The 57671-nt window shown below is 37.0% G+C and carries 55 protein-coding genes (2 of these 55 cut by a window edge); 36 read left to right on the top strand and 19 right to left on the bottom strand.

Annotated features, from left to right (window positions below; all coding sequences use genetic code 11):
* Together C9J38_RS11480 and C9J38_RS11475 are read left to right on the top strand one after the other, a co-directional pair.
* Positions 1 to 378: the 3' end of an electron transfer flavoprotein subunit alpha/FixB family protein gene (locus C9J38_RS11480; protein WP_107207218.1), read on the top strand. It extends 579 nt beyond the left edge of the window; 378 of the gene's 957 nt are visible here — the last part of the coding sequence; its start codon lies off the left edge, out of view; the stop codon is at positions 376 to 378.
* 407 nt (positions 379 to 785) lie between these two features.
* Positions 786 to 2180 (top strand): peptide MFS transporter, encoded by a 1395-nt coding sequence (locus C9J38_RS11475; RefSeq protein ID WP_107207217.1) that lies wholly within the window; start codon positions 786 to 788, stop codon positions 2178 to 2180.
* A 710-nt stretch (positions 2181 to 2890) separates the two neighbouring features.
* Here C9J38_RS11475 and C9J38_RS11470 read toward each other — a convergent pair.
* The 4 genes from C9J38_RS11470 to msrP all read right to left on the bottom strand — a co-directional run bounded on the left by C9J38_RS11470 (position 2891) and on the right by msrP (position 6844).
* Complete coding sequence (locus C9J38_RS11470; protein WP_107207216.1) at positions 2891 to 4219, bottom strand: MATE family efflux transporter; 1329 nt, start codon at positions 4217 to 4219, stop codon at positions 2891 to 2893.
* Positions 4220 to 4329: 110 nt separating this feature from the next.
* Positions 4330 to 4956, bottom strand: coding sequence for a hypothetical protein (locus tag C9J38_RS11465; RefSeq protein ID WP_233218500.1), 627 nt, complete (start codon positions 4954 to 4956; stop codon positions 4330 to 4332).
* A 206-nt stretch (positions 4957 to 5162) separates the two neighbouring features.
* Complete coding sequence (gene msrQ, locus C9J38_RS11460) at positions 5163 to 5828, bottom strand: protein-methionine-sulfoxide reductase heme-binding subunit MsrQ (RefSeq protein ID WP_107207215.1); 666 nt, start codon at positions 5826 to 5828, stop codon at positions 5163 to 5165.
* Between the two features lie 2 nt (positions 5829 to 5830).
* Positions 5831 to 6844: a protein-methionine-sulfoxide reductase catalytic subunit MsrP gene (gene msrP, locus C9J38_RS11455; protein WP_107207214.1), complete on the bottom strand. Its 1014-nt coding sequence runs from the start codon at positions 6842 to 6844 to the stop codon at positions 5831 to 5833.
* Positions 6845 to 6991: 147 nt separating this feature from the next.
* On the opposite strand from msrP, the gene C9J38_RS11450 reads away from it, so the two are divergent.
* The 3 genes from C9J38_RS11450 to C9J38_RS11440 all read left to right on the top strand — a co-directional run bounded on the left by C9J38_RS11450 (position 6992) and on the right by C9J38_RS11440 (position 9933).
* Positions 6992 to 7477 (top strand): hypothetical protein, encoded by a 486-nt coding sequence (locus C9J38_RS11450; protein WP_107207213.1) that lies wholly within the window; start codon positions 6992 to 6994, stop codon positions 7475 to 7477.
* Positions 7478 to 7570: 93 nt separating this feature from the next.
* Positions 7571 to 8704, top strand: a complete 1134-nt coding sequence (locus C9J38_RS11445; protein ID WP_107207212.1) for a fatty acid desaturase — start codon at positions 7571 to 7573, stop codon at positions 8702 to 8704.
* 326 nt (positions 8705 to 9030) lie between these two features.
* Positions 9031 to 9933, top strand: a complete 903-nt coding sequence (locus C9J38_RS11440) for a L,D-transpeptidase family protein (RefSeq protein WP_107207211.1) — start codon at positions 9031 to 9033, stop codon at positions 9931 to 9933.
* A 438-nt stretch (positions 9934 to 10371) separates the two neighbouring features.
* Here C9J38_RS11440 and C9J38_RS11435 read toward each other — a convergent pair whose 3' ends face one another.
* The 5 genes from C9J38_RS11435 to C9J38_RS11415 all read right to left on the bottom strand — a co-directional run bounded on the left by C9J38_RS11435 (position 10372) and on the right by C9J38_RS11415 (position 15028).
* Positions 10372 to 10632, bottom strand: a complete 261-nt coding sequence (locus C9J38_RS11435) for an Lpp/OprI family alanine-zipper lipoprotein (protein WP_107207210.1) — start codon at positions 10630 to 10632, stop codon at positions 10372 to 10374.
* A 435-nt stretch (positions 10633 to 11067) separates the two neighbouring features.
* Positions 11068 to 11667, bottom strand: coding sequence for an SCO family protein (locus C9J38_RS11430; RefSeq protein ID WP_107207209.1), 600 nt, complete (start codon positions 11665 to 11667; stop codon positions 11068 to 11070).
* A gap of 173 nt (positions 11668 to 11840) precedes the next feature.
* Positions 11841 to 12761 (bottom strand): DUF368 domain-containing protein, encoded by a 921-nt coding sequence (locus C9J38_RS11425; RefSeq protein ID WP_107207208.1) that lies wholly within the window; start codon positions 12759 to 12761, stop codon positions 11841 to 11843.
* 160 nt (positions 12762 to 12921) lie between these two features.
* Positions 12922 to 13587 carry a hypothetical protein gene (locus C9J38_RS11420; protein WP_107207207.1) on the bottom strand — a complete coding sequence of 222 codons (666 nt, stop codon included), beginning with the start codon at positions 13585 to 13587 and terminating at the stop codon, positions 12922 to 12924.
* A gap of 487 nt (positions 13588 to 14074) precedes the next feature.
* Positions 14075 to 15028, bottom strand: a complete 954-nt coding sequence (locus C9J38_RS11415; RefSeq protein WP_107207206.1) for a chemotaxis protein CheV — start codon at positions 15026 to 15028, stop codon at positions 14075 to 14077.
* A 632-nt stretch (positions 15029 to 15660) separates the two neighbouring features.
* Here C9J38_RS11415 and C9J38_RS11410 point away from each other — a divergent pair.
* Complete coding sequence (locus tag C9J38_RS11410) at positions 15661 to 16089, top strand: NADH:ubiquinone oxidoreductase (RefSeq protein ID WP_107207205.1); 429 nt, start codon at positions 15661 to 15663, stop codon at positions 16087 to 16089.
* Positions 16090 to 16295: 206 nt separating this feature from the next.
* Here C9J38_RS11410 and nagA read toward each other — a convergent pair whose 3' ends face one another.
* Positions 16296 to 17429: an N-acetylglucosamine-6-phosphate deacetylase gene (gene nagA / locus C9J38_RS11405; RefSeq protein ID WP_107207204.1), complete on the bottom strand. Its 1134-nt coding sequence runs from the start codon at positions 17427 to 17429 to the stop codon at positions 16296 to 16298.
* 855 nt (positions 17430 to 18284) lie between these two features.
* Here nagA and C9J38_RS11400 point away from each other — a divergent pair.
* Complete coding sequence (locus tag C9J38_RS11400) at positions 18285 to 19043, top strand: hypothetical protein (protein WP_107207203.1); 759 nt, start codon at positions 18285 to 18287, stop codon at positions 19041 to 19043.
* A gap of 123 nt (positions 19044 to 19166) precedes the next feature.
* Here the strand turns inward: C9J38_RS11400 and C9J38_RS11395 are convergent, their stop codons facing one another.
* Positions 19167 to 19712: an isochorismatase family protein gene (locus tag C9J38_RS11395; protein WP_107207202.1), complete on the bottom strand. Its 546-nt coding sequence runs from the start codon at positions 19710 to 19712 to the stop codon at positions 19167 to 19169.
* A gap of 133 nt (positions 19713 to 19845) precedes the next feature.
* On the opposite strand from C9J38_RS11395, the gene C9J38_RS11390 reads away from it, so the two are divergent.
* From C9J38_RS11390 to C9J38_RS11375, 4 genes are all read left to right on the top strand, one after another.
* Entirely contained in the window at positions 19846 to 20532 is a 687-nt protein-coding gene (locus tag C9J38_RS11390) for a VC0807 family protein (protein WP_107207201.1), read from the top strand.
* Between the two features lie 161 nt (positions 20533 to 20693).
* Positions 20694 to 21185, top strand: a complete 492-nt coding sequence (locus tag C9J38_RS11385) for a hypothetical protein (RefSeq protein ID WP_107207200.1) — start codon at positions 20694 to 20696, stop codon at positions 21183 to 21185.
* 293 nt (positions 21186 to 21478) lie between these two features.
* A complete protein-coding gene (locus C9J38_RS11380; RefSeq protein WP_107207199.1) occupies positions 21479 to 22393 on the top strand; it encodes a cation diffusion facilitator family transporter in 915 nt (304 codons plus the stop codon).
* Between the two features lie 771 nt (positions 22394 to 23164).
* A complete protein-coding gene (locus C9J38_RS11375) occupies positions 23165 to 24757 on the top strand; it encodes an EAL domain-containing protein (protein ID WP_107207198.1) in 1593 nt (530 codons plus the stop codon).
* Positions 24758 to 24836: 79 nt separating this feature from the next.
* Here the strand turns inward: C9J38_RS11375 and nagZ are convergent, their stop codons facing one another.
* On the bottom strand, positions 24837 to 25841 hold the full coding sequence (gene nagZ / locus C9J38_RS11370) for a beta-N-acetylhexosaminidase (RefSeq protein ID WP_107207197.1): 1005 nt from the start codon (positions 25839 to 25841) through the stop codon (positions 24837 to 24839).
* A 308-nt stretch (positions 25842 to 26149) separates the two neighbouring features.
* On the opposite strand from nagZ, the gene C9J38_RS11365 reads away from it, so the two are divergent.
* Positions 26150 to 26623: a DUF1097 domain-containing protein gene (locus tag C9J38_RS11365; RefSeq protein ID WP_107207196.1), complete on the top strand. Its 474-nt coding sequence runs from the start codon at positions 26150 to 26152 to the stop codon at positions 26621 to 26623.
* Positions 26624 to 26776: 153 nt separating this feature from the next.
* On the opposite strand, the gene C9J38_RS11360 is transcribed toward C9J38_RS11365, so the two are convergent.
* Positions 26777 to 27715 carry a siroheme synthase gene (locus tag C9J38_RS11360; RefSeq protein WP_107207195.1) on the bottom strand — a complete coding sequence of 313 codons (939 nt, stop codon included), beginning with the start codon at positions 27713 to 27715 and terminating at the stop codon, positions 26777 to 26779.
* A gap of 151 nt (positions 27716 to 27866) precedes the next feature.
* Positions 27867 to 29000 (bottom strand): trypsin-like serine protease, encoded by a 1134-nt coding sequence (locus tag C9J38_RS11355; protein WP_107207194.1) that lies wholly within the window; start codon positions 28998 to 29000, stop codon positions 27867 to 27869.
* Positions 29001 to 29194: 194 nt separating this feature from the next.
* On the opposite strand from C9J38_RS11355, the gene C9J38_RS11350 reads away from it, so the two are divergent.
* Positions 29195 to 30031, top strand: coding sequence for a DUF5718 family protein (locus C9J38_RS11350; RefSeq protein ID WP_107207193.1), 837 nt, complete (start codon positions 29195 to 29197; stop codon positions 30029 to 30031).
* A 44-nt stretch (positions 30032 to 30075) separates the two neighbouring features.
* On the top strand, positions 30076 to 30936 hold the full coding sequence (locus C9J38_RS11345) for a sulfurtransferase (protein ID WP_107207192.1): 861 nt from the start codon (positions 30076 to 30078) through the stop codon (positions 30934 to 30936).
* A 107-nt stretch (positions 30937 to 31043) separates the two neighbouring features.
* Here the strand turns inward: C9J38_RS11345 and C9J38_RS11340 are convergent, their stop codons facing one another.
* A complete protein-coding gene (locus tag C9J38_RS11340) occupies positions 31044 to 31871 on the bottom strand; it encodes a phosphate ABC transporter substrate-binding protein (RefSeq protein ID WP_107207191.1) in 828 nt (275 codons plus the stop codon).
* 303 nt (positions 31872 to 32174) lie between these two features.
* Here C9J38_RS11340 and C9J38_RS11335 point away from each other — a divergent pair, with 303 nt between their 5' ends.
* Positions 32175 to 33833: an ATPase RavA domain-containing protein gene (locus tag C9J38_RS11335; protein WP_107207190.1), complete on the top strand. Its 1659-nt coding sequence runs from the start codon at positions 32175 to 32177 to the stop codon at positions 33831 to 33833.
* Between the two features lie 73 nt (positions 33834 to 33906).
* Positions 33907 to 35364 carry an ATPase RavA stimulator ViaA gene (gene viaA, locus C9J38_RS11330; RefSeq protein WP_107207189.1) on the top strand — a complete coding sequence of 486 codons (1458 nt, stop codon included), beginning with the start codon at positions 33907 to 33909 and terminating at the stop codon, positions 35362 to 35364.
* A gap of 79 nt (positions 35365 to 35443) precedes the next feature.
* Here the strand turns inward: viaA and C9J38_RS11325 are convergent, their stop codons facing one another.
* The gene (locus C9J38_RS11325; protein ID WP_107207188.1) at positions 35444 to 36664 is read right to left on the bottom strand and encodes a transporter substrate-binding domain-containing protein; all 1221 of its coding nucleotides are present in this window, start codon (positions 36662 to 36664) and stop codon (positions 35444 to 35446) included.
* 286 nt (positions 36665 to 36950) lie between these two features.
* On the opposite strand from C9J38_RS11325, the gene rlmF reads away from it, so the two are divergent.
* Positions 36951 to 37973, top strand: a complete 1023-nt coding sequence (gene rlmF / locus C9J38_RS11320) for a 23S rRNA (adenine(1618)-N(6))-methyltransferase RlmF (protein ID WP_107207187.1) — start codon at positions 36951 to 36953, stop codon at positions 37971 to 37973.
* A 112-nt stretch (positions 37974 to 38085) separates the two neighbouring features.
* Here rlmF and C9J38_RS11315 read toward each other — a convergent pair whose 3' ends face one another.
* Positions 38086 to 38274, bottom strand: coding sequence for a hypothetical protein (locus C9J38_RS11315; protein ID WP_107207186.1), 189 nt, complete (start codon positions 38272 to 38274; stop codon positions 38086 to 38088).
* A gap of 222 nt (positions 38275 to 38496) precedes the next feature.
* Between C9J38_RS11315 and C9J38_RS11310 the strand changes: the two genes are divergently transcribed.
* The 15 genes from C9J38_RS11310 (at position 38497) to C9J38_RS11240 (ending at position 51573) form a co-directional block, all read left to right on the top strand.
* Positions 38497 to 39444, top strand: a complete 948-nt coding sequence (locus C9J38_RS11310) for a DUF523 and DUF1722 domain-containing protein (protein WP_105062262.1) — start codon at positions 38497 to 38499, stop codon at positions 39442 to 39444.
* A 23-nt stretch (positions 39445 to 39467) separates the two neighbouring features.
* Positions 39468 to 39683, top strand: a complete 216-nt coding sequence (locus tag C9J38_RS11305) for a TIGR02450 family Trp-rich protein (protein ID WP_005365110.1) — start codon at positions 39468 to 39470, stop codon at positions 39681 to 39683.
* 129 nt (positions 39684 to 39812) lie between these two features.
* Complete coding sequence (locus C9J38_RS11300) at positions 39813 to 40766, top strand: DUF523 and DUF1722 domain-containing protein (RefSeq protein ID WP_107207185.1); 954 nt, start codon at positions 39813 to 39815, stop codon at positions 40764 to 40766.
* A gap of 127 nt (positions 40767 to 40893) precedes the next feature.
* Positions 40894 to 42162 (top strand): O-acetylhomoserine aminocarboxypropyltransferase/cysteine synthase family protein, encoded by a 1269-nt coding sequence (locus tag C9J38_RS11295; RefSeq protein WP_107207184.1) that lies wholly within the window; start codon positions 40894 to 40896, stop codon positions 42160 to 42162.
* Between the two features lie 235 nt (positions 42163 to 42397).
* Positions 42398 to 43189, top strand: coding sequence for a MerR family transcriptional regulator (locus C9J38_RS11290; RefSeq protein ID WP_107207183.1), 792 nt, complete (start codon positions 42398 to 42400; stop codon positions 43187 to 43189).
* A gap of 52 nt (positions 43190 to 43241) precedes the next feature.
* The gene (phrB, locus tag C9J38_RS11285) at positions 43242 to 44711 is read left to right on the top strand and encodes a deoxyribodipyrimidine photo-lyase (protein WP_107207182.1); all 1470 of its coding nucleotides are present in this window, start codon (positions 43242 to 43244) and stop codon (positions 44709 to 44711) included.
* A 20-nt stretch (positions 44712 to 44731) separates the two neighbouring features.
* A complete protein-coding gene (locus tag C9J38_RS11280; protein WP_105062257.1) occupies positions 44732 to 45169 on the top strand; it encodes a nuclear transport factor 2 family protein in 438 nt (145 codons plus the stop codon).
* On the top strand, positions 45166 to 45894 hold the full coding sequence (locus tag C9J38_RS11275) for an SDR family NAD(P)-dependent oxidoreductase (protein ID WP_107207181.1): 729 nt from the start codon (positions 45166 to 45168) through the stop codon (positions 45892 to 45894). The genes C9J38_RS11280 and C9J38_RS11275 overlap by 4 nt, the downstream gene beginning before the upstream one ends.
* A complete protein-coding gene (locus C9J38_RS11270) occupies positions 45894 to 47237 on the top strand; it encodes an NAD(P)/FAD-dependent oxidoreductase (RefSeq protein ID WP_107207180.1) in 1344 nt (447 codons plus the stop codon). Before C9J38_RS11275 ends, C9J38_RS11270 begins: the two co-directional genes overlap by 1 nt.
* 1 nt (position 47238) lies before the next feature.
* Positions 47239 to 48093 (top strand): DUF1365 domain-containing protein, encoded by an 855-nt coding sequence (locus tag C9J38_RS11265; RefSeq protein ID WP_107207179.1) that lies wholly within the window; start codon positions 47239 to 47241, stop codon positions 48091 to 48093.
* On the top strand, positions 48086 to 49327 hold the full coding sequence (locus C9J38_RS11260; RefSeq protein ID WP_107207178.1) for a cyclopropane-fatty-acyl-phospholipid synthase family protein: 1242 nt from the start codon (positions 48086 to 48088) through the stop codon (positions 49325 to 49327). The genes C9J38_RS11265 and C9J38_RS11260 overlap by 8 nt, the downstream gene beginning before the upstream one ends.
* Positions 49315 to 49887 carry a DUF2878 family protein gene (locus C9J38_RS11255; protein ID WP_107207177.1) on the top strand — a complete coding sequence of 191 codons (573 nt, stop codon included), beginning with the start codon at positions 49315 to 49317 and terminating at the stop codon, positions 49885 to 49887. The genes C9J38_RS11260 and C9J38_RS11255 overlap by 13 nt, the downstream gene beginning before the upstream one ends.
* Positions 49888 to 50448: a chalcone isomerase family protein gene (locus C9J38_RS11250; protein WP_107207176.1), complete on the top strand. Its 561-nt coding sequence runs from the start codon at positions 49888 to 49890 to the stop codon at positions 50446 to 50448.
* A 66-nt stretch (positions 50449 to 50514) separates the two neighbouring features.
* Positions 50515 to 51039 carry a DUF3833 domain-containing protein gene (locus C9J38_RS11245; RefSeq protein WP_107207175.1) on the top strand — a complete coding sequence of 175 codons (525 nt, stop codon included), beginning with the start codon at positions 50515 to 50517 and terminating at the stop codon, positions 51037 to 51039.
* Between the two features lie 231 nt (positions 51040 to 51270).
* Complete coding sequence (locus C9J38_RS11240) at positions 51271 to 51573, top strand: hypothetical protein (RefSeq protein ID WP_107207174.1); 303 nt, start codon at positions 51271 to 51273, stop codon at positions 51571 to 51573.
* A gap of 96 nt (positions 51574 to 51669) precedes the next feature.
* Here C9J38_RS11240 and C9J38_RS11235 read toward each other — a convergent pair whose 3' ends face one another.
* Positions 51670 to 53328 carry a DUF2813 domain-containing protein gene (locus tag C9J38_RS11235; protein WP_107207173.1) on the bottom strand — a complete coding sequence of 553 codons (1659 nt, stop codon included), beginning with the start codon at positions 53326 to 53328 and terminating at the stop codon, positions 51670 to 51672.
* Positions 53329 to 53471: 143 nt separating this feature from the next.
* Here C9J38_RS11235 and C9J38_RS11230 point away from each other — a divergent pair, with 143 nt between their 5' ends.
* Positions 53472 to 53867 (top strand): VOC family protein, encoded by a 396-nt coding sequence (locus tag C9J38_RS11230; protein WP_107207172.1) that lies wholly within the window; start codon positions 53472 to 53474, stop codon positions 53865 to 53867.
* Positions 53868 to 54074: 207 nt separating this feature from the next.
* Complete coding sequence (locus tag C9J38_RS11225; RefSeq protein ID WP_107207171.1) at positions 54075 to 55835, top strand: bifunctional UDP-sugar hydrolase/5'-nucleotidase; 1761 nt, start codon at positions 54075 to 54077, stop codon at positions 55833 to 55835.
* 55 nt (positions 55836 to 55890) lie between these two features.
* Here the strand turns inward: C9J38_RS11225 and C9J38_RS11220 are convergent, their stop codons facing one another.
* Positions 55891 to 56838 carry a hypothetical protein gene (locus tag C9J38_RS11220; protein ID WP_107207170.1) on the bottom strand — a complete coding sequence of 316 codons (948 nt, stop codon included), beginning with the start codon at positions 56836 to 56838 and terminating at the stop codon, positions 55891 to 55893.
* 268 nt (positions 56839 to 57106) lie between these two features.
* Between C9J38_RS11220 and C9J38_RS11215 the strand changes: the two genes are divergently transcribed.
* Together C9J38_RS11215 and C9J38_RS11210 are read left to right on the top strand one after the other, a co-directional pair.
* Positions 57107 to 57298, top strand: coding sequence for a hypothetical protein (locus C9J38_RS11215; protein ID WP_107207169.1), 192 nt, complete (start codon positions 57107 to 57109; stop codon positions 57296 to 57298).
* 169 nt (positions 57299 to 57467) lie between these two features.
* A protein-coding gene (locus tag C9J38_RS11210) for an HlyU family transcriptional regulator (RefSeq protein ID WP_107207168.1) crosses the window boundary here: on the top strand, positions 57468 to 57671 show its 5' portion. The gene runs 78 nt beyond the window's last position; 204 of the gene's 282 nt are visible here — the first part of the coding sequence; it begins with the start codon at positions 57468 to 57470; its stop codon lies off the right edge, out of view.

Here is a 57671-nt window from a genome sequence, read left to right as displayed (position 1 = left end):
CATGAGCGACCAGATCTTACTACAGCACGTGTTGTGGTCGCAGGTGGGCGAGGTGTTGCAAGTAAAGATGGATTTTTATTGATTGAGCAATTAGCAGATACCTTAGACGGTGCGGTTGGTGCTTCTCGCGCAGCCGTGGATGCTGGATTCGTACCTAACGATTACCAAGTAGGGCAAACCGGGAAAATTATTGCTCCAGAACTTTATATTGCCGTTGGGATCTCGGGTGCAGTTCAACATATTGCTGGGATAAAAGATGCAAAAGTGATTGTGGCTATTAATAATGATCCTGATGCAAGTATATTTTCTTATGCCGATTACGGTTTAGTGGGAGATTTATTCGATTTAGTCCCTGAGCTTTCATCCAAATGTAAATAGGGTGCGTTGAGAATAATTTTTCACATTTTATCTTAAAATGGATGAGTATGTTTCTTAACCAATACAAGTTATAGAAACTGTTCCTTGTTTAAAAAGTACTCTAAATGATGGAATTTTTGTTATATTTGTAACTTAAATGAAATATTTATAGGTATTCACTAATTATTTATTCCTTTTTAGGTTAAAAGACTAGTGATTTATGGTTGAGTGGTTTATTAATCTACTGTTAAAGTTAAATATTATTTTTCATTATCGTTGTTGTATTTTTATTCTATTTTAAAATCATAGGCTTATTAAAAAACAAATCTTATAGCAATTTAGTGCTAATTTGATATGTGAATAGTTATTCCTTATAAGTAATGCCAGTATTCATTTACTGAATGAAAAACGAATTAAAAGGAATAATTATGAGAAGAGACTCTAGCACATTACTAGGACACCCTAAGGGGCTGTTCTTATTGTTTGGTACTGAACTATGGGAGCGATTTTGCTTTTATGGCATGCGCGCCATTCTTGTCCTTTATTTAACTTCAAAAACAATGGACGGTGGTTTTGGCTGGACAGCAAAAGATGCGCTAAGTCTTTACGCGACTTATACCGGACTTGTCTATCTTACTCCTCTCATCGGTGGCTGGATTGCCGATAACTTTTTAGGACAACGCCGTTGCGTCATGATAGGTGGTGTGGCAATGGCTGCTGCACAATTTGTTCTTGCATTACCTAACTCGGTTGTTGGGGATTCTGCATTGCATGTTTTTTATGCTGGCCTAACGTTGATGATCATCGGTAATGGTTTATTTAAAGCCAATATCTCAACTATGGTTGGTGATCTTTATGATGAAGGTGATAACCGTCGTGATGGTGCATTTACCATTTTCTATATGGGTATCAATTTAGGTTCGCTACTTGCTGGTATTATTGCAGGTACAGCTGTAACAATCTGGGGTTATAAAGCAGGCTTTGCAACTGCTGGTATCGGTATCTGTATTGGTTTAACGCTTCAAATGTTATTTGCACGTCGTTATTTGGGTGATATTGGTATTGAGGCTGCCGCTAAACGTGATGCAGCTAAAAACAAATCAGGTAAAAAAGAGCCATTAACAAAAGTTGAACGTGATCGCTTAAAAGTTATTATGGTCATGGGTCTGTTCGTTATTGTCTTTTGGGCTGGCTTTGAACAAGCCGGTGGATTGATGAACATTTACACCCAACAGTATACAGATCGTATTATTGGCAGCTTTACTGTACCAACAGAGTGGTTCCAATCACTTAACCCGTTCTTCATTATTACGTTAGCGCCTGTTATTGCTTCATTATGGGTAAAAATGGGCTCGAAGGAGCCAAGCTCACCAATTAAATTTGCGGCAGCATTGTTCTTCCTTGCAATTGGCTTTTTATTCATGGTGGGAGCAGCGTTAGAACAAGGTGGCGATTTAACGGTTAAAACATCAATGCTATGGCTTGTAGGTGCGTATTTCTTCCATACACTGGGTGAGCTATGCCTATCACCAATCGGTTTATCGATGGTAACGAAACTTGCACCATTACGCTTATGTTCACTGCTAATGGGGGTGTGGTTCTCGTTTAACGCATTAGCAAACTATGCGGCGGGTATTATTGGCTCACATATTGGCGATGCCGGTGCACTATCTATCTTTGGTGGTATCGCAATTGCTGCAACGCTATCAGGTCTTATTCTTATCATGTTCTCTGGTAAGTTAGTTGACTGGATGCACGGTGCAGAAGGTCAACCAACAACGGCAATGAAAGAAGCGGAAGCTAAACTTGCAGAAGCAAATTAAAATTTAAACGATTCATCTCTTCGTTTAGCCCATAGTTAGGAATAGCTATGGGCTTTTTTGTTATAATTTGAAAAGTAACTGTTAGATATTTGAAAATTAATATGGCAGGTGTTAGATAAATGATATCGACAAAGGCTGTAATCTTATAGATGCTAAATAATTATAGAAGTAAAAATGTAACTTTTTGCTTTAACCGTGCCGTTTAAGTAATGGGGAAAACAACAAGAGCTGAACTTTACAGTCTCTAAGCCTGCTGAACCACTATCGTCTTTAAAAGACAGTTCTTCATGAGTGTAACCTAAGGTTAAGCGATGATGATCATTAAGTGTTACACCACCATGAATACCTTAAATCGCGCTATTGTCTAAATCTAACTCATCATTTGTACTCGCTGACTTTGCTACCATTGCGCCTGAAAGTCGTAAACCAAGATCAGCGCCGATAAGGTAATCTTGTTTAACTTCTGCATGTGCTGAAGTAACTGCGAATGCTGAAAAATAAGTGCTAATGGAGTAATAATTTTTTCATGTTTCATTCTATTGTAGATAAATATAAATCCTATTAAAACAGTTGGTTAACTGTTTTCTTGGAAGTCTTTATAATTATCCCTCAAGGAATACACTAATAATTCATTGTTCTTATGTTAATTGGATAGTGTTTTAAATAGACCGGTAGCAATGTTTAACAATCACTACCGATCTTTGTCGACATTAAAGGCTTTTGAGTTTATATATCATCCATGATGTCAGAAGTAAGCTACAAAAAGGTAATGCGACCCATACACCGTCAACGCCAAAAATATGCGCGAACGTAAAGATAAAAATAGAGATCAAAATTAACTTTCCACCAGTTAATATCGACGCTTCTTTTGCCATGTTAATTGATTGGAAATAGGTCGCACCAATAAGTAATAATCCTTCGAAAGGTAATCCCCAGAAATAAAGGTGCATACCGTTTATAGCAACAGGTTGAAGCAGTTGATTATCACCTGCGAATAAATACACGACATAATCGGGTAAACTATAAAGTATTGTGACGCCAATAAGCGCGACAACAAGGGTAACGGCAAAAGCAAGGTTTCGTGCTTTGATCACACGATCTTTTAAACCTGCACCTGTATTAAAACTGGTGATCGGTTGTGTGCCTAATGCAATGCCTTCGAAAATTAAATAGAAGAAAGCCTCTGTATAACTCACGATGCTGTAGGCAGCAACATGAATCGGTTTACCGACCATCAAGAAAGCTTTGTTGTGTAAAATTAGTACGACAGATAGGTACATGTACATGAGTAAACTTGATGTTCCGAGTTGTAAAATTTGTAAGCAGGTATCAAGTTTAAGTTTTAGGCTGTCCCAATGAATTCGTAGTGCTGATTTGTTGCTAAAGAAATGCTGTAAACACAAGATGCTGGTGGCGGCTTGAGATAGCATTGTGGCAATAGCTGCGCCTGTTAATCCCCAAGGGATCACCACAATAAATAGCCAGTCTAAGAAGATATTCAGCAGACCACCGAAAATCATGATGTAAGTCACGCGTTTGGGTTGTCCATCATTACGTAATAGTGATGAAAATGCCATTGAGATGATGGCAAAGAAACCCATACTGAAGTACCAGAAGAGGTAATCTTCTGCCATTGATAGGATCTCTCCCTTTGCGCCAACCCATTGCAGTATGTCTGTGCCAAATGTGATCCCTAATCCACAAATAATCATTGCTGCTATTAGGCATAAGCTGAATGCGTTACCAACAATATTTCTCGCTTCCTCTGTTTTATCTTCCCCCAGCTTTATCGAAACTAATGCCGATGCACCCATACCAATAAGAGCACCTATGGCGTAAAGAATGGAGACAATCGGATAGCCAAGTATGATTGCTGCAAGTCCGTTTTCACCAATAAAGTGGCCAACAAACATGCCATCGACAGCAACATAAATGCCGGTGATCAACATGGAAGCGATAGTGGGGAGCGTATAACGCCAAAATAAACGAAAAATAGAATCGTCACGTAATGATAAAGGTTGAGACGATGAGACAGACATAAGAACATTCCGTGTATGGTGATAGGAGATATCACACTAAAACCGTTTAAGTTAAATTACACTTATTCGGTTAGACTAAAAATTTGGCGCATTTTAATCGGAATGGGGAGTTAGTCAATCTTATAAATTGCAGTTAAGAATAGATAACGTAAAACAGGGGATTGATTATCATGACGTACAAAAGGATGTTTAAGAGACATGCTGCCATTTGTTAAATGAAAGCGTTGTTTTACCGACTCAGCAAAACTGCTCTCACTGGGTTGAAGCTTGATTCCTGTTGCAGCATATTCAAGATGATTATCAGGTAATTCACCAAGCCACCAAGCGGGAATTTCCTTACTCGCTTTACTGCGATCGAACCAATGATCAGCAATCACCATAAGGTAATGTTCACCATGAGTAGAAAACTTGTTTTTCACTTGCTCAATAGTATTAAGTAATGCATCTCTACGGGCTTTATTGGCACTAATGAAGTGATGGGCAATCACCCAGATATATGAATGTTCGTGCTGTAAGCAATAGATAGCTTGCGATGCATGTTGGCTTTGATCTGTGTGGGTAATTTTGACAGGTGTGTTTTGTTGGGCACAATTAGCTGCAATACGGCGGCAAAGTGTTTTCGCTAAATGATCTTCTTGCATGCCTCGGCTATGAATCGTTGGGTAGTGTTGCTCACATAGCAACATGCAATCGTGAGCAAATTCCTCAAGGCTCGTTGCTAAAATATCACTGAACAAAATGAATGACCTTCATGAAATAACATACACAACAACTAAAGATGCAAGGAGTTTATCGTAGCATAAAATTTTGCAATGTCATGTAATTCATGAGGTTTTAATAATAAATGACAAGTAGATAAAAAAAGACCTGTACCAATTGGGATTTAGGTACAGGTTACTAGACAGTGAAAAGCATTCACTAAAATTAATAGGTGTTGTGTGGATTAATTTGATGTCGTCGTTTTCTGATCTCTGTTGATACCAAGGTTAGTTAATCCACGTTTAAATTTGTCTCTGCGATTTAATAAAAGCAAGCTTGCAATAACGATATAGATGGCTGGTTCAATAATACCAGATTTGACAGACCATAAATAATGAATTGGACTCAATAATAAAGCAAGGTATACCCAGTTATGAAGTTTTTGCCAGTTTGCTCCTAATATACGTTGTAACTTCTGAGTAGAAGTCAAAGTCAATAATAATAAAATTAGCCAGCTAATTGCGCCAATAGCTAAATACGGACGTTGAGTGATTTCCTCACCGACTAAAGCCCAATCAAAACCTAGGTCAAGCGAGACATAAACACTCAAGTGTAGCAATGCCCAAAAAAAGCTATATAAGCCCAATACTCTCCGTGTTTTTACCAAAGCCCCTTGTTTTAAATACATGGCAATTGGACTAATAAGCATTGTAATAAATAATGTATTCAATGCCGCTTTTCCTGTGAAGTGCTCAATGTCCTTAACTGGATCAGCACCAAAACCACCATTGAATGTTTGGAGAACTAATACAGTAAGAAAGAATAAGCTAACGGCATGAATTATTACTTTCAGACAAGTAATATGTTGAGGGTTTAGCTTTAAAAAACGCTTCTTTCTTTGAGATTTCATTATTAGTAGTTCCTTTTTAGATCCATGCCTTTATACAAGCTTGCAACAGCATCCGCATAACCGTTAAACATGGTGGTAGGCTGACGTCGACTACTGAATATATTCCCTTCTCCTATAAAACGTTCACTTGCTTGACTCCAACGAGGATGATCGACTGTTGGGTTTACATTGGCATAAAAGCCATATTCATCAGATGCTAAGATGTTCCATGTTGTTGGTGGCTGTTTGTCCGTTAACGTAATACGTACAATCGATTTAATGCTTTTGAAGCCATATTTCCAAGGTACGACTAAACGAAGTGGAGCGCCATTCTGTGGCGGGAGAGTTTTACCATATAACCCAACAGACAAGAGTGTAAGAGGGTGTAGCGCTTCATCAAGGCGTAATCCTTCCACATACGGATAATCAATACCGCCACCTAATGAGCGAGATGCTTGTCCTGGCATTTGCTTTGGATCATAGAGGGTCTGAAACGCGACATATTTCGCGCGACTAGTAGGATCGGCACGTGTAATAATATCGCTTAAGCTAAAACCAATCCACGGAACATTCATAGACCATGCTTCAACACAACGTAGCCTGTAAATGCGCTCTTCTAATGGAAACAAAGAAAATAAGTCATCATAGTTAAGCGTTAAGGGTTTATTAACAAGGCCGTCAATCTTTACTTGCCATGGATCGGTAACAAAATTTTCAGCCCGAATAGCAGGTGATGATTTATCCGTACCAAACTCATAAAAGTTATTATATTGAGTGATCTTATTTTCCGGTGTGAGTGAAAGCTTTGGATCAGATAACGGTGATTTTATTGTAGAAAGTGGACGACGGTTATCGATCGTTTTCTGATCGTCATTTGAGAACACATCAAAAATACCCGCCGTTGCATTAGAAGCTAACGGAAGACTTGCTGCTGCAATACCTAACTTTTTTAAAATATCGCGGCGTTGATGATAAATGGACTCTGGCGTGACATCATTTTCACTTAAATCCCATTTGTTTGTTCTCTTAATTAGCATAACGTTCCCTACAAAAATGGCTTAAATTAGTAGACCTGATAAAAGCTGTAAAAATTTCATACGATACAAATTATTTGAAATTTCAATAAACAGTACGTAAGAAGTCTGAGTAGTAGATGCTATATAATGAATTTTTATTTTGGAGGAATGAAGGTGGTAAGACATTCATATGACGCTGATCTTGAACTACAGCATATCTATATTGAAGTGCATGCGGAGCGGTATCATCACCTTAAAGCATTTATAGAAGCGTATTACTGTTTTACCCATGGTGCCGTCACCAAACAAGATAAGCCTGATTGGCAAGCAATTTTTGATGTAGGTATTCGAACAACAAATGCTGCGAAGATCATGGATCGTAAATTGCTTATAAGAGATATGTTAGTGCCGTTATCTGTATTAATTGGTTATATGAAAGCCATGGTAAGAGATGATATTTTGACGATTGAAGCTTTGCGCAATCTATTAAATGAGCAATTGAAGTATGTAGTAATGACTCGTGAAGAATATGCTTATTTATCCAAGCAAGGGCTACGCGATGCAATGCCAATAAGCTTTTACCTACGTGAGCATAAACACTATAAGCAGATTTCAGCACGTTATGATGTGGCAGGTATCACATTAGTCAAGTAGGTCGTATGAAAATACTGCGTATCTATTGATAGTCGTAAATAGCGCATATATTCTTGGCTTACATGTGTACGCTGAATGTAGAGTGATTATAGGATGACAACTCAACAGCAAAAACCCCCTGTACTTTGGTTAAATGTCGCCGTGTTTAGTGTGACGTTACTTGTTGCGATAATTGGTGTTCCGCTTTATGCGTACCAATATGGTTTCGATTGGACACAAATATTAATGTTAGTTGTAGCATTTAGCTTTTGTGGTATGTCTATTACGGCGGGATATCACCGTTTATGGTCACATAAAACTTATCAAGCTAATGCAATGCTCCGTTTCATTTTTGCAATTGGCGGTGCATTTGCTTTGCAAAATAGTATCTTGCATTGGTCTTCAGATCATCGTATTCATCACCGCCATGTTGATAACAATGATAAAGATCCTTATTCAGCGAAAAAAGGTTTCTTTTATAGCCATATTGGCTGGATGTTACGTGATTACCAAGGGAGCCGATACCATGACTACGACAATTGCCGTGATTTACAAAAAGATAAAATAGTAATGTGGCAGCATAAATATTATTTATGGCTGGCGATGGGTACCAATTTTGGTATTCCATTAGCTTTCGGGTTTATTCATGGTGATATTTGGGGGGCACTATTGCTTGTTGGCTTTCTCCGATTAGTACTCAGCCATCATACGACTTTTTTCATCAATTCATTGGCGCATATTTGGGGGGCTCAGCCTTATACTGATAGAAATACCGCACGTGATAACGGATTATTGGCTTTTTTAACTTTTGGTGAAGGTTATCATAACTATCACCATATTTTTGAAAATGACTATCGAAATGGTATTTGCTGGTGGCAGTTTGACCCAACTAAATGGTTGATTAAGGCCTGTTCATGGATAGGTTGGACAAGAAATTTAAAAGTTACGCCTGCTGACCGAATTGAAAAAACCAAAGCAAAAATGCAATTTAAACGAATCCAACAACAATTGAGTAAGATGCCGAACAATGTCGCAAGGCTAACGCAGCTTCAGCAAGAGTATGAAGCTTTGATTGCTAAAATTTCAGATTATTATCAAGCAAAAAAGCGTTTACTGGATCTTGAGAAGCAAAAAATTGCCAGTAGCTATGATGATTTTGAGTTTATGCAGCAGTATAAATCTATGCAAGCCCGACTAGAACAACAACGGCGTGCATGGAAAGGTTTGATGCAACAATATACGACGTAGCTTGCTAAACCCCATAGTATTGAAACAGTAATTAAAGAGTTGTTAAGTTTACCGTAACTTAACAGCTCTTTTTTTGTATAAACGGTATAGTAGTATAGATATAATTAATTTTACTATTATTCGCATAGTTAAGTTATGTAACTGATTGATTAAAATGATCTGCTTAATCTAAAACATAACCCTCGCTAGTAGAAATTGCTTATATAAAGTACTATGGATTGTAGAGATTTGTTTATAGTTTGTATTAGAGAGTAATACTGACTATGCAACAAAATGTTTGGGTTTGTTGCAAATAGACTCAGGAATTTTTTAACGGAGACATCGTTTTGTACCGCGCATTGCTTCTTTCACTTACTTGTTTGGTATCTTCTGCTGTAAATGCAATTGAATATCAATTACCAACCGATGGTAGTAATATCGTTGGTACACCTAACTATTACGAAGTACAAAAAGGGGATAGTCTTGCTGATATCGCCAATAAGTATAATGTTGGTTTTTTAGGTATGATGGCTGCGAATAAAGGTATTGATCCTTTTCTTCCTGCTCCTGGACGTTTACTTGAGGTACCAACCAAGGTTGTATTACCAGATGTTGCTCACAAGGGGATTGTAGTCAATCTTGCGGAACTTCGTTTGTATTACTTTCCAAAAGACGATGCATCAAAAGTTTATATCTTCCCTATTGGTATCGGTCGAGTTGGACGTGAAACCCCAAGTATGACAACAAGTATCAATGAAAAAGTGAAGAATCCAACATGGACACCGCCTGCTTCTATTCGTAAAGAACATGCTGCAAGAGGTGATATTCTTCCCGCAGTTGTACCGGCAGGGCCTGATAATCCGTTAGGCGACTATAAAATGCGTTTAGCTTATGGTCATGGAGAATATCTAATTCACGGCACTAATAAAGATTTTGGTATTGGTATGCGTGTTAGTGGTGGCTGTATTCGTATGAACCCATGGGATGTTGAGTGGTTATTTCCACACGTTGCGTTAGGCACACAAGTGCGCATTATTAATCAACCTGTAAAGTATTCAGTTGAACCTAACGGACAGATCGTTGTTGAAGTACATGCGCCATTATCGAAAGATGAATCACAAATGGGTGAAAAGAAAGTTGTAACGGCACCTGCGAAATTGATTGATGACTTGAATTACGATAATGATGCTTATCAGGTACTTATTAAGGCATTAGATAACCAAAGTGGTATTCCTGTTGTTTTGAATTAATTATATTTGAAATGATATCAAACGAGAGCCTATGCTCTCGTTTTTTTTATCTAAATATTGTGTGTAATAACGATGGTGGTGGATTTGGTGAAGCATATGAATAATTGTATTAATAGATGATGTAATATGTGACAGAAGCTTTGAGCCCTCATTGTTATTAGGTGAGAGTATATAAGTATACGAATTAAGAGAGTTTAAATTTAACTTATCAACCGTAAGATCGTTTCTTCTACTTAGGTTAAGTTACAAATTAAAACGGGTTAAAGGGAAGTTTTGCTGCTTAGAATAGGGAGCTGAATACTTGATAGAGGCAATTAATGTTAAGTATTAAACAGAGGAATGATTGATACCATGAATGTATTTATTGGTCTTTCTTATGACAAAAAAAGAGATGGCTTATAAAAAGCCATCTCCTTAAAGTACTTAAGCTAAGACAAATTACTTAGTGTAAGAACCAGCAATGTTGTCGATACGCTTGTTAGCACGCATAGCTTCTTGGTAAGCCGCGTCTGATGCTGCACGAGAGTCGTTTACAGCGCTAACGATTTGGTCTTGTTGACCTTGTAGTGCACTTACTTGCTCAGCTAAAGTGTCTACTTTGTTAGTAAGAGTTTGCATTTTGTCTGCTTCAGTGCTTGAACAACCTACTAAAGATGCAGATAGTAGAAGACCAGCTAAGATAGTTACAGTACGTTTCATTTTTTATAAATCTCCATATTGATTGTGCCACTACAACTGAGTGTGAAAGATTGAGTTGGCAAATTCATTATGGCATAACTTCTTAAAATTGCTCATTAATTTTTTTCGGTTAGATCAAAAAATTCACGTAAACACTGAATTTTTGGTTAAAAAATAAACAATTATGACATTAAATTTTCATACCGTTTTAGTGACTAACTATGCGTAATGCCGCTTGTAATAAGGGCTGGCGCTATATTTATGACTTCAAATAAATTAAAACGTCAGGTTTATGTAAAAAAAATATATTAACAAAAAAAGAAATATAACAGGCGAATTAATGAACGAAAATGCAAATAGAAAATGAGAGTAAGTTCACATGATTTTGATTATCAATTTCGTATCTAAATATCGCTCAATGTTAACTTAGTTGTATATATTGTGTGTCGTTCATGATTATGATGCATTGGGTACACTATTAATGATGTTAGGAATTACGGAAATAAGTGGTGCAGGGCTAAGAAGGTGTGGCACTTTATCAATAAGTTCACCGTTAGGTAATAAGAAGTAAAAATAGGAATTGTGATCAATCGTATATTCAAGCGCTGAATCTTTTAAATCTGTCCGTATGTAAAGTACACCGTATTTCTCAGCGAGTTCCTTCGTTTGTTCTTGCGTTCCTGCCATACCTGAAATAGATGAATGGAAATGTTTTGCATAGTTAGCCGTTTTTACTGCAGTATCTCGCTCTGGATCTAATGTTATAAATATTGGCCAGATGTTTTGGCGTTGCTCTTCAGGAATTTGTTTTAAGGCTGCAGACATAACTGCTAATGATGTTGGACATACATCTGGACATTGTGTGTAGCCAAAATAAACTAAACGTATTCTTTGATCTTCGGGATTATAGAGGTCAACGGCCTCGTTGCCTGATTCTAGAAAATTTAGAGGGTAATGAGGCTCTATAGCGAGTGATGGGTCGCGGCTATCAAGTATATAGCTTGTTGTTAATCCTGCGATTAATGCGATGGCTAGAATAACCCATTGGTATTTCATTTGTTTATCCTTAAACAAGTTTAATCGTACAACTGTGATTATGCTTTTAGCTATCTTATAAGTGTAGGTATGTTTAATACTTTTGTGAGGTATATTTATCCTTGCTCTAAAATATAGAAATGATAAAAAAAGCAGCCAGATGGCTGCCTTCTTCAATGAGCGTTATAGGTAAATTATTTTTGCTCAGTTGCTGCAAATTTTTCTAATCCCCAAACAACCAGAATACCTAAAACCATTGCACAAATAGCGTATCCGATCAGTGCGGGTTGTCCAGTGACTTGCTCGAAGTTAAACGGTGATAAGTTATGTTCAAGTAATGGTACTTGTTCACCATGTGAATTTACACGCCAACTCACCACTTCTTTCCAAGGCCAGATCTTACTTAATGTACCGATCATTAAACCAGTTAAGAACGTTAGTGCAATATCACGGTAGCTACGAAGAATCCATGATAAGAAGTGAGAAAACGTTAATAGCCCTGCAGCACAACCTATTGCGAAAAGACCAAGCGTAACAACATCAATAGATTTAGCTGCCGCAAGAATCGGTGCATACATACCTAGCAGGAGTAATATAAAGCTTCCAGATATTCCAGGTAAAATCATGGCACAAATTGCAATAGCACCTGCAATAAGTACATTGATAGGTGTTGGCTCCATTGCGACAGGGTGAAGGACGGTAATTCCATAAGCAAATACTGCACCGATAACAATGGCAATGAATCGATTAATCGACCATTTTTCCACTTGTTTGAACATATGAATAACAGAGATAATGATCAAACCAAAGAAAAATGACCATAATGGAATTGGATGTGTTTCTAGCATCCAAGTAATGAGTTTAGCGAAGGTAAAAATACTGGTTAGAATACCGGCGAATAAACAGATCAAAAATGTACCGTTGATATGTTCAAATGCGCCTTTAAGCCCTTCTTTTCGAATGATGCCAATAAGCGATGGGTTAATACGACGGATGCTCTCAAGTAAGGTGTCGTAAATACCAGTGATAAAGGCGATAGTACCACCAGAAACCCCAGGGACAACATCTGCAGCCCCCATAGCCATGCCTTTTAGAAAGGTGAAAAGTTTAGTCATTAGATTATGTATCTCTATGATAGCCAAAAACATTTGGTGCATTATATAAGTAATGAGAAAGATACTACCATAAATCTTGCTTTTAATATCTTGGGTTATTTGTAACAAAAGCATGACTGATAGTAATAAATGAAGTGACGATAAATTCTTTGACTAGTTGTTATAAAGCGGCAAGTTTGCCTTTTATTGCACTTTTAGCGAAATCAGCAAAGCGTTCACATGGTTGCTGATGAAAAGTGAAATTTGCTTGATCATTGCCAATAATATCAAGCAGTAATAGTTCTGCTTGATATTTAGCTTCTAATAATTGGTCATTATTAAAATAGCTAAGTACAGGTGAAATCAGCTTTTTATCTACTTTTTGTAAAGAATAATAGCATTGGTTAATTGCGATATTATCATTGAATAACTCTAAGGCTTGAAAACGAGTTTTGATTTGCTCTTGTGAGTGTAATAATCGTAGGAGTTTATCCCAGCGCTCTGCTGCTAATATTCCCATAGCGACATACTCTGAACGTTGGTAACTTTTTAATAGCATACGCTCATAGTCATCTCGAATACCATTATCATTAAGATCTGAACCAAATAATTTAGTATGGTCGGTGGTGTCTGGCATTGTATAAGGACGAGGCACTTGATGGCTGCTGATATTCTTATCAGCCAAGATTTCAAGTGCTCTAAATTGGTTAAGAGGAAGATCTACATTATGCTGTGTGATTTTTTCAGGAGATAATTTTATTACGCGAGGTATATCTTCGTCTGCTTTTGCAGTTAAGGCTGGAAAATATGAAAAAAATAATAAAGCTATAGTGAATACTTTTTTCATATGATGCGTTCTTTGCTCCCATTGATTGTATTTTTATTTAATCATTACGCCATTTTATATAAAGAGCAAATTTATCTTAATGAAAATGAGATCGTAAGATAATAAAAGAATGGTAGTTGTAATAATGAGTATTAAAATTCACGTTTTCGGTCACATTCTTCTACAAATTACTTTAAAAACATGAGTCTATGATGAAATGAAAAGACAGCTGTTATGTTCAGCTTCGATTTAGTTTAGAACTCTATACTGTATGTGTAAATTAAGAGTAGAAAACATCAAATTATCTAATAAAAGATATTTACTCATATTATATTGTAATATAGGAATGATATGCCAGAGCACATATTCGAAGTGTTATTAATTATAGCTGCAATAGTTATTGCGTTAAGTGTATTTTTAATAGCTGTTACAAATTATGCTTAGCTCTCTATCAAAGAGTTATAACACAAGATAATGTGTTAAAAAGTTTGATAGAGAGCCTAAATAATTACGGGTTTTGCTCTGCTAGTTTTTCCATCATTCGGTTATGTACAACTTCAACAATCAGATCTGGTTGGAACTTAGAAATAAATTTATTGCATCCTACTTTCACTGTCATTGCTTCATTGAAACTTCCACTCAATGAGGTATTAAGAGTAATGTATAAGTTTGACATGCGAGGATCATGACGAATTTTATGAGTAAGTCGATAGCCATCCATTTCAGGCATTTCTGCATCAGTAAACATCATCAATATTTCATCGGTTACCGTTTTACCTTCATTACACCATTGATCTAATAGGTTATAGGCTTGCTGGCCATTGTTTGCTTCAAATACTTCGATGCCAATTTGAGCGAGTGTTGACTTAATTTGATTACGTGCAGTAGGGGAGTCATCAACAATAAGAATTTTATGTCCTTGTAGATGCTGACTGATATCTCTGCTCAATAATTCATCAGAAATTTTAATATTGTAATTAATAATATTCGCGAGCACCTTTTCAACATCAATTATACCGACAAGATGTTTTTGGTTATCACGATGTATTTCACAAATAGCTGTAAGGAAATTATTCTTGCCTACTTGATCGGGTGGTGGCTGAATATCTTTCCATGTCATGTTAACGATATTCATTACTTGTCCGACTAAAAATGCCTGCACCGAACCATTATATTCAGTCACTATTAGGTTACTCAGTTCATTAATATCGGTTTCTTTCATACCTATTGAGGTTCGAAGATCGATAACAGGGATAGATACGCCACGAATAGATGCCACCCCTTTAACATTTATATGAGATCCTGGAAGAGAATTAAGGTGGGGTACTTTAACGACTTCACGGACTTTGAACACATTGATAGCAAATAGTTGCTGGCTGTTAAGCCTGAAGATAAGTAGCTCTAGTCTGTTTTCTCCTACTAATTGGGTTCGTTGATTAACACTGTCAAGAATTGTTGCCATGTTTAACCGTCCTTAGTTAGAGTGATTGGCCTTATAGAGTAATTAAGCTCTATCGACAGATAAAAAGATTTATTGAATGAAATAGAAAGTAAAAAAGAAGGTTTAATGTTAAACAGTGAGCTAACTCTTAATTCTATGATTGTTATTTGAGGATGTAGCAGTATGACTTTAGCTATGATGATCATACAGCTCGTTGCTTCAATGTGACGTAGATTAAATAGACAACAAAAACAGTAGAAAAAAGGGTTAAAATTAACCATTTATTTATATCGCTAAAAAATAACCTCTAATTTTAAAACTTTGGATAAATTAACTCATAATCTGTGATTTTAGTCTTATTGTGATAGTGTTTTCATCTACCTTTCTTCGGGTTTACTGGTAAATCTTCTAAATGTAGCGTTAAAACAAGAATGTTACTTATTTATCAATAGATTAACAATTGGCAGTTATATTAATATAGTCGCCTTTATTTTCAAAGTGTTAAGTGCTTATTGCTTGTTATTTAACAATTAATACATAATTCTTTCAAAAATGAAATCTTTCAATTCATATATACATAATGCGTTCAAAATGAGAAAATATACCTAGTAGCAATATTATTGATTTTTCGCTTCACAATTGGAGAGGCAAATATGAAACTAGCATTGATTTTTTTACTGTCATCGATCGGTGGTGTTTTATCTGGTGACCATTTTCATTCATTTGCTGCCGGCTTTGGTATTGCAGCCATTTCTGTAGGAACAGCATATTGGTTAGCATTTCGTTCAACTCGCTACCCGCAATTAGCATTATTATTACTGTTAATGGGAATGATGGCTAAACTTTCCGTAACGATTGTAGGCGTTATGTGGGGATTAAAAGCTGAAGTGATTAATTCACCGTTTGTATTCTCGTTATCTTACTTATTCTTCTCTATTGTTGTTACATATGGCTACTTTAAATTAAGAGAGTTTCAAATGTCTATGGCTGGTAAGCGTGTTGTTATCAATACACAGCAAGAAGAAAGAGATGAAAGTAACAATAAAACGCCAAGACACTTATCTCAACTCTCTACTAATTAACTATAAAGTTTAGATAGGGCAATAATTAATCAAATTTTAAGGCCAAGTCAGAGATTGACTTGGCCTTTTTATTTTTAACCTGCTTATAAATAGTCTTTAATCAATAGCTACAGGCTATCGCTAGATAGAAGCAATAAAAAAATCCAACGGTAAGATCACTGTTGGATTTTAATCAGATACCAAGTTAACTATTTTACGTGGCTAACTTAGAAAACGTGTTTACCCATTTGGAAGACGTGCTTAACTTGATTGTCGTCAGAAAGCAACGTGATGTTTGCTTTGTAGCCTTCTTTTAACATACCGTACTCGTTTTCGATCTTAATCGCTTTTGCTGGGTATAGTGTAGCCATACGTAATGCTTCTTCACGAGATAGGCCAACGTGATTAATCAAGTTGTTTAAGCCTTGAATCATCGTAACTGCAGCACCAGCAATAGTACCATCAGCGTAGAAACACTTACCATCTTTAACGTAAGCTTTAAGACCTGCCATATCGAACTCAGTCATGTCTGTACCAGCAGGTGCAACAGCATCAGTTACCATGAATAGTTGTTCACCCATGATATCATGTGCAATTCGAACAGAAGGGTATGAAGCGTGAATACCATCAACGATAATACCTGCATGTGGCTTTTTATCGAAAATGTAGCCAACAACGCCAGGTTCACGAGAACCAAGTGGTGTCATTGCGTTATATAGATGAGTTGCCATTTCTAGGCCTGATTTCTCATTTACTTGATCGTAAGTAGCGTTAGTGTGACCAAGAGAAACGGTAATGCCTGCTTCACGAACAATATCGATTACTTTTTGTGACGTATTTTCAGGAGCAACGGTTAAAACACAAATTTTATCTGCGTTATCAGCAAGGTAGTGGGCTGTTTTTTCGTCAAGCTCACGAATGAATTCTTCACGGTGTGCGCCTTTTTTCTCTACGCTGATAAAAGGACCTTCAATGTGAAGACCTAAAATACCTTGTTGTTCAGGCTGCTCTGTAGCTTCAACCATTTCAAGTACTTCAACTAATGAAGCACCGTCACTTGTAATAAAAGTTGGTAAGAACTGAGTTGTACCACTTTTTAAGTTGGTCTCGTTCATGATCTCAAGTGTTTTACTACTTATTGCAGTATTAAGTAGTACGCCACCACAGCCATTAATCTGAAGATCAATAAAGCCAGCAGAAGCTAAGAAGCCTTTACCATCAACCACTGTTTCAGGAAGTTCTGATTGGTTTACGTCAGCCATTGGAATGATACGTTGAATAACATCATCTTTAACAAAAATAGCTTGATTGTTAAGAGTCGTTTGTCCATCAAATACATTAACGTTGATAATTGCGATCATGGGTATCTCACTTGTAAATTGGTACTGCTAACAACAAGTGTCACAGTAAATACATCATCTTTTATACAATGTCTCGTCAATTGAACTTAAATGGCAACGACACATCGATTGAAAGCATTAAAATAATCTTATTTTTCTATGTGAATTAAGATACCTGTTTAGTTAATGATTCGTCAAATCCTTTCATTAAATAAACAGCAAAAGTACCCATAATTGGCCTTTAAATATTCACTGAAAGCATGGTGGGGAATGATTTTTTTAATTAGACAATAAGTGGGTTATTCTTATTTGTACCGTAATTGTATAGTAATTGATATATATATAATCACTTTATTCCAGGTATATCAGTATGCGCTATCTGTAGGGGGAGATGATTATATGACATTCCCTAAGGCAGTTTAGTAATTGGTTATTGCACTAGGAACATTAGAAGAAAGCATATATTACCACCTAAGATTGTGGTATTGGGTGTCAATGTTTAGTTTTGGGCGGTAACTCGCCGCTGCTTTTTTTGGGGCTGTTTTTTCTGCTGTCTTTTGTCACTAAGTGGCTGCTCGGATATTACAGATTTCGTTGCTCCACAGAGCTTATAACATGGTTTTAGTTTAACTTATTTAGCCATGCCAGTTATTGCCACTATGTTGACGTTATTGATGTTATTGATGTTAAAAATACGACCGCTTGATTAATAAACAACGCTTTTTACTGATAAACAAAAAGGCATGACGCGAGAAGTTATCCTTTTTCTTTTTGCACTCAAGTGGGCATTTGGGCAAAATAGCGCCTTCTCATTATTAGTACTGTTAAAGCGCTTATTTAAGCGTTCGTTACTATCCATACTGTATAGGAGTTGTCATGCTGTGGATTGACTGGCCATTTTTATTGTCTCAGGTGTTATCTCAATTTTCTATTGGCGCGTTTATTGTCATTGGCGTGATTATGCTATCGGGGAAACTATGTTTTGGACAATCTGATAGGGTACTTAAAAACTTTCCCCTGATCTGGTTGTTGTTAATTACTGCAATGTTATTGCGAGAAGGCATGTTAATGCTATCGCAAATCCATAGTCAATCAAGTTTTGGTCTTGATACCTTTTTCTGCTTAACAATTTTGATTTTTACCATGGCTTATTGGTTATGCGAAAAACATTTAATTGGCAGTGATAAATGGCGTAAGTCTTTTTTATTCTTGATCGTGGTTTGGAGTGGACTGTACTTTATTGAAGGGGTGATTAATCATGGTATTAGTTACTCGCTAGCCATTCAATTTATCGCCAATGTTCTTATAGGTGGAAGCTTAGTCGCACATTGTATGTTAGTAAAATCTGAGCATAAGTTAACAAAACTTAATACCTTTTTACCTGTATGTGGTTTAGTGCTTGGTGTTGTGACGATACTATCGAATATGCAGGGTATGAGCTTATTGGTACATCAGGCTGAACTCGGCAACTTAACGGGCTTTGTCGTACGAATTTCAAGTATTGGCTTGCTGGTTTTAGCATTAAGCTTATGGTTAATGCCAATTATTACAAAGAGTAAACCCGTTACGGTGATGCTCGTTATCAGTAGTGTTATTATGTCTGCAGCGAGTTTCCTTATGGCTCTATCAATCTAGTAACAGTGTCAATAACAGCTCTACTAATATCAATGCATTAAAGGCATAGCGTTATTCTATAATGCAATGCCTTTTTATTACACTTTCAGCTAAAAAGGTAAGCGCTGCTTACTTAGACAACGTTCACTTAATTAAATTGAGTAAGGCTTTGAATCTACCGCCATTGGCGACCCGCTGTAATTCGAACAATACCATTTCTGTTGTACTGATTTGTGCACCTGCACGTTGCATTTTATTCACTGCAATCTGTTTGTTTTCTTCTGTCCGTGAACTAATCGCATCACTTACTACAGTGACTTGGTAGCCTTCAGAAATCAGATCAATAACAGTTTGATAAACACAAATATGTGCTTCAATGCCAATAATGATGATCGACTTACGTTGTTTTAATTGTAGTTGCTCTACAAAACTAATATTTTGAACGGCACTAAAGCTTTCTTTAGAAATGGGCGTTAATCCTTGCTGAGTAAGAGGTTGTGCTATTTGAGGAATCGTTGCGCCAAGTTTATCGGGTAACTGTTCAAGCCATAATGTTGGTAAGTCAAAGAGTTCGGCGCCTTTTACCATAATTTCAGCTTGTCGAAAAAAGTGGTCCTTTTGGTGCATTAGTTGCGCGAGGTTGCCTTGTATGTCAACCACAACCAATATTGAATGGTGAATATCAAGCATTGCGCGATTCCTTATGTCTATTGAAAAAGTAATGGTTTGTAACCATATTGCTCTTTACAGTGTTGTTTAGAAACGGAACAATGCAAAGTGACTAACGTAAAATAATTGTAAACAAAGGAAGTATTGTCAGATTATGGCTGAGAGAAAATCAAACCCGTTAAGTGAAATTGTTTTTAACGTTATTATACCGTCAGTGATTCTGATGAAGTTTAGTGGCGGTGATCAACTCGGTGCGGTAGGCGGATTACTAGCAGCATTGGCATTCCCTGTTATTTTTGGCGGTTATGAGCTTATTCGTTATAAGAAATATAACTTTATAGCTTTGCTAGGTATTGTCAGCGTTCTTCTAACAGGCGGTATAGGTTTACTTGAACTTGATACTAAGTGGTTAGCGATTAAAGAAGCTTTGATCCCTGGACTTATCGGAATTGTTGTTTTTGGCTCAACATTTACCAAGTTTCCAGTTGTACGCAAATTAGTATTAAATGACAGCGTGCTTAATTTAGGGCTCATAAATGAGCGTTTAAAAGAAAAGAACAACGAGCATTTATTTGATCGCTGTCTAACGCAGTCTAATTACATGTTTGCTAGCACGTTTCTTTTTTCATCTGTGATGAACTATATTCTGGCGACAGTGATTGTAACCAGCAAATCAGGAACTGAAGCATTTAATGAAGAGTTGGGACGTTTAACATTGTTAAGTTACCCGATGATAGCAATTCCATCTATGTTGATGATGATGGGTATATTCTATTTTGTATGGCGTCAAATTCGCCGTATGACACAGCTAGAAACGGCCGAGATATTTAAGTCGCAGTAATGTCGTTTTTCATCAAAATGTAAGCAGTGAATCACTCACTGCTTTTTTTGTATCAAAGTAAGGTGTGTTACCGTTTTATTTTTAAGATAATGCTTACAGGGAAAACATAATTCAAACTTTTGAGTAATAATTTAGACATGTAGTTTAAAAACGGACATGTCATGAAGCTAACCTCAATAATATTCACATCACTAGTAATAACGGCTTGCTCAACGATTGAAGTGGCTAACTCTTCAGATAAAGAAGGAATGAAGTTTGTTGATAAACATTGCGCTAACCACCCGTCCCAACGAGGTTCTCATTTCTTTAGCTCATTTCTAGATACCCAATATCAAAAAATTACAGAGCTTAAAGGTTTTATTAGTGATCAAAATTACAAGCAACTCCATATTGCCTTGTCACAATTTAACGAGCACTGGGAAATACTCAACCAGCAAAGTTACGAAGCATGTGAAAAGCTAGCACGTTGTGAATTTATAAAAGAGCAGTACATAGCATCATTCAATAGACAACAAAGAAACAGAATAAAACTTGATGCAGATAAGCAAAATATGTGTGATAAAAGTAGCTTTGAATTTGATTTAAGCCGAGTAAAAATGGTGTCATTTTATAGTGATGTTGAACGTTTAGAGCTTGTTCGTGAAGAGCAATAATCAATATGTGTCACACACGAAGTTCTGTTTAACCTAATATATACAGTGAAATTATATTCTTATAAGTTAATAACTTATTGTACTTTTTTGTGTTTATAGCTCTAAACCTGCATGGCATAGGCTATCTGTTTTACGCCTGTTTAATACTGAAAAATATCAAAAATTCCCCTAAAAGCACTTTTAATGATATTGTATTTGACACTATATTGTTAAATATAGAGATATTTTAAATTGAAGTTTTATTGTCGTAGCGGGTAGTTACGTTATTTTATCATTAATTCTAGGGGGATATTATGGCTTCAAGCCGTAAAATTAGTAAAGAGAGAATGGCGCTGAAGATATCATTAGTAGGAACAATTTTTGTTGCTACGCTAGGTATTGGTTACGGTCTGTATGTTGGTTCTAATGCTATTTTATTAGACGGTATGTTCTCTTTTTTAAGTATGGGGATGACAGGACTTAGTCTTTATACGGCGTACTTAGTTTCAAAACCGGATGATGAACAGTTTCAATTTGGTTATGCCCATTTTGAACCTCTTATCAACGTGGTAAATGGTCTATTAATTTTAGTAACATGTTTATTTGCCTTTGTGACGGGCATACAAACAATAATGCAAGGTGGTCACGACATTATTTTGGGAGACGCGATTGTCTATGCTGTTCTTTCAACCGTCAGTTGTTTTTCGATTTACTTTTTTGAAACCTCTATCGCACGCAGTGTTGATTCCGAATTAGTCCGAGTTGACTCGCAAGAATGGTTAGTTGACGCGATCTTAAGTGCTGCAATATTGGTTGGTTTTATCTTAGTTATTATATTTGATGCAATGGGTTATTCTAAGTGGAATGCCTATGTCGATCCCATTCTTGTTACAACATTATCTATCGCAGCATCAGTATTACCGATAAAGGTATTAAGACGAAATCTAAAGGAAGTATTGCTTGTCGCACCACAAGACAGTGTTCAAGAGCACGTCGATCAAGTTATTGCAGAGCTTTCTGAAAAGTATGACTTCGATGATTATACTCATCATTTTGCTAAAATCGGTCGTCAGTATGATTTAGAAATTAACATCTTGGTAAAAGATGAAAAAAGATGGACGACAAAACAACAAGATAATATTCGTCAAATCATATGGGATAAGTTGGAGGCCGATCTTGGTGAAACATGGCTTTCTGTTAGTTTTACCGGTCAAGAACGTTGGCTATAACATAGTCTAAATAGAACTTAGGTTTAATGTTAGGATAATTGACTGCGAATCAGGGCTTATCCTAACTAACATTTTGTAATTATACTTTTTCGAATCATTTATATTGAATTTTACAAAATGATAACCTCTGTGGTGAAATAGATATAGGAATCTTGTATTATTTCTTCGCTCTAAAAATTATCTTTGTTTAATTAAACACGAAATAAGAGTTAATTTTTAGCCAATGTTGAAAATTATTTTTATCACAGGTGAATCATGGACACTGCTTTAGTTATAGCATTCATTGTGGGTGCATTTTATATCATTCTTAAAGAAAAAAAATGCACTAAGAATATTGATTATAGCAAGGATAGTTTATAATCCTTATTACGAAGAACAGAAATTAAAAAAAAGCGCTATGATTAGCGCTTTTTTTATTGCCAAAAAATTAAATTATTATTGTGATTTAAATCTTATTTTAATGAAATGGAGATAAATTAAAGTTTAAGTTTAACAAACATTATTATTTCATTGATAGGTTTCTTAAGTATATTCTATTCTAATTTGGTATTTAATTTGTGAAAGTTTGACTGTGTTGATTTGTTTTTATAAATTAGAGTGTAAGTCTTAAGTTGAAATGAATATTTTATAACATGTGATCTCTGCTGGTATTTAATCTTCTCTATGGCTTGTCTAATAATGCTTTAGGTTTTAACTTTATTATAAGTAATGATTTTTATAGAGATCTACATGGATGGTAGATTATGAATAATAACAATGATGGTTTATTCAATGTTTAAGAAAGAGAGATTAACCAAAACGATTGATGATATTTTTTTGATGCGATTTTCAGGCCATATTGGTATTGGTTTAATGTTTTTTGTTATATTAGTCGGTTTTGGTTTTACGACTCTTGCACCATATTTTGCAACTAAGCATTTATCAACAAAAATTCAAACAGATACTGATGAATTGGTTAAAACTCATATTCAAAATATAGGCGATTATCAAGAATTTATTACGAATCTTAGCCGCAATTTTGATTTTACGTGTAGTGAGAAAGAGCAGGAGCAATTAAGACGTATTGCCTATAGTAATTATCTTATCCGTAAGATTTCTTTAACCCCCTCAGGCAAAAGTACTTGTTCGAGTTTTTATGAAAAAAATCATGGTCAGCATGTTGAATCTCGGAAAATTAAAACTTACGGCAATATGATGTCGTTATGGTTATCTTCTGAAAAAAATAGTCTGCAACGTATTTTTGAAGTTCGGTGGCAAGGTAGCAAGGGGAGTTTGGTTCTGTCCTTAGAACCCATCGTTGAAGAAATCTTACGAAATAAATACTGTGAAGGTTGTGTTTTAACATCTATATCAGCAGATAATGAATTGGATCGATTAGGTTGGCAAGGTGATAATAAATCATACACGGCTGAACCTATATATGAAGTTTTAATGCCTAATGGTTTGAAATTTTCTAATTACATTAAGTTGGAATTATTAGATAAAGAGTCACAATTATTAAGGATGCCTCTCTTTTTAGCTGGTGCATTTATTGCTGGATTTTTAATTTTGTTGCGGCGTTTATTCATTAGACGACGTTTATCGTTACATGCATTAGTACAACGAGGGATAGTTAAACGTGAGTTCGTACCCTATTACCAACCTATTATTAATTTAAAGGCCAAAGAACTTTATGGTTGTGAAGTACTTGCTAGATGGAAGAAAAAAGGGGCTGGATTAATATCACCAATGGAATTTATTCCTTACGTTGAGAAAAGTGGACAAATTATCCCTATTACTAATTTATTAATTGAGAAAGCGATTAAAGATTTGAGTACTATCAACTGGCAGTTAACCGATAGAGTGATCAGTATTAATCTTGTACCGCAACAATTAGAAAATATACAGATAATGAATGAGTCATTAGCATTATTCAGCAATTCAAAGATCCCTATTAAACAGGTTGCTTTTGAAATTACAGAACGAAAACAATTTGAAGATCTTACTATTGCCTCTGAGGTTATCCAATATCTTAAAGCTCAGGGTATTGATATTAAATTAGATGATGCAGGCACAGGGTATGGTGGGTTCAGTTATATTCAAGAATTGAACTTGCGGAGTTTAAAAATCGATAAGATGTTCGTTGAAAATATCGGTACTACGGATATAAAACTTTCTCTGCTTGATTCTATTATAGCCTTCGGCAAACAGGCTGGAATGGAAATGATAGCAGAAGGCGTCGAGACGAAAGAGCAATCCGATTACCTTGTTGAGCGTGATGTTTATCTTCAGCAGGGGTATTATTTTGGTATGCCAATGAATGCTGAAGAGTTTTCGATTTATAATATTGAGATTAAAAATAAGAATAAGCTTTTGGCTATTTAGATAAGATAACGAGTTATGGATAAAGAAAAGCCGACATAATGTCGGCTTTTTTGTTGGTAATGATTACAGTAACCACGTGTTAAACGTTTTTCTCTTTCCACTCTTGTGCAAGACGAGAAACGGCATCTTGGCTTTCTTTCCACATACGAGTATTGATCAAATCACTATACTCAGCGGTTGGTTTTTTTAACAATGTTTCTAAAATAGGGACTGGAATCTGTGGTAATCCATCAAGAGCCTGTACAGCACCTTCACGGTTATTACATAACATCACCATGTTACAACCAGCTTCTTGAGCTGCGATAGCTCGTTCGCTATAGCTGCCTAATACGTCAGCTCCTTTCATATTAAGATCATCAGAGAAGATCACGCCTTTAAAACCTAGCTCTTTACGTAATACCTGTTTTAACCAATATTCTGAACCACTTGCAGGTTTTTCGTCATAAGCATCAAATACAACGTGTGCTGGCATGATGCCTTGCAGCAGATTGTTTTCAATGAGATGTGTAAATACGGTCATATCATGGTTTTTAATATTATCCCGTGAATCGTAAGGCGTTTCTAAGTGAGAGTCGGCTATCACACCACCATGACCAGGGAAGTGTTTACCTGTTGCAGCCATGCCAGCCTGCGCCATACCACTTACAAATTGGCTTGCATAACGGATAATGTCTTGTGGGGAATTTGAGAAAGCGCGATCACCGATCGCTTTACAGTCGTAACCAAGATCAAGTACAGGCGCAAAACTAATATCAATATTCATCGCGAGTAGTTCAGCAGCCATTAGCCAGCCACCTTGCTTAGCAAGCACTTCTCCATTTTTAGACGCTGCAAAAGCGCGAGCAGGTGGTAGTTGGGTAAATTCTTCGCGGAAACGTTGAACACGTCCGCCTTCTTGATCGACACCAATCAGTAAAGGGCGTTTAGCCGTTTTTCGAATCTCTTTAACTAACGCTCGAAGTTGCTCACGATTGTCATAATTTCGGGCGAAAAAGATGATACCGCCTACTGTAGGATGTTGAATAATTTCGCGTTCTTCTGCATCAAGTTCATAACTTGATACATCAAGCATTAAAGGTCCCATGACGGCACTCCGAGTAACATTATATTAGGCGATAAATTACCATAGTCAGTTTTATCCGCAATTTTTAATGTGAATTTAGGCATGATGATAATGGAATTTTTTAGGGGATGAACACGGTTTAATCATTTCCAATATCAGTATTAAATTAAAGTAATTATGGTGATCTTTGTTGATTATTTTATGAAATGGGATGTAGTATTACTTTCTTTGTGTGATCTTTGTGTGATCTTTGTGTGATCTTGGTTGATTAATTTGAACAGGTCTTAGGTTACACTCAATACAATTCTGTCATCGCAAAAGAGTGAGTCATGTCGGTACTTATAGCAATCGCTTTAACAACAGGAATTTTATCTGGGATTTGGGGCTGGGTAGCTGTATCTCTGGGCTTATTAAGCTGGGGAGGATTTCTTGGCTGCACGACATATTTTGCTCTTCAGCGCGATGGTATAAAAGGCGTTGGGTTAAGCATTGCAACAAACTTAAGCGGTGTTTTTTGGGCGATGGTGATCATTAAGTTATCATCTTTAGTTCATTTTGAGATTATTGGTTACGTTGTCACTGCTCTAGTTGCATTTATGATGTGCGCACAAGCAAAAAAATCGTGGTTATCTTTTATCCCTGGTACCTTTATAGGCTCATGCGCAACGTTTGCTGCAAATGGTAATTGGCAATTGGTTATACCATCATTGGTTGTGGGTGTAGTATTTGGCTATTTAATGAAAAGTTCTGGTTTATGGCTACACGCGAAACTCGCAGAAAAAAAACGGCTCGCGCTGAAATAGAGTTACCCATCACCCAGGATTAAGTAAACAATCTTACATATTGCTCATTAACCAGCGTTATAAAAATGCCGCTAGATTTATGCTTAAAAAAGCGATTAATCAGCGGCATTGTTATATGTAATGATAAATTTATATTTGTCTATTTACGATGTATTAGCTATGACTAGGCACAAAAATACCATTACGCTCGATACACAGCTTTTTCAATGCTGGTCGGTGTTGGTCTTTAGACGCTAATATACAAACTCGCATTCCCTCATTCAGTAATTGTTTCGCACGAGCGATGACGTTCTCGTGTTCGTAACTTTCACGATCAGCATCTCGACGGCAAAGGTCGACAAAAATATCATTCTTCCCTTCAGGGTAGAGAACAAACTCTGATTGCTGCATCAAACGTAATGCTTTCAGTGTTAATAATTCAGGGTCGTTACCTGTTTCGATTAAATACAAGTTAGCGCCTGTATCTTGGTATGATGCTAATAATTCACTAAAAGCCTGTTCTAATTCTTGCTCTGTTGTTGCTGTTTCGACTGCTGGTAGACGAAAGAATGTCTCCCAGAACTTTCGACGTTCATCAACGGTTTTGTAATGCTGTTTTATTCGAGTACGCTGCTGTCCTGAATAATGAGCTAATAAGCTTAAGTTTTGTGGTAATTGTGTTTCGAAACGTTCTCGTAAGTAACGGACCAAAACAGGTGATGCGCCACCACTTGAAATGGCAACTTGCATTGGTGAACGATCAATCATGGATGGCGTTATAAAATCACAATATGCAGGATCATCAACAACATTTGTCCATATCTTTAATGCATTCGCATCATGATAAACTTGATGGTTGAGTTCACGAGAATCGGTTGTCGCCCAAACTTGGTCAAATTGTGTAAGAAGTGACTTTTCATAACGGGCTTTTAGATATTCAAATTTACCTTCATCGAGTAGTGATACAAGATGAGGGTGAAGCTCTGGCGAGACAAGCGTAATGTTAGCTTGGGCTTTAAGTAATAGATCTACTTTGCGGCAGGCCACTTCACCACCACCCACGACTAATACTTTTTTATGGGTTAACTTTAGAAAAACAGGGAAAAAATCCATTTCGTATATCCGTCAAATCGCTCATTTTTATTTTGAGTTGTGCAACAAGCTAATGTTTACTAAGAAATCAATCACTTCATAAAGGTTACTAATTTAGTACCATGAAAAGATTATTAAGAGCAAGTTTAACATTGTAATCATTTCGCTGTGTTTAGTTACCTTGGTTTCGGCGATAGTAAAGTATGAGAAGAGTAAGCAGGAGGCTATAAAAGGTTACTGTACCGCCACTTTCTGTTTGTTCTGCAGCCGAAGTTACGACAGTTTGCGTATTGTCTCTATTATTTGAAGGATCTTTTATTACGGCAAAAGGATCGATATTCAGCGTTGGTTGTAATGAGGAATCATTAAGTGTGAATGTTGAATTATCATAATCTTGTATTTGTTGTTCTATCCAATCTCGATGGGTAGAAACCTGGGTATATTGCCCTGTAAGCTGATTATATTGGTTTTCTGGGTTGTCATTTCGATTTGAACATTTTGCCCCATTACTGGTTAACCCGATTAACCGAATGCCTTTATCACTATCAGATACTGCTTGATGATTTTGCCAGATAAGCGGGCCGCCAGAATCACCGCTACATACATCTTTAATTAAGCCATTAATGTTTGAATCTGCGCAGACAATATGTTCATTACCGATATTGAGCCCAACGCATTGGTTATCAGGAACACCGGCTAAACTAATTACTTGTAATGTAGTTGGATAACCTTTTCTAAGAGTGTCTCCCCAACCAGAAGCAATAGCAGTGACAGGAGAATCCATATTGGTCGCCCAAGTGTTGCTGAATATATTATCAGCTATGATTTGTTCATTAGGAGTAGCTAGCTTAACTGACTGGGCAATACCATACATTGAACGATTAACGCGAAAGAGCGCTATGTCATTGATAAAATTGTCTTCATTATAATTAGGATGACTGATCTTCTTTACGATATTAAAAAAATGCTTTTTATCAAGATTTGCAAAATTACCATCTTGAATCATGCTTGTACCAACGATGGCAATATCACTAATGTTTGATGAGTTGCAGTGTGCTGCTGTTAGTAACCAATACTCACTTATCACAACAGCGCCACAGCTGACACTGTCGAAACCTTTTTGTTTGAGTGCCGCTTGCCAAGGTATCAGTTGTGAATCATAAAGGGTAGCATCGGTACCATTAATGGCCTTGGCTGTTGCTTGTGCATTAACTGGTGTATTCGCTAACGCAGATGATTGGTAGCTAAAAGCAGCAAAAATACCGACTAAGTACGTTAATTTTTTTAGCCATAAATGCAATGTCATGTGCAGCTCCATCTTGAACTGTTGTTTATTAAAGCGTAGCTACAACTGTTTAAAAAATTACTAGTAGTGTGTCATTTATCGCAAAAAAATGAATTTGTATTATTTTCGATACATAATAGTGATAACTGAACTCCAGAAAAATTTTGCTGATGAATTTAGAATCTACGATATATTTTCATTATCTGGATTGAGTTATGTTTAAATCATGTATTGGTTTTGGTATTGCAGGTAACTTTGCTGGGCATTTAGAACAAGCGGGTGAAGCGAGGGATTTTTTAGATATAGAAGTAAAAGAAGAAGTTCAACCCAAAGGCATTTTTCCTTTTTATGTGCCTTCTAATACAAATTCATTCTTAACGGTATACCCACTTTCATCTACGCGCATTACGCCATCAAACAACGCTGATAATTTACAGATTGAGCCCGAAGTTGCGCTTATTTGTGATATTAAATATCAACAAAAAAGTACTGGTGAAATCAATGTTGTTAGTTTAATTCCACGTCAGTTTGCAGCGTATAATGATTGTTCTATTAGAAAGCCTGATGCGAATAAAATTAGTGAGAAAAAGAATTGGGGAGCAAACAGTAAAGGGATTTCAGAAACCTTGATTGATATCGACCATTTCCAAACTGGTGGGATATTAGATCGTTTCCGTATCGCAAGTTTTCATCGTTCTAATGGTCAACTTCATTGCTATGGTGAAGATAGCCCAGTAGTTGGATATAGCTACTTTCACCAAAAGCTGCTTGATTGGGTTATTGAACGTATGAATCACCAGCAGGATATTGGGCCAACTGAAAATATTAACGCGCTACTAAATCAAGCTGATCACCCAAAGCAAGCCATTATTAGTATTGGTGCAACTCGCTATACACCATACGGAGAAACACACTTCTTACAACCAGGTGATACCAGTATTGTGGTTGTATATGATGGCATTTTATATAGTAGTGCAGATGTACTGCGTATGGCTGAAAACAATGATTGGCAAAGTAATGGGCTATCTGTATTGGTACAAACTGTTGATTAAGTAGTAAGATCAATTTGGTTAATAGCATAAACAAAGGATCCGTCATGTCGACATCAGTACCACATCAAGACTTAGTTTCAGTGCAATGGTTACATCAAGCATTAGCGAATAATGCACAGAACAATCTTGTCGTATTAGATGCTACGTCTTTTATGCCTGGCGTTGATCGCTCTCCAGAGCAAGAGCTGATTGAACAACGTATTCCACGTGCACGCTTTTTTGATTTTAATAACAAGCTAGCCGATCCAGATACCGATTTACCACATATGTTACCGTCGGCGGAGCAGTTCTCACTCGAGGTAAGTAAACTAGGTATTAGTAATGATACCCATGTCGTGATTTACGATAGTTTAGGCATGTTTTCTGCCCCACGTGGCTGGTGGATGTTTAAAACGATGGGACACAATAATGTTTCTGTTTTAGATGGTGGGTTACCTGCATGGATAGAAGCTGGGCTTGAACTCGAATCAGGTGAACTAGAAAATATAATCCCAATGGATTTTAACGCCCAGTTACAATCAGAATGGGTGATAGATGCTAAACACCTTAATGAATTACTCACTGATAAAAATGTTGCTGTGATTGATGCAAGGCCACGTGCACGCTTCTTGGGCTCAGTGAAAGAGCCACGTGAGGGCATTCGAAGTGGTCATATGCCAAATGCAAAAAATCTACCGTTTGGTGAATTGCTTGATAATGGCCACTTTATTGCGCTATCTGAGATAAAAGCCAAGTTTGATGTGTTATCAACGCCAGAACAGCGTTTAATTTTTAGCTGTGGCTCAGGTGTTACAGCATGCATTTTAGCTTTAGCTGCAAATTTGATTGGCCGTAAAGCGCTCACTGTTTATGACGGTTCTTGGACAGAATGGGGTGCAACTGAGTGTTACCCCGTTGTAAAATAAATATCGTTAAAATAGAAATATAAAGGCGAGCAGTGTAATAGCATGATAATTAATACTGCCGCCTTATTTCTATTGGTTATTAAGGTGAGGTATTTAATTTGTAACGATCAGGCTTTCTCATCAATAGCAACATAGCCCTTATCTTTGATAATACTTTGCGCTTGGTTAGAAAGGACAAATTTAATAAATTGTTGCGCATCATTGGCTAAGCCTTTTTGTTTAAACATCAACAAAAACGGTCGAGCAATTTTATATTCGCCTGATTCAATATTGGCAGCAGTCGGTAAAACATTATCGTACGAGAGAGCCTTGACTGAATCATCAACAGAGCCAAGAGAGACATAGCCAATTGCATGTTTATTACGTGAAACTAAACTTTTCACCATGCCATTGGTACTTACCACCAGTACGCGTGGGCTGATATTAGAAACAGTAAAGCCAGAAACTTGTTTGGTTAACCCAAAAAAGTGTTCAAATGAAAAACGAGAGCCTGATGCATTTTCACGGCTCACGACTGCCATATCTAAATCTTTACCGTTAATTGATTTCCAGTTAGTGATTTTACCTTGGTAAATAGCAATAAGTTGCTCACGCGTCAGATTTGTTACCGGATTCGCTTTATTTACTACAAGCGCAATACCATCATAAGCAATAGTAATGGCTTTATAGTTATTATCTAATTCAGCACGAGAAATGACACGGGAGCTCATACCTATTTCAGCGGCACCTTGCTTAACAGCATTAATACCCGCGGTTGAACCGATACCTTGAACTTCAATTGTGGTGTCTTTATGCGTTGACGAGTAGGTATCTGCAAGCACATCCATAATGTGACTTACCGATGTAGATCCAACAACGGTGACTGTTTCTTTTGCTTGTACATTGAATGATATACATACGCCTAATGCGAGTAAGCGAATTACGGTTTTAAGCATTTTTTACTCCATGAGCTTCATTATTTCGAGCGTATGTTATTACGATAGTGTGACAGGTTTGTGAATCTCATAACTAAAAGTCATGTGTTGGCGAGTTAATGGTAACTAGAAATAGTCACTGTAAAAGGTTAATGCCATGAGAGTATATAGTTAATATCATTGCCAATATAAGATAAAATTTTGAATCAACTTAGTAAAATGCTAAAGTCGATTAACAGATGTAACATTAAGTGTAGGGATTTACATTTAATGATTGAGGTAGGCGCCGTACAGCGTTAGTAGGAAATACACAAGGTTGGTTATATGCTTAAAATGGCAACAACAGCAACATCACCGAATAAAGCAATTTTATCTGAACGGATTCAAAAATTGATTAAAGGGCTTTCTAATGGCGTTTATGAACGTGAGGAAGTGATTAAGCTGTGTTTGCTTGCGGCATTAGCAGGAGAGAGTGTTTTTCTTTTAGGGCCACCAGGGATCGCAAAAAGTTTAATTGCAAAACGATTAATTCAGGCTTTTGATGATAGCAAATTTTTTGATTACTTGATGACGCGTTTTTCAACACCTGAAGAGGTGTTTGGACCTTTATCTATTCAAGAGTTAAAAGACAATGGTAAATATGTCCGTTTAATTGATGGTTACTTACCGACAGCACAAGTGGTTTTTCTTGATGAAATTTGGAAAGCCGGCCCTGCTATTCTAAATACGTTATTAACAGTGGTTAATGAACGTACATTCAAAAATGGTCAAGACATACTACCTGTACCTATGCGCTTGTTGATCACCGCATCTAACGAGTTACCTGATGAAGATAGTGGCCTTGATGCTTTATATGATCGAATGCTCGTTCGTGTATTCGTTAATCGTATTCAAGAGAAAAAGAACTTTAAAGCCCTATTGATGGGGGAAGGGCCAACACTACAAGAAATAGATCCAAGTCTCACTATTAAAGATGAAGAGTATGTTAACTGGCAGCAGCATATTGATGAGATCCAATTAAGTGAAGAGACCTTTGAACAAATTTTTAAGCTTAAATCAATGGTTGAAGAGCATGTTAATCAAACCGATGTGATTGATAGTGACAGTGAGTTGTATATCTCTGATCGACGTTGGAAAAAGTCGGTACGGCTATTAAAAGCCAGCGCGTTTTTTAATGGTCGTAGTGAAATCAACCCACTTGATTTGTTACTGTTGCAAGATTGCTTATGGCATAGCCCAGAATCGCGTAATGTTATTTGTAATATCATTAATACATTCGCGACAGAACATGCCTTTAATCAGACTCACTCAAGTTTAGACGCTAATGAAGCAGAAACTATCATCAATAAGATTAACAATGATGTCGTTGAAAAATTGGCTGTGCCTTTTACTAAAGAAAGCACTATGCGTAAAGAGTGGTTTAAATATAACTTTGCGACAGCCGCAAGATTTAACGTTAACAACAACCCTCGTATGATCAAATTGGTGATGCTACAGCAAAATCCATCAGTCTCGGAACAAGAGCCGGGTGATAGCCGATGGGTATACGTAGATGGTGATGAGTTTGATAAGAAAATTAGGACGGGTAAATGTGATATTTATGGTTTTGTAAATAAGAACACGCATTTGTGTCGCTTACAATTTGAAATTGATGCGCAAAACCGCCTAACCATTAAAGATATTGCTAATCGCTCGGTATTAGTAGGCATTGCAGGTAATAAAGGTATCACTGAAACTCAGCAACAAACATGGCAAGACGGTGTTGACGGTGCCATGGCAAAAATAGTTGATGCAGAGCATAACATTAAAAAGTCACGTGCAAGTTTCCACGGAGCATTACCGCATAACTTTATCAATGATGCTTTTCCTGCACTGATTGAACAAAGTCTATGTGATGCTGCAGATAAAGTGGCAGAGCTTAAAGGGCTAGTCGAAAAGAGTGCATTTCGCATTACCCATCTTTCTGAGTATTTTGCCAAATAATGCTTGTTGTTAAGCAGTTTATTGTTAGGTGTAATCAACACCTAACGGTAGGCACGAAAAAGGAGAATCGCGTATGCCAGTCTCTGAAGGATTAAACTTCGCATTGATGCTTGCTGAATCAGGCGTTATTGATAGTGCTGTTCATGAAGTCATGGTACGTCCGCAGTTATTAATGGCGGCAGAATCTAGCCCTGGTGTTAAAACGGCGATGAAAAACCAAGTCATGAAATGGCGAGGGCAAATGATCCGTCAAACCGCTAAGGGAACGGTGGTAGAACGGTTTCATGACGAAATAGAGCTTTATCAACAAGTCTGTAAATGGGATCAAGATTATTTTATCGAGTATGCTGATGACGTCGTAAAAAAGCTGGAAGGGCAGTCTTCGTTTTATTTCAAAGCAAAAAATCTTGTAGCCAAAGAACACCAGAAACATAATCCGATGTTTCAACGATTCTTTTGTGACAAGTGGTATGAGTATATTGCTTATGCCTTAAAAGAAGCGCAAGAATCGGAAATTGAAGAAAATAAAGAAGATTTGTTGAAAGACTTGTATCAGCGTATTGAAACGTTAAAGCAAGTGGAAGAAGTAACTGAAGCTGGCGATGAGAAAAAGGCCGGTCGTTTATGGGATATGGCAAAAGCGAAATTGACGCAGACTGATGTCGATGTCATGAAGAAAATTGCTAAGTTTTTAAAAAACAATAACGGCTTGCAAGATATTGCTGAGAAGTTAGGGCGTATGGCCAGTGAAGTCGATGATCCTAATAAAGAGCGCGTAAAAGCAGAAGAACTTAAACTGGTGGAAGAGAAAAGTGACAATGTCACTGATGATATTGTCGGGATCCATGAAAGTGACGATCTCGCCAAACTCTTACCTAATGAAGCAATGTTTTTAGCCTATCCTGAATTAGAAGTGGTGTTCTATAAACACTTAGCCGATAAACGCTTAATGAATTACCGTATGCAAGGTACGCAGCGTAAACTACGTAAGGTAAAAGCGTATAAGCGACAAACTAAACAGGTAGATCAAGATAAAGGCCCATTTATTGTTTGTATTGATGCTTCAGGTTCTATGTCGGGTTTCCCTGAAAATTGTGCCAAAGCACTGGCTTATGGCTTAATGCAAATAGCACTTGCTGATGAACGTGATTGTTATGTCATTATGTTTTCAACTCAACAGATTACGTACGAGTTGACGAAGCAAGATGGGTTAAGCGAAGTGGTTAACTTTTTATCTTATTCATTTCATGGCGGTACGGATCTTGGTCCTGTATTAGATCAATCGATTGATTTGATGAGTGACGGTAAATATAAAAACGCTGATCTCGTGGTGCTATCTGACTTTATTGCGCCTAGCCAGCCTGAGGCTATGTTAAGCCGAGTAGAAAAACTGAAAGCCCAGAAGAACCGTTTTCATGCCGTTAACCTGTCAAAATACGGCAATCCAGAACTTTTAGAGATGTTCGATCATTGTTGGTCTTATCACCCTTCTAAATTAAGTCAACTAGGTAAATTATTCCGTATTCGTTAATGTTTACATTATTCGCGCTATAGCTTAATCCTGTAACGCTATAGCGCAAATATCTGTTTTTTTCTTTTTATGTTCTGCGCTATTTGATTTTAAAGTATTCAAGCAATGCATTACGCCATTCATTACTCTGCCTAAATTGTAGTAATTCTCGGTTTACTGATTCTTCGTAAGGGCTTTGCTCTATTAACGCGATACCATAATTTTGCTTTTCAAATTGATAAGGTAAGACAGTTAATTTTTCATATTTACCGTTTTGTTTTGCGATCTTTAGTTCGTATTTTACGATTGCATCATCATTCACGGCAGCATCGATTTCACCACGTTCTAAAGCATCCAACATTTCAACGACTGTGTCGTATTGACGATGGGCAATACTGTGACGAGTTAAAAATTGCGACGACGTTGAAGAAGTCTTTGCGCCAGTATTAACATTCGCTAAATCGTTGGGGCTTTTTATATCGCTATTAATTAATCCGATAGTAAATGTACTGGCTAAAACTGCGGTGATACTGGCAATAAACAGGGTTGTGAAAACCGCCAGTGCAACGGTTAGTACTCGTCCTGTTAGCGTTTTAAATTCGTAATAATTAAAAGGTCCTTTGGTAATAAATAATAACCCTAGAATAAAACCTTCAATTAATTGCGCGGGTCTTGAACGCATCGAGTAAAGCTTGTCATTAACACGGTGCTCTAATAAATAATATAGGCCACCGATAATTGCCGCAGCCGTAACAAAAATAGCAATAATGGTTAAGAGATGTCTGTTAGTTATAATACTTTTAAATGTATCGAAATGACTGGCTGATTTAACAACAATTGCAAGATGCGTTTCGTAAAAAGAGTGCGAAAAATCAATGATTTGCTCTCGTTCTGGTGTGATCGATAAACACGATAACCCAATATCGATTTCTTTTGCCGCAACCGCTTGTAATAGATCTTTTAAAGGGTAATTTTTGAAGGTGTAAGGGATCTCCAACTTTTCAGCTATTTGCTGCCATAGTAAAATACTTAATCCTGTATATTCACCAAATTGATCTTGCATAACAAAAGGAGGGCAAATATAAGTGCCGATGACCAGTTCCTTGTTGCTTAACGCAGCCGTTGTCAGTTCATGTGATGTATCAACAGCTTGATGGTTTGACTTTGAGGTATCCGTTATTGCTGTCACTGGTGTATTTGCGATGGCGATATGTGAATAACTTCCCGCAAAAATAACGATTAATAGCACGAGTAAAGGCAGGTGAGGGTACTTAGCGAGGCGTGGAGAACAGTAAATAACAAAAGTATTTTCTTGCGACATTATTAACTATCCTTTTGTTGTTTTTATTATTAAGTATAAATCCTTTCTCTTGTTTTGATTTTTGTACTGATGCGATATTGGACTTAAAAATGACAAATAAGCAGTGGTAAGAGCTGATAATTTGTATTTTAGAACTAAACAACACGTCAAATTATTAAGATATAGCAATAATAAGTGGACGATTTAGCCATTTATTTAATCATTAACACCTTAAACACTAAGTTTATCATCGATAAGCATGTACAATGCTGCGCTTTGATAAGATCCAATTCTGCGAGAAGCAAAGATGACCCAAAAGAAAAACGCACAGCCTAAGCAAGGCTTACACCCACGTAACCCACATCGTGCGCGTTATGATTTTGCGACACTAATTAAAGCAACCCCAGAGTTAGATCAGCATGTTAGCGAAAATGCTTATGGTGATCTTTCTGTAAACTTCTCCGATCCACTCGCAGTTAAAACATTAAACAAAGCGTTATTAAAGCATTTTTATCAAGTGGATCATTGGGATATTCCTGCTGGTTTTTTATGTCCTCCAATTCCTGGTCGTGCCGACTATTTGCATTACATTGCTGATTTATTAGCGCAATCTAACGAAGGGGCGATTCCTCAAGGTAAAGGTATTCGTGGTTTAGACATTGGTATCGGTGCAAACTGCGTCTACCCAATTATTGGACATCGTGTTTATGGCTGGCAATTTGTTGGTTCAGAGATCGATCCTCTTGCTGTGAAATCAGCAAAATTCATTGCAGGTAACAATCCACGTTTAAAAGGCGCTATTCAAATTCGTCTACAAAAGAATGCTGATAATATCTTTACAGATACGATCAATGATGAAGAAGTGTTTGATTTTACGTTATGTAATCCGCCATTCCATAGCTCTGAAGAAGAAGCAATGGCAGGTTCTGAACGAAAAGTTCGTAACCTTGCAGCAAATGCGAATAAGAAACAACAAGCTCGTTCTCGCGGTAAAGTATCGCCTGCTTTTAATAATGCGAAGTCATCAACAACACCTGTATTAAACTTTGGTGGTCAAAAAGCTGAATTGTGGTGTAAAGGCGGTGAAGTCGGTTTTATCAAAAAAATGATCAACCAAAGTGCAAGTAAGGCTACACAGTGCTTCTGGTTTACCACTTTAGTCTCGAAGAAAGAAAACCTAGGCGTACTTTACAAGCAACTTGAGAAAGTGGGTGCGGTTTCGGTAAAAACTATTGAAATGTCACAAGGTCAAAAGATCTCACGTCTTATTGCTTGGACGTTCTTAAACGAAGAACAGCAACAAGAATGGCGCCAAGAGCGCTGGAGCTAATTTAGCTTTTGCTATAAATAAGCGATGTATTTATCAATACATCGCTTTATGATTGGTTCTCATTAATATCCAAAGATTACACAGAATTAGAATCATAGAACATACCACTATGTTAATTTAATGTTGCTTCCTCTAGCAGTCCAATAAGCTCACTCTCTGTTTGCGGTATTCTTGCCAATTCTAATAGAGGAGAATCACCTCCTTTCAGCATATAAGCCGTATTTGTGCAGTGATCATGATGGAACCATTTACCGTTAATACAAAGATCGGTATAGCATCTTTTATCTTTTCTTAATTTCATACCACCTCCTGTTAACAATAAGCTTCTTTCCAAATCATCATGATGATTTAGATCAAGTTAAGGTATTGTTAATTAAATATTAACGATAAGTGTGTTTTAAGCCTTATAGGCGCTCTCATTCGTCATCACAATACTTATACAATAAAAAAACTTGTACAAGGTGATCTATTTGTCTACATTGATTGTACAACAAGAAATAACTGTACAACTTTGGAGGCGGGTATGGGTATCCCTGTAGGAATCAGTTCATGTGTATTAGGCGAGAAAGTACGCTTTGATGGCGGGCATAAACGTAATCGTTTTGTAGCAGAAGACTTAGCTGAATACTTCAGCTTTAGAGCGGTATGTCCTGAAATGGCTATTGGGATGTCTACGCCGCGTCCGGTGATTCGTTTACAAGATAATGGCATTGAAGTACGGCTTGTTGATAGTAAAGATAATGCTATTGATCACACTGATAAAATGAAGGCGTTCGCCGATGAAATTATACCTAGTTTTGAGTGGTTACGTGGCTATGTGGTGTGCGCTAAATCACCTTCTTGTGGTATGGAACGAGTTAAATTGTATTTAGAAAATGGTAACTCAGTACCAGGCGGATCTGTTGGTATCTATACCAAGCGTCTAATGGAAGCAATGCCATGGTTACCTATTGAAGAAGATGGCCGACTATGTGATCCAGTACTGCGAGAGAATTTTATCTTCCGTGTTTATGCACTTGATGATCTCTATCGTAGTGTTGACGGTGGTATTACTCGAGGAAAAATCATTAAGTTTCATTCTCGTTACAAACTTTGCTTAATGGCACATCATCAAGAGTCTTATCGTTCGCTTGGACGCTTAGTATCGAAAATTCATGAGTGGGATGATTTAATTGAGTTCTTCTTAACTTATCGTCAGCAATTTATGGACGCTCTGAAAAACCGTGCAAGCCGTAAAAATAACACCAACGTGTTAATGCATATTCAAGGTTACTTTAAACGTGATTTAGATAAGGATCAAAAAGCAGAGTTACGTGATGTAATTATGCGCTATCGTGAGGGAAATATTCCTTTAATTGCCCCGCTAACACTTATTAATCATCACTTAACAGTAAACCCTGATGAATATCTTGCAACGCAAGCATATTTATCTCCTTACCCTGAAAAACTAAAGCTTCGTTTCTCATTGTAATAATGAAATTAAGGGTAAATATAGTGAATCAATTCAACCCTAAAAAGTTGTTAAACAGTAAGTGGACTGCTGCAGTCCCTAAAAATAAAGAAAAACATTTTATTATTACTGAACTTGAAATTAACGAGGAAGGTAAGGTACTTCATTGCACGATGGAAGCAGTAATGTCTAAACGTGAATTTATAATTAATTGGCAAGATTTAAGAAATACTTCGTTGTGGCATCAAGGGTGGAAATAATGTGAGCAATGTTATTAATAGAAAAGATGTAACTAATCATTACAGCATTATTACATTCAATATTATTTTATATCAATATTATCCCTAATTTTTTTGTGGTTTATATGGTTAAGCGTCAACGGAGTATTTATGGTGATTATAGTAGGAATAAGTGGTTGCCTTTTAGGACAACAAGTACGTTTTGACGGTGGTCATAAGCGTTTCAAATTCGCAGACGAAGAGTTAAGTGATTATTTTGAGTTCAAGCCTATTTGTCCAGAGGTTGGCATAGGCATGACAATCCCACGTCCAGTTATTCGTTTATTAGATAACAGTATTGATGTTCGTTTAGTTGATAGTAAAGATAATACGCTTGATTATACGGATAAAATGAACGCATTTACTGATAAGGTTTTACCTTCATTAGAAACACTGTGTGGTTACATTGTATGTGCCAAATCGCCTTCTTGCGGTATGGAGCGAGTTAAACTTTATCTTGATAATGGTCACTCAGTACCTGGCGGTTCTGTTGGTATTTATACTAAACGCCTTATGCAGAAAATGCCTTGGTTACCGATTGAAGAAGATGGTCGCTTATGTGATCCGGTATTAAGGGAGAACTTTGTTTTTCGGGTTTATGCACTTAATGATTTATATGAGAGTGTTAAAGGTGAGGACGGAATTACTAGTAATAAATTAATGAAATTCCATGCTCGTTATAAATTAGCGTTGATGGCAAGCCACCCAGCAACGTACCGTAAGCTTGGTCAGTTATTAGCTAAAAGTCATCAATGGAACGATATTAATGCGTTCTTTGTAGAGTATCGTCAATTATTAATGGACGGTTTAAAGCATCGTTCAAATTGCAAAACGAATACGAATGTACTGCTACATATTCAAGGTTACTTTAAACGTAATTTAGATAAACAACAAAAAGCAGAATTACGCGATGTTATTATGCGCTATCGTGAAGGTAACCTGCCATTAATCGCACCGTTAACACTCATCAATCATCATTTAGCATTAAACCCTAATGAGTATTTATCAAAACAAGCTTATTTAGCGCCTTATCCTGAAGCATTGAAGTTACGTTATTCATTATAAATACGTATTGTGGTTTTTAAGATATAAACGCCATATGTTGAACTAAAATAACCATTAGGCTACATCAATAGATTATTAAATGTAGTCTGTATACTTATTATTCTTTTCAATTATTCAAGGTAGAAAAATGAAAGACGAAACGCTATCCATTCACAGTGGTTACGAAACCGATCCGACAACTAAATCAGTCGCAACACCAATTTATCAAACGGTAGCCTACGAGTTTGATGATGCACAGCACGGTGCTGATCTTTTTAATCTTGAAGTGCCGGGCAATATTTATACCCGTATCATGAACCCGACCAATGACGTATTAGAAAAACGTATGGCTGCGCTTGAAGGAGGTATTGCGGGTTTAGTGGTCAGTGCTGGAAGCGCGGCGATTAACTATGCGATTCTAACCCTAGCTCAAGCAGGGGATAATATTGTATCAACACCACAACTTTATGGCGGAACCTATACGCTATTTGCTCATATGTTACCAAGCCAAGGGATTGAAGTTCGGTTTGCAAAAGATGATAAACCAGAATCTATGGCTGCGTTAATCGATGAAAAGACCAAGGCGGTTTATTGTGAAAGTATTGGTAATCCTAGTGGTAACGTCATTGATCTCGAAAGAGTATCTCAGTTAGCACATGATAAAGGCGTACCTGTTATCGTCGACAACACTGTTGCAACACCTGTGCTATGTAAACCGATTGAATTTGGCGCTGATATTGTGGTTCACTCATTGACTAAATATGTGGGCGGACATGGAACAACATTAGGTGGCGTTATTGTTGATTCAGGGAAATTTCCATGGGCACAGTACAAAGATAGATTCCCAGTATTTAGCCAACCAGAACCGTCTTATCATGGTGTTGTATATAATGAAGCGTTTGGTGAAGCTGCATTTATTGGTAGAGCGCGAACTGTACCACTAAGAAATACAGGTGCTGCGCTGTCTCCGATGAATGCGTTTATGCTGATGCAAGGTTTGGAAACCTTACCATTACGCATGGAGAGACATACTGAAAATGCACTTAAAGTTGCTCAATATCTCGCTAACCATGACCAAGTGAGTTGGGTTAACTATGCTGGTCTTCCTGATTCGGATTATTACGAGTTATCACAAAAATATACCAAGGGTAAACCCTCTGCTATCTTGTCGTTCGGACTGAAAAATGGTTATGAAGCAGGTGTTCGTTTTTATGATGCACTCGGTTTGTTTAAACGGTTGGTGAATATTGGTGATGCTAAATCACTGGCTTGTCATCCTGCCTCAACCACACATCGACAAATGACACCAGAAGAGCAGAGCCAAGCTGGTGTTCATCCTGAAATGATCAGACTTTCTATCGGCATTGAACATATTGATGACATCATTGCTGATTTAGAACAAGCACTTAACGCATAGCGTTTTTCAATGTGGCAATCATTATTTTGATTGCCACAATACTTAGCTTATTTCTAATTACTACTCACCACCTCTTTTTTTGATGTGATACAACTCTAACTTCAATCTTGTACAAGATTAAATTATTGTACAAGTTGGAGGTTTAACACTATAGTTATACATGAAAGAGCAGTTGTACAAGTTTATATTGTTATGTTCTTAAACTAATTATGAAATTACGAATGAAGGTAATAATTTGAACGTTGAAATTAAGTTGTATTCAATTAGTGAAGTATCTGAAGCTACGGGTGTTAACTCTGTAACCTTACGTGCTTGGCAACGCAGATATGGTTTATTAGTTCCTCAACGAACACCTAAAGGTCACCGTCTTTATACCGATAGCGATATTGCTAAAATTCATGAAATTTTAACTTGGTTAGCCAAAGGAGTATCAATTGGTAAGGTTAAACCTTTATTAGAAGGTACTGCTGAACATCATGAATTAAATGTTGAAAAAATAGAAATGGTTGACGAAACCATCTGTTTAATTGAGCAGGGTAAAGCACAACAAATAGAAAAACGCGTACGTGAAGCATTAAAACTTTATCCATTTAATGTTTTAGAAGAGCAATTTTTAAAGCCAATTGAGCAACATATAACACGCAGTGATAATCCATTAAAAACATTACAAAAAAGTGTGTGGAACTCAGCACTTACTCAATGTTTTATTACTGTATTAGCGAAAGTTAATTCAGATAAAAATCCCCCAAGTCTCGTGTTAAGTTTTTCATCTTCAGATAATCACTTTGTGTGGCAACAGGCCTTAAAATTAGCGTATGAAGGTTATTACGCGATTGTTTTATCTGATTTATTAGGAAAAGTAACAGGATTGTCAGCATTTATAACAGAGCATGACATTAACCACGTCTATATCGTTGGAGAAAACAAACTTGATAATAAGCAGTTAGCTGATATTGAAATAATAGAAAAAGAAAGCAATGTTCAAGTTTCTTTCATTGGAAGCATAAAAATGATCCACAAGCAGTAGAAGTAAAAAGATCCACCAGCATTATTATTTTAATAAGCTAATAGGAGTGATGATGACAAATAAAACAGTAAAAGAGCAGCACGTTATTATTTGGTTTCGTTCAGATTTACGTGTTGTTGATAATACAGCATTAAATCATGCAATCGATAGTGGACTTCCTATTATCGCACTCTTTATTGCAACGCCTATGCAGTGGCACCAACATAATATGGCGGCAGTTCAAGTAGACTTTGTTCATCGTCGGTTACAAGTATTAAAGCAACAGTTGGCTAAACAAAATATTCCTTTGCAAGTTATTGAAGTTAATGACTTCTCAGAATCGGTTAAGGTTATTGAGCAAGTTTGTTTTGATTATAATGCTGTGCATGTTTTTGCGAATAAACAATATCCAATTAATGAGCATAAACGTGATATAGCTGTAGGGGAATTGCTTGCAAAAAATAGTATAAAATTCAGTATTTTTGATGATAATTATATTTTGCAGCCTGAAATGGTTTTGACCCGTGATGGGGAATTATTCAAAGTTTTCACCCCATTTAGAAATGCATGGATCAAGCGTTTCTTATTATCACCTAGTTACCCTGTAACAAATAAGGGTGACACTGTAACTAGTGACGTGGTGATTAAGTTATTGTCTGCCTGTCATCAAATCAAAGCTTTCAACTATCCCATTATCGATAGTGTGTTATGGCCAGTAGATGAAGAAACTATTGCACAAAGATTAGAAACGTTTTGTGAAACTAAAGCCGAATCATATCACCAAAACAGAGATTTTCCCGCGATTGATGGCACTAGTTGTTTATCCCCATATCTTGCTATTGGGGCGCTTTCAGCTAGGCAGTGTCTGCATCAGCTATTGCAGCACTTTCCAAATGCATTAGAAATTAATAAGGATGATGGCGCTTTTACATGGTTGAACGAGATTGTTTGGCGTGAGTTTTATGGTCATTTACTTCATCGCTACCCTGAATTAAGCCAACATCAGCCATTTCAAAAGTTTACTCAGTTTGTCAAATGGAAAGATGACGCAACATTACTTAAAGCATGGCAAGAAGGAAAAACGGGGTTTCCTATTGTCGATGCCGCTATGAGGCAATTACGTGCAACAGGTTGGATGCATAATCGTTTACGTATGATCACTGCAAGTTTTCTAACGAAAGACTTGTTATGTGATTGGCGTGTCGGTGAGCAGTGGTTTATGCAGCACCTCATTGATGGTGATTTCGCTTCCAATAACGGAGGTTGGCAATGGGCCGCATCAACAGGTACCGATGCACAACCTTATTTCAGAGTATTTAATCCAACACTACAAGGGCAACGATTTGATCCAAAAGGTGATTTCATCCGTACATGGGTTAAGGAATTAGAACATGTTCCGGATAAATACATACACACGCCGCATCAATGGGCGAGTGCAGAATCACTGAATTATCCATTGCCAATTGTCGATCATAAGGAAGCCCGTCTAGTCGCAATTGAGTCTTTTAAACAAGCAAAGGCTTATATGGATATTCATCAATAACACTGGTGGAGGAATAAATAATGGACGCAGTGATAAACCCTGCATTAATTAAGTTTTTTAATGTGTATGGACAACTAGGAAAGGACAACCTCTCTCAACTGTCTGACGTTTATCATCATTTAGTTATTTTTGAAGATCCTGCACATAAAATTGAAGGTTTTAGTGCTTTAGAAGCTTACTTTTTTAACCTTTATCAAAATATAAATAGCTGTCGATTTATTATTAATAGCTATGTAGAAGATGATCATGAAGCGTTTGTTCAATGGACAATGCACTTTTCACATCCTCGATTACAAAATGGCAAAGAACGTAGTTTAGAAGGCTGTACTCAGCTGAAATTTGAACAAGATAAAGTGATTTATCATCGTGATTATTTCGATATGGGGGAAATGATTTATGAAGGTCTACCCATGTTTGGACGCATTATTCGACACATTAAATCAAGGTTAGGGCAATGAATCAGGTATTGATCACAGGTGCTAGTTCAGGGATTGGCAAACAGCTTGCATGTGATTATGCAGATGACGGGTGGCGTGTTATTGCTTGCGGTCAAAATGCGCAGCGTTTAAATGAATTAGAAGAAGAACATCAAGCGATAAAAACATTACGTTTCGATGTAACAGATTTTGAAAGCACACTATCAGCGCTTACATACTTAGAGACTCTACCAGAGTTAATTATTTTAAATGCCGGCACGTGTGAATACATTGATGAAGGAAAAATTGATACAGCATTAGTTAAACGCGTTTTTGATGTCAATGTTTACGGAGTTCTCCATTGCATAGAAGCCTTACAAGCGCGATTTAATGAAAAAACGCATTTAGTCATTATCAGTTCTTCTGCCAGTTTCGTTGCTTTACCACGTGCAGAAGCCTATGGCGCTTCTAAGGCTGCAATGAGTTATATCACTCAAGCACTTGCTGTTGATCTCGCTTATTTGAATATGAAAATTACGTTAGTGAATCCTGGTTTTGTAAAAACGCCATTAACAGATAAAAACGATTTTACGATGCCAATGTTAGTGTCACCCGAACATGCTTCAAAAAAAATAAGATCAGGTATTGCTGCAGGAAAAAAAGAAATTAGTTTTCCTGCCACCTTTACACTGTTTCTTAAAACTATTGCGCTTTTGCCAATTACATTTCGATTGGCAGTAATTAAACGAATGACGGGGAAATCATAATGAAAATAGCCATTATAGGTTCCGGTATTTCAGGCTTGACGTCCGCTTGGTATTTACATCAAGAACACGAAATTACTGTTTACGAGGCAAACAGTTATGTCGGTGGGCATACTGCAACGGTAGATGTCACTGTAGATAGTGGTGATTATGCCATCGATACTGGGTTTATTGTTTTTAATGATCGCACTTATCCAAATTTTGAAAACTTGCTTGAACAGCTAGAAATAACCGGTAAGCCAAGTGAAATGAGCTTTAGTGTTCACAATGAACGAACGGGGCTTGAATATAATGGGCATACGATTTCATCACTGTTTGCTCAAAAACGGAATTTATTGAACCCTGCCTTTTATCGCTTTTTATATGAAATCACCCAGTTCAATAAGCTTGCTAAACAGGTTGTTGGTGATAGTGAGCTAATGGACCAAACACTAGGTGACTTCTTAAGTCAGCATAAGTTTAGTGATTACTTTGCCGAAAATTATATTTTACCTATGGGTGCTGCGATTTGGTCTTCAACGTTATCAGACATGCGTCGTTTTCCATTAGCTTTCTTTTTACGCTTTTTCTTAAACCATGGTTTGCTAGACATAACTAATCGTCCACAGTGGCGTGTAATACCGGGTGGTTCTCGTGAATATGTTAGAAAAATGATGTCTTATATCGGAGATTGTATTCAACTAAATAGCCCTGTCTCTTCGGTGAAGCGTAGTAAAGGCAAGGTAATTGTTACGGTTAATACTAAGCAAGAAGAATTTGATCAAGTGATTTTCGCTTGTCATAGTGATCAAGCGTTAAAAATGCTGTCTGACGCAACATCAGAAGAAAACTACGTGTTATCAGATATTCATTATCAAGAAAACGAAGTGGTTCTTCATACCGATACTTCGTTATTACCAAAACGTCAGGCTGCATGGGCATCTTGGAATTATTCGTTACCTAAATCCCGTGATGCTCGAGAACGTAACTTAGCGTCACTGACTTATAACATGAATATACTTCAAGGCATTCTAGCTCCTGAAACATTTTGTGTAACCCTTAACCAAACTGAATCGATAGATAAAGACAAAATACTGCGCAAATTTGTTTATTCTCATCCTGTTTTCAATACTCAAAGTATTGCGGCTCAGCAGAAACGTCATCTGATAAATGGAGAAAATCAAACATGGTTCTGCGGAGCGTATTGGTATAACGGTTTTCATGAAGACGGGGTACGTAGTGCGTTAGATGTTGTTGAAGCGATAAAAATGCAATCACTGACACAATCAGAAAGTGTAGATCAAACAGCGCAATCTCTGAATGTTTCTCATGAACCATCATACAAAAGTGTCATACGAAGTTATTAGTATGGGGAAAGATAATCAGCTTAAAAGCGGCATTTTTCAGGGATGGGTTAGGCATCGACGCTTTACACCAGTGGATCATAGATTCACATATTCTATGTTTATGCCCCATATCCACTTAAATGAATTAGATCAGTTGGATAAACAAGTAAAAGGCTTTGGATTATCACTGTTTAATTTCGCTCGATTTCGACGTGATGATTACGTAAAAGGTGATCCTGATTTAGCCCAAGCTGTAAAAGATAAGGTCTATGCGCTAACAGGTAAAATGATTGATGGCAATGTCACTATGCTATGTCACTTACGTTATTGCGGATTGTATTTCAGTCCTCTTAATTTGTATTACCTCCATGATGATGAAGGTCAATGGCAATATATGTTAGCTGAAGTCAGTAATACACCTTGGAACGAACGTCATTACTATGCGATACCGGCCCCGCAATATTGGCAGGGGCGTGAATATAGTCATGATAAGGCGTTTCATGTTTCACCTTTTAACCCTATACATCAACAGTATCATTGGCGATTAACAGAGCCTGATAGCAATTTGCTGGTTAACTTGGCTGTGAGTCGATACAAAGATTGCATCTCTCCGAGCAGGTATTCGGGTGATTCGAAAAATAGCCATCAAAAAGTATTTGATGCCACCATGCAGATGCGTAAGCAAAACTTCACATCTGCAATACTTATCAAGCAATTACTGCTTACACCGATTATGACAATAAAGGTTGTTATAGGTATTTATTGGCAAGCGCTTAAATTATTTATTAAAGGCGTACCAATTTATGATCACCCAAATAACACACCGTATGAAAAAGTAAATAAACACAAGATTAAACGAGGGAATGACAATGCTTAGAAGCGACGTACAACAATCATCATCAGTTAATGTATCAGCCTCTGATCATGCATCTCGGCATATTTTATTTAAAGTATTAAAACACCTTTCTAATGCGGGCTTAAGTGTATCTGATTCAACGGAAGGCACCGTCTTCTTTGGTGACAAACAAGCACCGCTACAAGCGAGTATTAATGTTCATAACCCGCTTTTTTATAAACGCTTACTGACGGATGGCAGTATTGGTGCAGGTGAAGCGTATATGGAAGGCTGGTGGGATTCACCAAACTTAACCAATGTAGTACGGGTTTTGGCTAAGAACCTGACAACGTTAGATAAGCTAGAAGCAAAAATGGGTTGGATGAGTCGAATCTCCGAACAGATTGGGCACTTGCTGCGTAAAAATACCATTAAGAATGCGCGCAAAAACATATCAGCACATTACGATCTTGGTAACGATCTTTATCGTCACTTTCTTGATCCTAATATGCTTTATTCTTCGGCTATTTACCTCAATAAAAATGACACGTTGGATCAAGCACAATGGAATAAGATGGATCGTTTGTGTCAGAAATTAAAATTGACTGAAGACGATCATTTACTAGAAATTGGTACTGGATGGGGCGGTATGGCGATTCATGCAGCGAAATACTACGGCTGCCGTGTTACCACTACTACGATCTCTGAGCAACAATATTTATGGGCAAAAGAGCGAGTTGAAAAAGAAGGTCTATCAAATCGTATCACCTTACTTATGGACGACTACCGCGATTTAACGGGGCAATACGATAAGTTAGTATCGGTTGAAATGATAGAAGCAGTCGGTAAGCAATACCTTAAAACCTATATTGAAAAGTGTCAGTCATTATTAAAACCAACTGGCTTAATGGCGATTCAAGCAATCACAATTGCCGATCAACGTTATGATAGTTACAGCCGCGGCGTTGATTTTATTCAAAAACACATATTCCCTGGCGGTTTCTTACCTTCAATTACCGTATTACTTGAAAATCTAACCAAGCACAGTGATTTCGTGATGCGAGATATCAAAGATATTGGCTTAGATTATGCGAAAACGCTTGAGGATTGGCATCAGCAGTTTAATGAGAATGCCGTAGCATTAGAAAAATATGGCTACGACGAAAGATTTATGAGGATGTGGCGTTTTTACTTTGCTTATTGCGAGGGGGGGTTCTTAGAGCGCACCATTAGTACTATTCAATTTGTCGCAAGTCGCCCGCAATGGAGAGAGTAAATCCATTGGCAAACAAACTAAAAGTGTTATTGGCTGGCATGGTGTTTAACTTCTATTGGTTACTCGCTGTGTGGGGGCAATATCGTTTTACTTATATCTTGGTTTTCATACTAATAGCTACATGGTTTATGGAATCTAAGGCGTGGCGTTTCTCTGTATTAGCATCGATACCCGGCATAGTGATTGATTCAATGCTCAGACATTGGCAGGTGTTTGATTTTCCAATACCGAATCGAACGCCACTTTTCTTTAATGTGGAGAGTATTGGGTTAATACCACTTTGGCTGATATTGCTTTGGTTGGGTTTCACAACTTTTGTTTGGGTTCTACGCACATCAATTAGTAGCTTTGCTACACATTGGTTGCTGGTGGCTGGCAGTTTTGGCGGTGCATTGAGTTATTGGTCTGGAATGAAATTAGGTGCGGTAATTTGGCAGCTAGAAACATTAGATACATTCTTTGTGCTAATAGTGATCTGGTTGGCTCTATCGGCGTATCTTTTATGGTTACTGCGTATTTTATATAAAGATCCAAATAATCCGACCGCACAGGAGCAATAAATGCGAACACTCGTTATCTTTTTGGGTTTATTGCTATGCTCTAATGTTGCTAAAGCAGAAGCGGATTATAGCAATAAAGCGATTCAAAATAACGCTACTCTACAGTTACAGACCCTTAGTGATAAATACCCATGGTATCAGTGGAAAATAGTGGGCGAAGCAACACTTGAGTGGGGAATATGGGATATTTATCACTCAGAGCTAAAAACGCCAACAGGACGATATAAGGGGACGCAAGATGATTTAGCTTTAATTATTCTTTATCTACGTAATATCGATAAAGATGCCTTGTTGGATGCGACTGAAGAACAATGGCAACATTTAGGTTATAGCAGCCAACAGATAACACCGTGGCTAAAAACGTTATCAACCATATGGCCAGACGTTAAAAAGGGAGATAGATTAACTTTCGTTCTCCGTAATGGTGAAGGGCAGTTTTATCAACAAAGTAAACCACTAGGGAAAGTCTTATCACCATCGCTATCACAAAGCTTTATTGCTATTTGGTTATCACCAAAGACATCGTATCCGGAATTACGTCAGCAGTTAATTGGAAAATAGCGAGCATAAATTCTCTTACTCTGCATGTTAATCATTCAAAGTGAGACTATGGAATAAGGTCATGGCATGAAAAAAATAACCTCAATATTATTAGCATTAATGTTGCTTTTAACAGGGTGTACAGCGTCTATTTCTGATTATAAATCTTCACAACCCAAGTTTGATTTATTTGGTTACTTTGCTGGTAAAACAACGGCATGGGGAATGCTGCAAGATTATAAAGGTAAACAAACACGCCGATTTACGGTTGATATAGTAGGTACAGTAAAAAAGGATACATTAACCCTTGTCGAAGACTTTGTATTTGATGATGGTGAAACCCAACAGCGTATTTGGACGATAAAAAAACAAGCAGATGGACGATATACCGGAACGGCGGGTGATGTTATTGGTGAAGCACAAGGAGTTGAGGTCGGTAATGCATTGCAATGGCAATATACCTTAGCGATTCCCGTAGATGATACAGTTTATAATATTACATTTAATGACTGGATGTATCGCCAAGATGAAAAGCACATGTTCAATGTTGCAACCATGACCAAATTTGGCTTTGAAGTAGGTAAAGTGACGTTGTTTTTCCAAAAAAGATGATTAATTTAAATATGTAATACCATATTTTCTCTATCTATTTATTACGCAATAATAAGCCAGTTTGATTGACTGGCTTTTTTGATCGAATTATCACGTCATAAAGATACTATGTTATACGGTTACTATTATAGTGAGCTTTGTTTCTAATTTTTAGTCAATGAGTTTATAAATCATGAATTATAAATAGTAATTTAAAAGACATAATCAAATAACGGATTTAGGAAAATAATAATGCTTAAAAAATGGAATGAAAAATGGTTCAAACGTTGGAGCATACGGCGTGAAAAAGGGCAGTTGCATTATGTTCTTTCTCAAACAGCAATTTATGTTTTTTTCTTAATAATTGGTTTGTTTTTACAAACGTTACTTTTTTCTAATCAATCTAAATGGGATGTGTTTTTACCGAATACAGCAAAATACGCACTGTTTTGGTTTGTCATGGGCTTAATAGTAAATTACTTTGGATGGATATTTGCTGAAATTCGATATCAAAATGTGATAAAGAAAAAGAAAGAAGAAAACGGTAACCATTAAATACGAGAGATCGTTCTCTTCTAGCACATCTTTAATCAAAAGATTAAAAGCCTACATCTAAACAGGCTTTGATTTAACTAAACTCGATGCTGGTTATCAGCCAAAACCACGCGACATTGCAACGATACGTTTTAATACCCAACGGATAAGCAGAGGTGTGCGGTTATCTTTCTCATCGCGAGTATATTTAACGATTGCCAATGCCATATCGGGTTTCGCTGTTTTTCTTAGTACCTTATGAATGATCTTACGCATTGGTATTTTAGTATCAGTGATATTCGCTAAGTCACGAAACAAAGGTTCATAGCCATTTTTATATAAGAAATGTTCAATGTCTTTTGCTGGCAATACTGTCAAGCGTTCACGCTCGGGATCATCGCCAAGCATATTACGGACTTTCTCTGCATATTTCTTACCCGCTAGATCACCATCAGCCACTAAATGCCATTCAATACCGAGTATCTTTGCCAACTTGATCAATGGCTTTAATCCACTTTGCGCAAACTCAATAATTTGAATCCCTTCTGCGGCAAGGTTATAACCATTTAGGTGTGCCATTTCATTAAATAACCATACTTCCGTTTCCCCTTCAACTAACAGCCATACTCTTGCAAAGAAAGCACTCGGGCGATGCATGCGTACGTGAAAAGTGACTTTACGGGTATCATCTTTACTCAACTCCCCATTATCTACACCATATACTTCCGTTTTATATGGCTGACGTATCAACTTCTTGATCGCGGTTAACGGCGCAGAAGTTAAAAGCTCAGGGCTGTTGGTCGTTAAGATCTTTTGCATCGGCATATTTTGAATAAACGCCCATGCTTGATGGAGCATGATCGGATGCAAACGACCTTCTGGATCTTCCAAGATCATAATAGGTCGTGAAATGCGTTTTAACTCGACAGGACCCCTTGCACGAATATATTCATTCAATAACCCCATTAACAATAAACGCGCTTGCTTTGTCATGTGGGGCTGAATCAATTGATCAAACGGATTTGCATATAAACCATGTGTATTGGTTTGTTGTAATGAAGAGTAGTGTGGCGATAATGCTTTACTACGCTGGTGGGGCGCAAAGGCAAAGTAGTGATCAACTAATGATCGTAACGTAGTAATACTACTTTTAATTTCTGCTGTACTGACGTGACCGGGCTGTGTCATTAACCGTCGACAGGTATTATCTAAACGTTTTTGTACGCGAAGCTCTTGCGGCGTTTGCGTTAATGGCTGCTCATTATTACCGTCATGACGTTCTTCGTGAAGACGTCTCGAATCACGAATACGAACAATAGGGTGAAGCACCATTAGCTGTCGAATCAACTTATCCGTATCAGGATGTGAAATGCCATGACCAGTTGAATGTAAAAATTGTCTATTAGTAATGATCTTATCGTTTTCAATATGGCTGTGAATTTGATAATAAAAATGCTTTATACCGTCTTTTTCTGAGAGAAAAGGCTGAAACCCACGGTAGCGACGGGCATTATGTTCACCTTTATAATCTTCATTCCAATGTAAAACAATCTGAATTTCTGTCGCTCGCTCATTACCTAACGCATGATCGATATGGAAATCGGAAAAGTTAAACTCGTAAAACTCAGCATCTGGAGACAATGCTAAACAAAGCGCATCGAGCAAAGAGGATTTACCCCACGCATTTTCACCAATTAGGACGGTTAACTCTTTAAAAGACAAGGATAAACGCTTAATACCACGGAAACCGGATATTTCAATTCTTTCTAAATGCATAAAACTCTACAAACCTCGTTTATTCCTGTATACGATATAGTAAATCAATCGTTGACTCGCAAGAACTGATCACATATTCATAGCATGATATGCTTTAAATAGTTATATGATTTCAAACAAATAATAATAGAAGGAAGAGTTAGATGGCTAAGATAATTCACTCAATGATCCGTGTGTTAGATCTTGACGCTTCATTAAAGTTTTACAAAGAAGCATTAGATTTAGAGATTGCTGAGCGTTTAGATTTTGAAGGGTTTAGTCTGGTTTACTTACGCAACAATGAAAATGATATGGAGCTTGAGCTGACTTGGAATGAGGGAACGGAAGAACCGTATACCCATGGTACGGGTTATGGTCATATTGCTGTCGCTGTGGATGATTTAGAAGCTGAACATGCAAAATTAACGGATTGTGGTTATGCGCCTTTAGAGATTAAAGAGTTTTTCCGTGAGGGGACGTTATTAGCGAAGTTTTTCTTTGTACAAGATCCGGATGGTTACAAAATTGAGTTTTTACAACGCCATGCTCGTTATCAGTAACATTTTAGCAAAGATGATTTAATGGGTAGTAAGATGATAAATAGCAATTAGTCTTACTATTCATTAAATGATCATCATGAATCATGCTATATTGATATTTATCACAGTTATTTTGTCTTATAGTGAAATCGTTTAGGCTAAATAGGTGACTTAAACTAAACATATCTCTCATTCATATGAGTCCTTCAGGGAGAGACGTAATTTTTTATGACAAAGAATAATAAAAAAGCAAAGATTACATTTGCTCATATCAATGATACGCATTCAAATTTTGAACCATCATCTATATCACTGAATTTACCTGAACACGTTTTAGATACTGAATCCTCGGTATATGCCAGTTGTGGTGGTTTTTCTCGTATTTCATCGGCAGTAAGTGAATTAAAAGCTGAAGCCTATTTGAATCAACGTGAATTCATGTTTTTACACGCAGGTGATTGTTTCCAAGGCACGTTATATTTCTCATTATATAAAGGTATGGCTAATGCTGTACTACTAAATGCGATTGGTGTTGAAGCGATGGCATTGGGAAATCATGAACTTGATATGGGTAACGACTGTGTCGCTGATTTTCTTGATCATACGCACTTCCCGTTACTGGCTGGTAATTGGGATCTGTCACAAGAAGTTCAAACCAAGTCTAATCCGCTGCGAGATAAAGCCAATGTTTACGGTTATGACAATAGCACTGCAACCGCTAAATATATTGTAAAAGATGTGCATGGTGAGCCTGTTGCGATTTTTGGTGTAGCGATCGAAAATATGGCCGGCATTGCGAACCCAGATCCCGATACTCACTTTATGAATGTCGAGACGGTTGCGCGTAATACTGTTCAGTATCTACATAAGCAGGGTATCAATAAGATTGTTGTGTTAAGCCATCTAGGCTATGACCACGATATTGAGCTTGCTCAAGCTGTTGATGGAATAGGCGTCATTATTGGTGGCCATACTCACACCATGCAAGGTGATTTCACCAACGTTGGTTACGGTAAAACTGATCAATACGCACACACTGTTAATAATACCTGTGTTGTACAAGCGGGTTGTAATGCATTGGCGGTAGGACATATAACATTAGAGTTTGCTGAAGACGGAACAATTGAGCAGGCGTTTGGTGCTAATCAACTATTACTAGGTCGTCAATTTACGGTAGATGCAAGCCGCACCGAGCATTTAGAAAGTGATGATCATGAAATCGTTCGTCATTTTTTAAGCCAGCAAGATAACATTCGTTTTGTAGTGAAAGATCCTATCATTGAAAATATACTCAATGAGCACTATCGCCCTGCGGTACGTGCACTGCAAACTGAAGAAATTGCTGTTATTAATGAGCCGCTTCGTCATATTCGTATTCCTGATCAACGAGGTCCAAGTCAAATTGCTCCTTGGGTGGTTGAAAGTTTCGTCTGGAAAGCCCGTGAGCTAGGTCATAACGTCGATTTTGGTATTCATAACGCTGGTGGCGTTAGGTGCTCATTAAATCCAGGTATTATTACGCCTGCAGATATTGCAGGGAAATTACTACCTTTTGCTATTGGTATTATGATTTATAGCGTTAAAGGTAAACGTATTCGTCAAGCGCTTGAAGGAGCGATTGATAATGCGATTAGTAACGGTGTAGATGGGACTGGTGATGGAAGTTTTCCCTATGTAGCAGATCTTCGTTACACCTATCGCTGTTGTGCTGTGAAAGGTACACGCATTGAGTTATTAGAGCATTTACAAGACGGTAAGTGGATACCTGTTGAAGATGATAAAGTTTATAGTTCCGTTTCATCGGGCTATACCGCAACAGGTAAAGAAGGCTATGCGCCATTATTAGATTACGTTAAAGAGCCTATGCCGCTTAACGTTACAATGGCTGATGCTTTTGAAGCTTATGCAAAACAGAAAAAATACTTTGATGTACCAGTAGATAATAATACGGTTTATATTCCCTGTACTGGTAATCAAGATGTCGCCTAAATACTAGCTAAACTCATCGATAGAAACAAAGCTTAAGCCGACTAACAAATTACCGTTAGTCGGCTTTCTTTTTATCGACAAATGAATCTTGGTTTTCAAATTTAGTCTTGGCGATGAGTTTAAGAAGAACAGGTAATGTATAAGTCGGAATTTGAATCGCTGCCATCAGTGCTAAATATTCAAATCCTAAATAACTGCTTGCTATGGTGTAGGTAAGTAATACATTACGATTAGTTGCAGTAATGGCATACAGCGTTTTGGCTTGTTGATTTTTCTTATAATAGGTTAAGTAAGTGATACCGAAAAATAATCCGCAAAGTAAACAGCCTAGCAGTAAATAGCTCATCCCTTCGTGTAATGAACGTTCAAACATTTCCCTCAAAGGAGCGACAAGCCCAAGCGGAAAAGCAAAAATTAGCAGAACGGTTAACTTAGATATTCTGTGATGAATTTTCTGTAATAGTGTTGGGTTTATCATTTTGTAGCAAAGCGCAGAAATAGCCATTGGTCCAATAATGAATATCGTTAGTCGTTGTATATATTGGATAAAATCCAAAGTTACCGTGTCACTTTGAAGTAAAGTAAGGTTAAAAAATAATATGATCGGCATCATTAATGTTGAGGCAATCGTTAATGCCATCGCATGCAATACATCAAAGCCTAAGGTTTTCGCTATGGCAGGGGTCGCAAATAATGTACCTGTCGCCGTTACCGCCGTTATAGCGATAAATAGTGGGGTTGAAATGTTAAAGATATATAGCAATACAGCGGCGAATAAAGTGAGCCCTAGGCTATGGAAAAGCGCATAAGACCAAACACTTTTAGATAACAACTTGCGGATAAGTAACTCTTGTTTAATTCCTAATAAAGTAAAAAGCATCAGGAAAAACAAGATATACGGTAAAGCAGGGAAGACAATACGACTAATACTTGGAAAGCTAAAACCGACGACACCTGCAAACATCAATAAAATAGCAGAATATTTATTAAGAAAAAAAAGCATAAGTTAAAAATCCTTTTGTTAACTTATTGTTATCATTGTTTTTGTTCAAATACAAAAAAAGATTCTATTTGAAACAAAAAACTAAACATTTAGTAATGTAATCGTTCTTAATAGTCTTTTGTGCTTTAGGGTAATAATCGTTAGTAATCAAGTGTTAACACATAAGAAAAACTAATGCTATGAAAGAAATATTGTCATTTATAGGTTATGTAAACAGACGATAAACTACTCGTGTTTATTGAATTTAATACCTTTTTCAGGGGCAATCATGGCACATACATTTGATGTGGACGCAGCTACAACGTTACATCTTCAGGATAAAAAAAGTTATGAAGTAACGATCAAAGGATTGATTGCACACCTATTTGATATTGTATTTAACCGATCAAAAAAGTCAGTCGCTTACAGTATTGAAGATATCCCAGTTCATTTACAGAAAGATATTGGCATCTATCGATAACATTTTGTATTGAGATTTTTAAAGTCGGCATGATTGCCGGCTTTTTTTTGCTTAAAATTCCGCTATAACCGCCTAAAAATAGTGGGTACTATTTGGCTTTAGTTAAAGTAAAATATTCATTGCTAAAAATAAAAATATTATTAAATGATTTAGTCGTAGGAGTATAAAAATGGGCTTTTTTTCAAAGCTATTTGGTTCTAAAAAATCAGAGGTTACCACTCAGGAAGTTGAGCCAACTCTTTATAATGGTTACTTAATTTATCCTGAGCCGAAGCAAGAAGGAGGGCAATTTAGAATCGCTGGAAGAATTTGTAAAGAGATCGACGGAGAATTAAATACACACCACTTTATTCGTTCAGATTTACTCAGCTCT

This window comes from Photobacterium sp. GB-210 (assembly GCF_003026075.1).
Classification (GTDB): Bacteria; Pseudomonadota; Gammaproteobacteria; order Enterobacterales; family Vibrionaceae; genus Photobacterium.
Note: the sequence above shows the minus strand (reverse complement) of the source record. Positions and strands in the feature narration are given on the sequence as shown.

Coding starts and splice junctions, on each gene's coding strand:
- C9J38_RS11475 (WP_107207217.1), top strand. CDS start 786: ATGAGAAGAGACTCTAGCACATTACTAGGACACCCTAAGGGGCTGTTC.
- C9J38_RS11470 (WP_107207216.1), bottom strand. CDS start 4,219: ATGTCTGTCTCATCGTCTCAACCTTTATCATTACGTGACGATTCTATT.
- msrQ (WP_107207215.1), bottom strand. CDS start 5,828: ATGAAATCTCAAAGAAAGAAGCGTTTTTTAAAGCTAAACCCTCAACAT.
- msrP (WP_107207214.1), bottom strand. CDS start 6,844: ATGCTAATTAAGAGAACAAACAAATGGGATTTAAGTGAAAATGATGTC.
- C9J38_RS11450 (WP_107207213.1), top strand. CDS start 6,992: ATGAAGGTGGTAAGACATTCATATGACGCTGATCTTGAACTACAGCAT.
- C9J38_RS11445 (WP_107207212.1), top strand. CDS start 7,571: ATGACAACTCAACAGCAAAAACCCCCTGTACTTTGGTTAAATGTCGCC.
- C9J38_RS11435 (WP_107207210.1), bottom strand. CDS start 10,632: ATGAAACGTACTGTAACTATCTTAGCTGGTCTTCTACTATCTGCATCT.
- C9J38_RS11430 (WP_107207209.1), bottom strand. CDS start 11,667: ATGAAATACCAATGGGTTATTCTAGCCATCGCATTAATCGCAGGATTA.
- C9J38_RS11425 (WP_107207208.1), bottom strand. CDS start 12,761: ATGACTAAACTTTTCACCTTTCTAAAAGGCATGGCTATGGGGGCTGCA.
- C9J38_RS11420 (WP_107207207.1), bottom strand. CDS start 13,587: ATGAAAAAAGTATTCACTATAGCTTTATTATTTTTTTCATATTTTCCA.
- C9J38_RS11415 (WP_107207206.1), bottom strand. CDS start 15,028: ATGGCAACAATTCTTGACAGTGTTAATCAACGAACCCAATTAGTAGGA.
- C9J38_RS11410 (WP_107207205.1), top strand. CDS start 15,661: ATGAAACTAGCATTGATTTTTTTACTGTCATCGATCGGTGGTGTTTTA.
- nagA (WP_107207204.1), bottom strand. CDS start 17,429: ATGATCGCAATTATCAACGTTAATGTATTTGATGGACAAACGACTCTT.
- C9J38_RS11400 (WP_107207203.1), top strand. CDS start 18,285: ATGCTGTGGATTGACTGGCCATTTTTATTGTCTCAGGTGTTATCTCAA.
- C9J38_RS11395 (WP_107207202.1), bottom strand. CDS start 19,712: ATGCTTGATATTCACCATTCAATATTGGTTGTGGTTGACATACAAGGC.
- C9J38_RS11390 (WP_107207201.1), top strand. CDS start 19,846: ATGGCTGAGAGAAAATCAAACCCGTTAAGTGAAATTGTTTTTAACGTT.
- C9J38_RS11385 (WP_107207200.1), top strand. CDS start 20,694: ATGAAGCTAACCTCAATAATATTCACATCACTAGTAATAACGGCTTGC.
- C9J38_RS11380 (WP_107207199.1), top strand. CDS start 21,479: ATGGCTTCAAGCCGTAAAATTAGTAAAGAGAGAATGGCGCTGAAGATA.
- C9J38_RS11375 (WP_107207198.1), top strand. CDS start 23,165: ATGTTTAAGAAAGAGAGATTAACCAAAACGATTGATGATATTTTTTTG.
- nagZ (WP_107207197.1), bottom strand. CDS start 25,841: ATGGGACCTTTAATGCTTGATGTATCAAGTTATGAACTTGATGCAGAA.
- C9J38_RS11365 (WP_107207196.1), top strand. CDS start 26,150: ATGTCGGTACTTATAGCAATCGCTTTAACAACAGGAATTTTATCTGGG.
- C9J38_RS11360 (WP_107207195.1), bottom strand. CDS start 27,715: ATGGATTTTTTCCCTGTTTTTCTAAAGTTAACCCATAAAAAAGTATTA.
- C9J38_RS11355 (WP_107207194.1), bottom strand. CDS start 29,000: ATGACATTGCATTTATGGCTAAAAAAATTAACGTACTTAGTCGGTATT.
- C9J38_RS11350 (WP_107207193.1), top strand. CDS start 29,195: ATGTTTAAATCATGTATTGGTTTTGGTATTGCAGGTAACTTTGCTGGG.
- C9J38_RS11345 (WP_107207192.1), top strand. CDS start 30,076: ATGTCGACATCAGTACCACATCAAGACTTAGTTTCAGTGCAATGGTTA.
- C9J38_RS11340 (WP_107207191.1), bottom strand. CDS start 31,871: ATGCTTAAAACCGTAATTCGCTTACTCGCATTAGGCGTATGTATATCA.
- C9J38_RS11335 (WP_107207190.1), top strand. CDS start 32,175: ATGCTTAAAATGGCAACAACAGCAACATCACCGAATAAAGCAATTTTA.
- viaA (WP_107207189.1), top strand. CDS start 33,907: ATGCCAGTCTCTGAAGGATTAAACTTCGCATTGATGCTTGCTGAATCA.
- C9J38_RS11325 (WP_107207188.1), bottom strand. CDS start 36,664: ATGTCGCAAGAAAATACTTTTGTTATTTACTGTTCTCCACGCCTCGCT.
- rlmF (WP_107207187.1), top strand. CDS start 36,951: ATGACCCAAAAGAAAAACGCACAGCCTAAGCAAGGCTTACACCCACGT.
- C9J38_RS11315 (WP_107207186.1), bottom strand. CDS start 38,274: ATGAAATTAAGAAAAGATAAAAGATGCTATACCGATCTTTGTATTAAC.
- C9J38_RS11310 (WP_105062262.1), top strand. CDS start 38,497: ATGGGTATCCCTGTAGGAATCAGTTCATGTGTATTAGGCGAGAAAGTA.
- C9J38_RS11300 (WP_107207185.1), top strand. CDS start 39,813: ATGGTGATTATAGTAGGAATAAGTGGTTGCCTTTTAGGACAACAAGTA.
- C9J38_RS11295 (WP_107207184.1), top strand. CDS start 40,894: ATGAAAGACGAAACGCTATCCATTCACAGTGGTTACGAAACCGATCCG.
- phrB (WP_107207182.1), top strand. CDS start 43,242: ATGACAAATAAAACAGTAAAAGAGCAGCACGTTATTATTTGGTTTCGT.
- C9J38_RS11280 (WP_105062257.1), top strand. CDS start 44,732: ATGGACGCAGTGATAAACCCTGCATTAATTAAGTTTTTTAATGTGTAT.
- C9J38_RS11275 (WP_107207181.1), top strand. CDS start 45,166: ATGAATCAGGTATTGATCACAGGTGCTAGTTCAGGGATTGGCAAACAG.
- C9J38_RS11270 (WP_107207180.1), top strand. CDS start 45,894: ATGAAAATAGCCATTATAGGTTCCGGTATTTCAGGCTTGACGTCCGCT.
- C9J38_RS11265 (WP_107207179.1), top strand. CDS start 47,239: ATGGGGAAAGATAATCAGCTTAAAAGCGGCATTTTTCAGGGATGGGTT.
- C9J38_RS11260 (WP_107207178.1), top strand. CDS start 48,086: ATGCTTAGAAGCGACGTACAACAATCATCATCAGTTAATGTATCAGCC.
- C9J38_RS11255 (WP_107207177.1), top strand. CDS start 49,315: ATGGAGAGAGTAAATCCATTGGCAAACAAACTAAAAGTGTTATTGGCT.
- C9J38_RS11250 (WP_107207176.1), top strand. CDS start 49,888: ATGCGAACACTCGTTATCTTTTTGGGTTTATTGCTATGCTCTAATGTT.
- C9J38_RS11245 (WP_107207175.1), top strand. CDS start 50,515: ATGAAAAAAATAACCTCAATATTATTAGCATTAATGTTGCTTTTAACA.
- C9J38_RS11240 (WP_107207174.1), top strand. CDS start 51,271: ATGCTTAAAAAATGGAATGAAAAATGGTTCAAACGTTGGAGCATACGG.
- C9J38_RS11235 (WP_107207173.1), bottom strand. CDS start 53,328: ATGCATTTAGAAAGAATTGAAATATCCGGTTTCCGTGGTATTAAGCGT.
- C9J38_RS11230 (WP_107207172.1), top strand. CDS start 53,472: ATGGCTAAGATAATTCACTCAATGATCCGTGTGTTAGATCTTGACGCT.
- C9J38_RS11225 (WP_107207171.1), top strand. CDS start 54,075: ATGACAAAGAATAATAAAAAAGCAAAGATTACATTTGCTCATATCAAT.
- C9J38_RS11220 (WP_107207170.1), bottom strand. CDS start 56,838: ATGCTTTTTTTTCTTAATAAATATTCTGCTATTTTATTGATGTTTGCA.
- C9J38_RS11215 (WP_107207169.1), top strand. CDS start 57,107: ATGGCACATACATTTGATGTGGACGCAGCTACAACGTTACATCTTCAG.